A 57,671-nucleotide genomic window follows, 5' to 3' on the forward strand; every position below is an offset into this window, starting at 1 on the left:
GCGGGTCCGGGTGGCCGGCTTCTTCTCCGCCGGGGCCTCGGTGTCCGCCACGGCCTCGGTCTCGGCCTTGGGTTTGCGGGTGCGGGTCCGGGTGGCCGGCTTCTTCTCCGCCGGGGCCTCGGTGTCCGCCACGGCCTCGGTCTCGGCCTTGGGTTTGCGGGTGCGGGTCCGGGTGGCGGGCTTCTCCTCGGCCGGGGCCTCGGTGTCCGCCACGGCCTCGGTCTCGGCCTTGGGCTTGCGGGTGCGGGTCCGGGTGGCCGGCTTCTTCTCCGCCGGAGCCTCGACCACGGCCTCGGCCACAGCCACGGCCTCGGCCTCGACCACGGCCACGGCCACAGTCTCGGCCTCGGCCACGGCCACAGTCTCGGCCTCGGCCTTCGGCTTGCGCGTTCGGGTACGGCTGCGCGCGGCAGGCTTCTCCTCGGCCGGAGCCTCCGCCACGGCCTCGGCGGCCGAAGCCGTGGCCACCGCCTCGACCACCGCGGCCTCGGCGGCCGCCGCACCACCGCGCGAGCGGCGGCGGCGACGGCGCGGCGCGGCCTCGCCCTCGGTGCCCTCGACGGCCGGAGCCTCGGTCACCACGGCCGTGGCCTCGCCCTCGGCGTCGACCGCGGAGCCCCGGCGGGTGCGCCGGCGCTCGCGGGTCCGCCGCGGCTGCTCCTCGGCCGCCTCGACGGCCGGGCCGCCGGGGCGCCCCGACCCGCCGCGGCCGCCCCGGCCACGGCCGGGGCGCGCCCCGCGCCCGCCGGTCTCGCCGAGGTCCTCGACCTCCTCCGCGCCGAGCCCGGCGCGGGTCCGCTCCGAGCGGGGCAGGATGCCCTTGGTGCCCGGCGCGATCTTCAGCAGCTCGTACAGGTGCGGCGAGGTGGAGTAGGTCTCCTCCGGCTCGTTGAACGGCAGGTCCAGCGCCTTGTTGATCAGCTGCCAGCGCGGGATGTCGTCCCAGTCGACCAGGGTGACGGCGGTGCCGGAGGCGCCGGCCCGGCCGGTGCGGCCGATCCGGTGCAGGTAGGTCTTCTCGTCCTCGGGGCACTGGTAGTTGATGACGTGCGTGACGCCCTCGACGTCGATGCCGCGGGCCGCGACGTCGGTGCAGACCAGCACGTCGACCTTGCCGTTCCGGAAGGCCCGCAGGGCCTGCTCGCGGGCGCCCTGGCCGAGGTCGCCGTGGACGGCGCCGGCCGCGAAGCCGCGCTGGGTGAGCTGGTCGGACACGTCGGCGGCGGTGCGCTTGGTGCGGCAGAAGATCATCGCCAGCCCGCGGTCCTCGGCCTGCAGGATGCGCGAGACCATCTCGACCTTGTCCAGCGAGTGAGCACGGAAGATGTGCTGCTCGATGTTGGCGACGGTCGCGCCGGTGTCGTCCGGGGCGGTGGCCCGGATGTGGGTGGGCTGGCTCATGTACCGGCGGGCGAGGCTGATGACCTGGCCCGGCATGGTCGCCGAGAACAGCAGGGTCTGCCGCTTGGCCGGCAGCATGGTGATGATCTTCTCGACGTCGGGCAGGAAGCCCAGGTCGAGCATCTCGTCGGCCTCGTCCAGGACCAGCGCGCGGACCTTGGACAGGTTGAGCTTCTTCTGGCCCGCCAGGTCGAGCAGGCGGCCCGGGGTGCCGACGACGATGTCGACGCCCTTGGTGAGCGCCTCGACCTGCGGCTCGTACGCCCGGCCGCCGTAGACGGCGAGGACGCGGACGTTGCGGACCTTGCCGGCGGTCTGCAGGTCGTTGGTGACCTGGGTGCACAGCTCGCGGGTCGGGACGACGATCAGCGCCTGCGGGAAGTCCGAGAGCTGCTCCTCGGCGGCCCGGCCGGCGTCCACGTCGGCGCGCACGACGACCCGCTCGATCAGCGGGAGGCCGAAGCCGAGGGTCTTGCCGGTGCCGGTCTTGGCCTGGCCGATGACGTCGTGGCCGGTCAGAGCGACCGGCAGGGTCATTTCCTGGATCGGGAAGGGGTGGACGATGCCGACGGACTCGAGGGCCTCGGCGGTCTCCGGGAGGATTCCCAGTTCCCGGAACGTCGACTTGGTGGGTTCAGCGGTGGTGGACAGGGTGCTGCCTCTTCCGTGTGGATGGGCCGAGAGCGAGCGGCGGGCGGGCAGCCGCGCGGCTGCGTACGGGCCTGGACGGCCCTGATACAGCTGCGCGGACGCACAACCGCGCCGGTCCCTGCGGCCGGCCGGTGCGCGCGGCCCGATGGCGGGGCGCGTCGCCGGCGGCGTCGGGGAGGATTCCCGTGAGGGACCTGCGCGGGACCTCCGCCGGGCGGGCGTGGTCTCGGCGGCCCTCGCTCGGCCACTGATGCGGTGCCAAGGCTTGAAGTCCAAGCCATGGTCGGAGCCGATCGGCTCTCCGACCGGGCATCCGCGTACGTGAGTACCCGTGCCTCCGGTGCGGACACGTCCGTGGGGACGGCGCCGCTAGGGAGCGGGCTTGCGCGGGGCACCGAGACGGCGGTGACACCGTGCGAGCACGACGGGGCTCCGTACCACCATACAGTCAGGCGACGACTCGAACACGTGACGCGTCTGACATTGCCCCTGGCAACCGGCGTGTGACCGGGCGTTCCGGGCGGTCACCCGGCACGCCGCACGGTGGCCGGTCCGTGCGGCGCGCCAGGTGGGCGGGACTAAGGTGGCGGGTCATGGAGACCCATGGTGAGACGCAGGACGAGGCCGGCTCGATCGGGGACTGGGCGAGCTGCTCGGCCGACCCGGGCTACCGCGCGGCGGTGCTGGACCTGCTCGGCGCCCTCGCGTACGGCGAGCTGAGCGCCTTCGAGCGGCTCGCCGAGGACGCCAAGCTCGCGCCCGACCTCGCCGACAAGGCGGCGCTGGCCCGGATGGCCTCCGCCGAGTTCCAGCACTACCAGCGCCTCCACGACCGGCTCGCCGAGATCGGCGCGGACCCGCAGGAGGCGATGCGCCCCTTCGTCGAGCCGCTGGAGCTGTTCCACCGCATGACGGCGCCCTCGGACTGGCTGGAGGGCCTGGTCAAGGCGTACGTGGGCGACGCCATCGCGACCGACTTCTACCGCGAGGTGGCCGTCCGGCTCGACGACGACACCCGGGACCTCGTCCTCGGTGTCATGTCCGACACCGGCCACGCCCAGTTCGCCGTCGACAAGGTGCGCCAGGCGATCGAGGCCGACCCGCGGGCCGGCGGCCGGCTCGCCCTGTGGGGCCGGCGGCTGATGGGCGAGGCGCTGAGCCAGGCCCAGCGGGTGGTGGCCGAGCGGGACGCGCTGTCCAACCTGCTGGTCGGCGGCGTCCAGGTGCAGGGCTTCGACCTGGTCGAGGTCGGCAAGATGTTCAACCGGATCACCGAGGCGCACACCAGGCGGATGGCCGCCCTCGGCCTCGCCAGCTAGCGGCGCGGACGGCTACGCCGGCCGGTGCCGCCGCGGCGCGCGGTGGGCGCCCCCGTGGTGCGGGTGGTGCCGGTGCGCCGGGGCCCGGCCGGCGGCCACGTCGGGCCGGGCCAGCATCGAGGTGAGCACCGCCGAGGTGACCGCCGCCGCGCAGACCGTCACCGCCGGGTAGCGCCCGGACAGGCTGAAGGCCGCGACCGCCCCGCCGACCAGCGCCGCCGCCACCGCGGTGCCGAGCGTCAGCCCACGGGCCGCCGGGAAGTACGCCGGCAGCGCCAGCAGCGCGGCCAGGCCCACGGCCAGACCGATGACGGCGAAGACGATCGACTCGACCAGCAAGGCTGCCTCCCCGGGGGACGGGCGCGCGGCGCTCGGACCGCCACACCTGCGCCCTACCCGGCGCCGACCGGCCGTACACGCAACGGTGCCCCGCTCCCTGGGGGGAACGGGGCACCGCGCGGGCGACTCAGAGAGTGCCGAAACCGACCTTGCGGGCGGCCTGCTCGCCGATCTCCACGTACGCCAGGCGCTCGGCCGGGACGATGACGCGGCGGCCGTGCTCGTCGGTCAGCGAGAAGAGCTTCGAGTCGCCCTCCAGCGCCTTGGCGACCGCGCTCTCGATCTCATCGGCAGTCTGCGAGCTCTCGATCACGATCTCGCGCGGCGCGTTCTGCACGCCGATCTTGACCTCCACGGCTTCCGTCCCTCCGGGGTTGCAGTCATCCACGCGCGGGCACCGGACCGCCTGGGACAAGCGTTCGCGGCGACCGCGCCGTACGGCTTCACCATAGAGCACGCGATCACCGCGGACGCGAAGGTCAGCGGATCACCGGCGCCCCGACGGGCACGGGCCGGACCGCGGCCGGACCTCAGGCCGGCTCGCCCCCCGGGTGCATCGGGAAGCCCTTCAGGCCGCGCCAGGCGAGGCTGGCGACCAGCCGGACCGCCTCGTCGCGGGGGATCTCCAGACCCTGCGACAGCCAGTAGCGGGCGGTGATCTGGGCCAGCCCGCAGACCCCGGCCGCGAGCAGCTTGGACTCCGATTCGGGCAGGTCGGTGTCCTCCTGGATCACCTTGCTGACCAGCGTCGCGCTCGCCTCGGAGGCCCGCTCGACCCGCTCGCGCACGGCGGGCTCGTTGGTCAGGTCCGACTCGAAGACCAGCCGGAAGGCGCCCGACTCGCTGGAGACGTAGTTGAAGTACGCCTCCATCGTCGCCGCGACGCGCAGCTTGTTGTCGGTGGTGGTGGACAGCGCCTCGCGCGTCGACTCGACGAGGGCGTCGCAGTGCTTGTCCAGCAGCGCCAGGTAGAGCTCCAGCTTCCCGGGGAAGTGCTGGTAGAGCACCGGCTTGCTGACCCCTGCGCGGTCGGCGATGTCGTCCATGGCGGCCGCGTGGTAGCCCTGCGCGACGAACACCTCCTGGGCGGCACCGAGCAGTTGTTCACGGCGGGCGCTTCGCGGCAGGCGGGCACCGCGCGGGCGCTCCTGCGCCTCCTGGATGGCCGTCACGGCGCTCCTCACTTCGGGGTTCGTACGGGGCTGGCAAGGTGACCGATTCTACTTTTCGGTAACCGCGTCCGCGTTCGGCGGACGTGAGAAAAGCCCCCGGCCTCGTTGTCAGGAGCCCACAATACGGCGCTGACCTCGGCATCGGCAGTGGTGCGACGAGGGGCGGGACAGCCCGGTCACCCGCTGTGTCCTCCCGACGGGGGCCTCCCGGCGGGGGCTCACTACCATCGTCCACCATGAGCGGCGCTGAGCAGCAGATACGGACGGTCGAGGTTCCCGGTGCGGTGCTCGCGGTGCACCGGCCGGCCGGTGCGGGCGGGCCCCGCGGGCGTGGAGAGGACGGGCGCGAGCCCGGGCTGTTCGTGCACGGGCTCGGCGGCTCGGCCGGCAACTGGACCGCCCTCATGGGCCTGCTCGCCGACCGGGTCGACGGCGAGGCCGTGGACCTGCCCGGCTTCGGCGCCTCCGCGCTGCCCGCCGACGGCAACCTCGGCCTCTCCGGCCACGTCCGCGCCGTCATCGGCTACCTGGAGGCCTCCGGGCGCGGCCCCGTCCACCTCTTCGGCAACTCGCTCGGCGGCGCCGTCGCCGTGCGGCTCGCCGCCCTGCGCCCCGACCTCGTCCGCACCCTCACCCTGGTCTCGCCCGCGCTGCCCGAGCTGCCGCCGCAGCGCAGCGCCTGGCCGACCGCGGTGCTCGCGGTGCCCGGGGTGCCCGCGCTCATGAGCAGGCTGGGGGCGGGCGGGCGCGGCCCGGAGGAGGCCGCCGACGACCTGCTGCGGCTGGTCTACGGCGACCCGGACGGGCTGCCCGCGGCCACCCGGGCCGAGGCGGTGGCCGAGTACCGGCGCCGGCTCGCGGTGCCGCACGCGATGCAGGCGCTGGTCGGCTCGGCGCGCGGGATCGTCTCGGCGTACACCGAGCGCGGCGACCAGGCGCTGTGGCGGCAGGCCGAGCAGGTGAAGGCGCCGGTGCTGCTGGTGTACGGGCTGCGCGACAAGCTCGTCTCGTACCGCTCGGCCCGGCGGGCCTGCGCGGCCTTCGCGGACGCCCGGCTGCTGGTGCTCCCGGAGTCCGGGCACGTGGCGATGATGGAGCACCCCGGGCAGGTGGCGCGCGAGGTGCGGGAGCTGCTGGCCGTGCACGGCGGGTAGCGGCGGCGCCAACGGCCCGGTCTGCGGCGAGGTCACGCCGGTTCACTCGTTCAGGTGGCAACCAGGCAAGTGACCGATGGATGGCCGCGGGCCGGTCCTACCTTTCTGCTGCCGGACCGAACAGGTGTGGGGGGAGAGCCGCACACGCCGCGCCACAAGGCGGGTCGCAGGCGGTCGGCCATCAGCTTCCGCAGCCCCTGGAACGGGCAGCAAGAGGAGGTCTTCCGTGCGCATCGCCCTGCTCACCGAGGGTGCCCGCCCGTATCCGAGCCGTGGCGCCGGAGGCTGGTGCGACCGGCTGGCCGAAGGGCTGCCGGAGCACGTGTTCGACCTGTACCTGCTCACCGGCCCGGACGCCCCCGGCGTCGACGACCGGCTCTCGCCCGCCTGGCGCGGGGTGCACGAACTCGCACTGTGGGGGCGCCGGCCGGCCGGGCGGGCCCCCGGCGCGCTCCGCAGACGCCAGTACGCGCGGGCGTACGAGGAGCTGGTGCGTGCGCTCGTGCTGCCGGGGGAGCGCGCGGGGTTCGGCGTCGGGCTCTACCGGCTGGCCGCGCTCGCCCGGGAGGACGGCGGCCTGTCCGCGTTCCTGGCCTCCGTGCACGCCCGGCGCACCCTGGAGCGGGTCTGGCGGCTGCCCGGCGCGGACACCTCGGCCGGGTCGCCGCTGGTGCGCGACGTGCTGGTCGCCGCCGACCTGCTGGAGCAGTGCCTGCGCCCGCTGTCCGCGCCCTGGTACGGCACCGGGCCCGGCGGCCTCGGCGCCGCCGCCCTGTGCCACGTCGTGGGCGGCGGCCCGGCCGCGCTGCCCGCCCTGGCGGCCCGGCACCTGCACGGCGTCCCGTTCGTCGTCACCGAGCACGGGCTGCACCTTCGCGAGCAGTACCTCGGCTACCGCGAGGCGCCGTACCGGTGGCCGGTCCGGGCGCTGCTGCTGGCGTTCTTCCGGGCGCTCACCGAGGAGACGTACCGGCGGGCCGCGATACTCACCCCGGGCAGCGCGCACGACCGGCAGTGGCAGCGCCGCTGCGGGGCGGACCCGGCGCGCACCCGGGTGGTGTACGAGGGCACGTCCGCGGTGGCCCGCCCCGCGGCCGGGCCGGAGCCACACGCGCCGACCCTGACGTGGGCGGGCGCGCTGGAGCCCGGCCGGGACACCGAGCTGATGCTGCACGCCTTCGCGCGCGTGCGGGCCGAGCTGCCGGCCGCCCGGCTGGTGGTGCACGGCGAGGAGGCGCGGCCCGGCTACCGCGCGCAGTGCGCGGCGCTGGCCGAGCGGCTGGGGGTCGCGGCGGCGGTGGACTTCGCCGGGCGGCCCCGCTCGCTCGCCGAGGCCTGGGAGAGCGGCACGGTGGCCGTGTTCTCCGCGCTCACCCAGCGCCGGCCCCGGCTGCTCGCGGACGCGATGCTGAGCGGCCGGGCGGTCGTGTCGACCGACGTCGGGGTGGCGCGCGAGGTGGTCGGGCCGACCGGGCTGCTGGTGCCCCCACGCGACCCGAGCGCCCTGGCCGGCGCCTGCCTGGCGCTGCTGCGCGACGAGGAGCGGCGCTCCCGGCTCGGGCTCGCCGGACGGCTGAGGGCGCAGGAACGCTTCGCCGTCGAGCCGGTGGTCGGCGCCTTCCGGGAGATATACCTGGAGTTGGTCTCGCAGTTCCCGGCCTTCCCGGACGGCGCGGGCGGCGGCGCGCCCGGCGAGCGGCTCCGCCCGTTCGCCCGGCCCGCAGAGTTCTGGCTGCGCGGCGGCACCGACGGAGCGGTCGCCAGGCGGCACCCCGGCGAGGCGGACGAGGGCGACGACGACGGCGCGCAGGACCGCGGGGTCTGTCTCCGGACTCCCGCCCGCGTGGCGGCGACAGACCCCGGTGCCCTCGCGGAGGCGCTCTGATGTCCGCCGGTGCGGCGGCGGGCGGCGCCGGCCGGCCCTCCGGGGACCCGGTGCGCGAGGTGATGGCGGAGCACCGGGCGCTCTGCGAGCAGGCCGTCGACCCGCTGGAGATCGTCGCCGGGCTGGAGGAGGCGGGGCTGGGCGTCGAGGCGGCGGCCCGCTGCCGGCACGCCGACCTGTTCTCGCTGGCCGACGAGCTGTACGCGCGCGTGCCGCGCCGCCCGCCCGCGCCGCCGCCGCCCCCGGGCCGGGAGTGCGGCGCCGCCGCCCGGGCCACGCTCACCGCCGCCGCCCTGGCCGCGCCGTCCTGCGCGGCGGTGGCCGGGTTCGGGGCGCGCTGGCCGGTGCTGCTGACCGCCGCCGTGCCGCTCGTGCTCGTCCCCGCCCTCACCGCGGACCCCCCGCCCGGCCCGGCCCGGCCGCCGTTCGCCGGCCCCGCCGCCTCCGACGGCCTCGGTCCCGCGGCCGCTCCGCGCGGCACCGGCACCCGCTGGCGCCCTGCCGCCCTCGTGTACGGGGTGGGCCTGGCCGCCCTCCTGCTGCTCCCGCCCGCGCTGCCCGGCGGTGATCGCCCGCTGACCATCGCCCTGGCGCTCGCGGCCGCCGTGTCGGCCGGGTCGGCCGAGCGGGCGGCCCGCTGGTACCGCCGTGTCGGCCGCGGCCACCTGGGCGCGGCCGGCACGCTGGCCGAGTTCCGGGCCCGGATGCGGCCGGTGCTGCCGGTCGCGGTGGCCCTGCACCTCGCGGTCCTCGCCGTGCTGAGCTTCGCCGCGCTCGCCGTGCTGACGGTCGTCGCGCCGCGCCCCGGGCCGTCCCACGGGGGCGGGCTGCTGCACTTGGCCGCCGAGCGTTCCGGCGCCCTGCCGTGGGCGGCGCAGGGCGTACTGGGCCTGCTGCTGGTGCTGCCCGCGCTGCTGGCGCGCTGCGGCCGGTGGACCGCCGCGGCGGCGGGTGCGCTCGCCGGCCCGGCCGTCACCCTGGCGGTGCTCGGGCTCGGCCGCTCCGGCCCGGCGGCCGTACTGCTCGGCGGCGGCGCCGTCGCGGCGGTGCTGCTCGGGTACGCCTGGACGGTGCTCGGCCGGGCCGAGGCGCACGGCTGACCCGCCCCGCTCCGAATCCCCAACTCACTTCGCCACCACCCGATTTCAGCCCGCCAGGTCGTCCCCGGCCTCGCTTCGTGGAAGGACACCCCCGATGAGGGTGCTGCTGCTGGGCGCCGACGGCTTCATCGGCCGCCGCGTCACCGACCGTCTGCTGTTGGACCAGGAGTTGCAGGTGACGGTGCTCGGCCGGCGCGACTCGGCCGACATCCGCTTCGACCTGACCGCCGGCAGCCCGGGCGCGCTGGCGCGCTTCCTGGACGCCGTCGCCCCCCAGGTCGTGATCAACTGCGCGGGCGCCACCTACGGCAGCTCGCGCACCCTGATCCGGGCGAACACGCTGGCCGTCGCCACGGTCTGCGAGGCGATCCGGCGCAGCCGGGAGCCGGCCCGGCTGGTGCACGTCGGCTCGGCGGCCGAGTACGGGCCGGTGCCGGGCGGGGTGCCGGTGTCGGAGCAGGCCGAGCCGCGGCCGGTAGGCCCGTACGGGGTGTCCAAGCTGGCCGGGACGGAGCTGGTGCTGGCCTCCGGCCTGGACGCGGCGGTGCTGCGGGTGTTCGACGTGGTGGGCCCGGGGGCGCCGACCGCCTCGCTGTTCGGGCGGCTCGCCGAGGGGCTGCGCCGGGCGCTGGAGCGCGACGAGCCCCAGGTGCGGATGCCGGACCTGTCCGGATACCGGGATTTCGTGGACGTGCGGGACGTCGCGCGGGCGATCCGGGCGGCGGCGGTGTCGGCCGCCACCGGGGTGATCAACATCGGCAGCGGGCACGCCGTCCGGGCCCGGGACGCGGCCCAGCTGCTGGTGCGGGCGTCTGGCTTCGAGGGGGCCGTCGTCGAGGAGAACCGGCAGGTCCTGCTGCCCGCGCAGGCCGTCGCGGCGGGCGGGGACCACCTGCCCGGGCACCCGTCGGGGCCGTACCTGCCGGGGCACCGCCCGGAGGGTCCGCGGGCCGAGGGCCGGCCCTCGGCGGGGGAGCCGGTGCCGTGGCGGCAGGCGGACGTGCGCACCGCCCGGGACCGTCTCGGATGGCGGACGCAGGTGCCGCTGGAGGAGTCGCTCGGGGACGTGTGGCTGGAGACGGCCTGCCGGGTTTGAGCGGATGCGGGAGGATTTCGAGCGGAGGCGGGGAGGGGGAAGCGGAGGCGGGGGGATTCAAGCGGACGTAGGTAGTAGAGGGGAGCGGGCGCCGCAGGCGCGTCCGGCTCGCGGGGAGGCGGGTGGGGCACCGTCCGGGGCCCGTGCGGCGGTTCCACGATCCGACGTCGCCCGTCTCGCCCATCGGACGGGCTGTCTCGGAATACCGGAGGGGCGTGACACTGTTGGCGTAGCAGAGCCACCTGAGTGGCGGAGCAACATGCCCACAGACAGGCTGGCCCCCGCCACCTGAACCGACGACCATCGGAGTTTCCGTGTCGCTGCCACCCCTGGTCGAGCCGGCTGACGAGCTCACCGTTGACGAGGTCCGCAGGTACTCCCGCCACCTGATCATCCCCGACGTGGGCATGGCCGGGCAGAAGCGGCTGAAGAACGCCAAGGTGCTGTGCGTCGGCGCCGGGGGCCTCGGCTCGCCCGCGCTCATGTACCTGGCCGCGGCCGGCGTGGGCACCCTGGGCATCGTCGAGTTCGACGTGGTGGACGAGTCGAACCTGCAGCGGCAGATCATCCACGGCCAGTCGGACGTCGGCCGCTCCAAGGCCGAGTCGGCGCGCGACTCGGTCAAGGAGATCAACCCCTACGTCGACGTGGTCCTGCACGAGGAGCGCCTCGACAACTCCAACGTCATGGAGATCTTCTCCGGCTACGACCTGATCGTGGACGGCACCGACAACTTCGCCACCCGCTACCTGGTGAACGACGCCGCGGTGCTGCTGGGCAAGCCGTACGTGTGGGGTTCGATCTACCGCTTCGACGGTCAGGCCAGCGTGTTCTGGGCCGAGCACGGCCCCTGCTACCGCTGCCTGTACCCGGAGGCCCCGCCGCCGGGCATGGTCCCGTCCTGCGCCGAGGGCGGCGTGCTGGGCGTGCTGTGCGCGTCCATCGGCTCGATCCAGGTGACCGAGGCCATCAAGCTGCTGGCCGGCGTGGGCGACCCGCTGGTCGGCCGGCTGATGATCTACGACGCCCTGGAGATGAACTACCGCCAGGTGAAGGTCCGCAAGGACCCGAACTGCGCGGTCTGCGGCGAGAACGCGACGGTCACCGAGCTGATCGACTACGAGGCCTTCTGCGGCGTCGTGTCGGAGGAGGCGCAGGCCGCCGCCGCCGGTTCGACGATCACCTCGAAGCAGCTCAAGCAGTGGCAGGACGACGAGGAGGACATCTTCCTGATCGACGTCCGCGAGCCCGGCGAGTACGAGATCGTCAGCATCCCCGGCGCGGTGCTGATCCCGAAGAACGAGTTCCTCATGGGCGACGCCCTGGGGAAGCTGCCGCAGGACAAGAAGATCGTGCTGCACTGCAAGTCGGGCGTGCGCTCGGCCGAGGTGCTGGCCGTGGTGAAGGCGGCGGGCTTCGCGAATGCCGTCCACCTCGGCGGCGGCGTGCTCGGCTGGGTGAACCAGATCGAGCCGCACAAGCCGGTCTACTAGCCGACGCGCGTACGGAAGGGCCCGCCGATCCCGGCGGGCCCTTCCGTGTTCCGGAGCGTGTTTCGGAGCGCGTGTTTCAGAGCGCGTTCTTGCGCTGGAGCACGTTGTAGGCGATCCAGCCCGGCAGCACGGGCAGCCAGAAGGTGAGCGCCCGGAAGAGGAACACCGCCGGGGTGGCCACGGCGGGGGAGACGTCGGCGACGGTGAGCGCGCCGATCAGGGCGACCTCGACCGGGCCGATGCCGCCCGGTGTGGGGATCGCGGAGCCGGCCGCGTTGGCGGTCAGGAAGACGACCGCGACGGCCGAGAAGCTGACGTCGCCGCCGAAGGCCTGCACGGAGGCGTCCAGGCAGGCGGTGAACGAGAGCGTCAGCAGCAGGATCCCGCCGAAGCCGGTGACGAGCTTGCTGGGCGTCTGCATCAGGTCGAGCATGCGCGGCACGACGCCGAAGAACAGCGAGCGCAGCCGGTTCAGGACGAAGCGGCGCAGCGGTGCGACGGCGGCCACGACGAGGGCGAGCACGGCGGCGGTCAGCACACCGATGATCACCGCGCGGGAGGCGGAGAGGTCCCCGTTGGTCTGGCTGCCGGTGATCAGGCCGAAGCTGAAGAGCAGCAGCAGGTGCCCGGCCAGGCCCGCGAGCTGCGAGGCGCCGACGGAGGCGACCGCCTGGCCGGAGCGGATGCCGGCCTTCTGCAGGTAGCGGGTGTTGAGCGCGATGCCGCCGATCGCGGCGGGGGCGACCAGCTTGACGAAGGAGCCGGCCAGCTGTGCGGCCACGGTGCGCCGGAACGGCAGCTTCTCGGGCACGAAGCCGGTCAGGCTCATCGCCGCGGCGACGTAGCTGAAGGCGGCCGCCGCGAGGGCCACCGCGGCCCAGGCCCAGTTCATCTGGGAGAGCTTGAGCTGGGCGGGCTTGATGGTGGTGAGCGCCAGGTACGCGGCGAAGGTGAGCGCGATCACCATGATCAGGCTCTTGGGCTTGAGCCGTTCCAGCTTGGCGGGCTCCATCGGGGCCTCGGGAGCGATCTGGAGGATCTGGCCGCGGATGCGGCTGAGCAGGTCCTCGCCGGCCGCCGCGATGTCCTCCTCGGCCTGCTGCTGGGTGCGCTCGCCGGCCGCGACCTGCTCCAGGGCCTTCGCCCGGGCGATGGCCTTGCGCTCCTTGGAGAGCTTCGCGAGGTCGATCCGGGTGGAACGGGAGAGCCCGACGGGCTGGAGCAGCGGCAGGGCCTGGGCGACCCGCTCGGCGCCGAGCACGGCGTTGGCGACGGCGACGGCGCGCTCCGGGCCGATCCGCAGCGCGAAGGTGGTGACCAGCTGGGCGACGTCGATGCGCAGGGTCAGGTCGGTGGCCGCGATGTCGCCGCCGGACAGGTTGACCAGGCAGGCCGTCTTGCCGTCGACGACCAGCAGCGACTCGCCGGTGAGGCGGCGGTGGGCGATCCGGCGCTCGTGCAGGGCGGCCACCGACTCCCACAGCGAGGCCATCACCTGGTCGGTGACCTCGTCGTCGGAGAGCTCGTCCAGGGTGCGGCCCTCGACGTTCTCGTAGACCAGGATCGCGGCGTCCGGGCCGAGCTCGGAGGTGGCGACCAGCTGCGGCGCGCGGGCGCCGGAGGCCGCCGCCGCGTACGCGATCAGGGCCTCCTGCTCCAGCGCCTGGCGCAGCGACTGGGGGCTGCGGCGCACGGCCACCGAGCGCAGCCGCAGCCGGCGCCAGGCCCGGTAGAAGAAGCCGGAGGCCTGCTGCTCGCGGTCGATGATGTGGACGTCCAGCGGCGGGCCGTCCTGCCGGGCGACGTAGTAGCGGCGGGTGCCGCCGGGCGCGTCCGGGGCGCGGTGGGCGCTCTCCGGGGTGAAGCCGACCTTGCGCAGGCCGATCATCAGGTGCTGGCCGGTGGGGCGGATGTTGGGCGAGCCGATCGCGTACAGCGTGCCGTAGGCGACGGACCAGCCGATCAGGACGGTGAGCAGCAGCGACAGCGGGGTGGTGTAGCCGCCGAGCAGCTCGGTGATCCCGCTGAAGATCACCACCACCCACAGGGCGACTCTCCACCGTGGCCGGCTCGACATGCCGACCGCGGTCATGTAGGCGATCACCGGGGCGAGGTAGCCGTGGACGGGGTCGGTGAGGGCGCCGTTGCTGTCCATCGGGAGCCTGGTCAGCGCGTCCCGGATGTGTTCGGAGGCGCCCTCGGCGACCCACCAGTCGATGCCGAGCGAGACGCCGTAGGCGAGCACCGAGGCGAGGACGCCGTCGGCGACCCGCAGGCCGTCGCGTTTGATCAGCCGCTCCACCGCGAAGGCCAGCGGCACGGCGAGCACCGCGACGCTGGAGAGCAGGCCGGTGATGGTGGACAGCACCGCGGAGAAGCGCGGCGCGTTGGTGGCGATGTCCTGCTCGATGCCGGTGGTGGTCGAGGTCGCGACACCGGCGAGGACGAAGACGGCGACTATCCCGAGGACGCCGGCGAGGAAGCGCAGGAGGTCGGTCGGGCGGTGCGCGCGGGCGGCGAGCAGCGGCTCGTCGACGTCCAGGTGCGGGGTGTCGTCCAGCGGGTCGTGGATGGCCGCGAGCGGGGACCCTGCGGGTGTGGAAGGGGCGGGCACGGCAGGGGCGGGCTTGGCGGGCGCGGGCTCCGGGGCGGGCACCGCCTCGGGGACGGCCACCGCCTCGGGCGCCTGGGCGGGCTCGGGCAGCGGCACGGTCGGGGTCTCGGCGGGGCCGGTCGGCTGAGGGGTCTTGATCGTGCGGTCCTTGATCAGGGAGACTTCCGGCGTCGGCCCGGGAGCGGGCTCACCGCCGGGACCTGCGGGCATGCGGGCGGCGGACTCGTCGGAGTCCTCGTGCGCGCCCACGTCTGCCGTCCCGGTCATCTGGTCTTGTCCTCGTATCACCACTCACCGCCCCGGAAGATGGTGGCATGCCCCGGCCCCCCGTGCGGGACAGGGGGCGGATCGGGCGCGGCGGATCGTTCGCACGAGGCTTCGCACGCGCCCCTGTAAGGAAGAATGCCCCAGGTGACGGACGCTGACGACAACGGCTTCCCGGGGGACCTGCCACCCTTCGCCGAACTGGTGCTCGACCTGACCGAGCGGATTCCACCCGGCCGGGTGATGACGTACGGAGACGTTGCCGAGTACCTCGGCCAGGGCGGTCCGCGCCAGGTCGGACGGGTCATGGCCCTGTACGGCGGCTCGGTGCCCTGGTGGCGGGTGATCCGCGCCGACGGGCGCTTCCTGCCCGGCCACGAGCAGCGCGCCCTCGCCCACTACGGCGAGGAGGGCACCCCGCTGCGGGAACTCTCCGACCCGCCGCGAGTGGACCTCGAGCGGGCCCGGTGGGACGGCGGTGAAAGTCCACCGAATCCGGTACGCGGACGGGATTGACGGGGCAGGATCGTAGGCTCGATGCAGGCGGGCCCCGGCGGGCCCGCCCCGGCCATCCCCCCTGTTCGACCCCAGGATCTTCCGTGAGCGAGCGTAGCGAGCGAACCATCGAGAGGTGCGCACGGGCGAACGCCCCTGCCGAGCGCAGCGAGGCGGACGCGTGAGCACCCCCTACCGGCTCGTGCGCAGCCCGCTCGTCCAGCCCGAACCGCCCGTGCTGGACGAGTACCAGCGCGCCGTGGTCGAGCACACCGGCGGGCCGCTGCTGGTGCTCGCCGGCCCGGGCACCGGCAAGACCACCACGCTCGTCGAGGCCGTCGCCCGGCGGATCGAGCGCGGCACCGACCCGGAGCGGATCCTCGTCCTCACCTTCAGCCGCAAGGCCGCCATGGAGCTGCGCGACCGGATGTCCGGCCGCCTCGGTGCCTCCACCCCCGCCCCGCAGGCAACCACTTTCCACTCCTTCTGCTACGCCCTCCTGCGCGCCAACCAGGACCCGGCCGACTACGCCGAGCCGCTGCGCCTGCTCTCCGGCCCCGAGCAGGACGTCATGGTCCGCGAACTGCTCGCCGGCGGCGCCGAGGACGCCCGCCTGGGCTCCGGCAGGATCGGCTGGCCGCTCGACCTGCGGGCCTGCCTGACCACCCGCGGCTTCGCCGACGAGGTCCGCGCCGTCCTCGCCCGCAGCCGCGAGCTCGGCCTCGGCGAGGCCGAGCTCGAACGCTTCGCCCAGGGCGTCCAGCGCCCCGACTGGGCCGCCGCCGCGCACTTCCTCGCCGACTACCTCGACGTCCTCGACCTGCGCGGCGTCCTCGACTACGCCGAGCTCGTCCACCGCGCCGTCCTGCTCGCCGAACGCCCCGGGGTCGCCGAGGACCTGCGCGGCCGCTACGACGTCGTCTTCGTCGACGAGTACCAGGACACCGACCCCTCCCAGGTCCGCCTGTTGCGCCGGCTCGCCGACGGTGGGCGCGACCTCGTCGCCGTCGGCGACCCCGACCAGTCGATCTACGCCTTCCGCGGCGCCGACATCAACGGCATCCTCGACTTCCCGCAGACCTTCCGCCGGGCCGACGGCGCCCCCGCCGACGTCAGGGTGCTGCGGGTCTCCCGCCGCTCCGGCGCCGTCCTGCTCGCCGCCTCCCGCGAACTCGCCCGCCGCATGCCGATGGGCCGCCTGCCCGCCGACAAGCTCGCCCAGCACCGTGCCCTGCTGCCCTCCCGCGAGGGCGGCCGGGTCGAGGTCTACACCTACCCGACCCCCGGCGCCGAGCTCGACTCCGTCGCCGACCTGCTGCGCCGCGCCCACCTGGAGGACGGCGTGCCGTGGGGCGAGATGGCCGTCCTCGTCCGGGCCGGGGCCCGCTCCATACCGGGAGTGCGGCGGGCGCTCAGCGCGGCCGGCGTCCCCCTGGAGATCGACGGCGACGACCTGCCGCTGCGCGAGGAGCCGGCCGTCGCCCAGCTGCTGCTCGCCCTGCGGGTGTGCGCCGAGCAGGCCGCCCGGGACCGGCACGGTGACCCGGACGTCCCGGACCCACTGACCACGGACCTCGCCCACGCCCTGCTCACCGGCCCGCTCTGCGGCCTCGACGGCTCCGACCTGCGCCGCCTCGGCCGCGCCCTGCGCGAGGAGGAGCGCGCCGCGCTGCGCGCCGACGGCCGCCCCGCCGCGGTGCCGCGCCCGGCCGGCGAGCTGATCCGCGAGGCCCTCGCCGAACCCGAGCGGCTGGTCGCCCTCGACCCGGCCCACGCCCGGCGGGCCCGCGACCTCGGGACGCTGCTGCGCAAGGTCCGCGAGCTGCTCGTCGGCGGCTGCACCGCCGAGGACGCCCTGTGGGCGCTGTGGGAGGGCAGCCGCCGCTGGCGCGAGCGCCTGGAGCGGGCCGCCCTGCGCGGCGGCGCCGCCGGCCGCAACGCCGACCGCGACCTCGACGCGCTGTGCGCCCTGTTCGAGACCGCCGCACGTGCCGAGGAACAGGTCACCGGCCACCGCAGCGCCCTCGACCTGCTCGCCGAGCTGGAGGCCCAGGACATCGCCGCCGACACGCTCACCGTGCGCACCGTCCGCCCCGAGGCCGTCCGGCTCATGACCGCCCACCGCTCCAAGGGCCTGGAGTGGCGCCTGGTCGTCGTCGCCGGCGTCCAGGACGGCCTCTGGCCGGACCTGCGCCGGCGCGGCTCCCTCCTGGAGGCCGACCGGATCGGCCGCGACGGCCTCGCCGAGCCGCTCTCCCCGGCCGCCCTGCTCGGCGAGGAGCGCCGCCTCTTCTACGTCGCCGCGACGAGGGCCAAGGAGCGGCTGATCGTCACCGCCGTCAAGGCGCCCGCCGAGGACGGCGACGAGCCCTCCCGCTTCCTGCGCGAGCTCTACCGCGAGGACGTCGACCCGAGGACGGGCCGCGTCGTGCGCCGCACCCCGCCGGTCACCGTCGAGGACGTCACCCACCGCCCGCGCCGCCCGCTGTCCGTCCCCGCGCTCGTCGCCGAGCTGCGGGCCGTCACCGTCGACCCGGCCCGCTCGCCCGAGCTGCGCCGGGCCGCCGCCGAGCGCCTCGCCACCCTCGCCGCCGCCACCGACGAGGACGGGCTGCCCCTCGTGCCCGCCGCCCACCCCGAGCGCTGGTGGGGCCTGGACGACCCGACCGCCGCCCCGGAGCCGCTGCGCGGCCCCGACCTGCCGGTGCGGCTGTCCGGCAGCGGCCTGGAGCAGCTGGAGAACTGCTCGCTGCAGTGGTTCCTGGACAAGGAGGTCAAGGCGCAGGGCCGCGGCTCGGCCGCCCAGGGCTTCGGCAACGTCGTCCACGCGCTCGCCGACGAGGTCGGCTCCGGGCGCACCCCCGCCGACCTCGCCGTCCTCATGGAGCGCCTGGACACCGTCTGGGACGCGCTGGCCTTCGACGCGCCGTGGAAGTCCCACCAGGAGAAGACCGAGGCCCGCGCCGCCCTGGAGCGCTTCCTCAACTGGCACGTCCTGGAGCGCGGCCGGGACGTCGTCGCCACCGAGCACGGCTTCGACGTCACCCTCGACGTCGGCGGCGTCTCGGTGCGCATCCGCGGTTCGATGGACCGGGTCGAGAAGGACGGGGCCGGGCGCGCCTACGTCGTCGACTTCAAGACCGGCAAGCAGATCCCGACCGACAAGTCGCTGCCCGAGCACAAGCAGCTCGCCGTCTACCAGCTGGCCGTCCGGGCCGGGGCGCTGAACGAGCTGCCCGGCTTCGCGGGCCGCGCCCCGCAGGCCGGCGGCGCCGAGCTGGTCCACCTGCGCGAGCCCGCCGCCAAGGCCGCCCAGGACGCCCCCAAGGTGCAGCGCCAGGAGCCTTCGGAGGGCGACCCGTGGGTCGAGAACCTGCTCGCCGAGGCGGCCGGGCGGGTGCTCGCCGAGCGCTTCGTGCCCCGCACCGGCGGCGGCTGCGACCGCTGCGCGTTCCGCCGCAGCTGCTCCGCCCAGCGGGACGGGGCGCAGCTGGTCGAGTGAAGGATGTCCGTCCCGCCGGTTAACGTTGCAAGGTGACCGCCGTGCTCAGCCACCCAGACCAGCTCAAGGAGCTGCTGGGGATCCCGTTCAACCGGGAGCAGATGGCGGCCATCGGCGCCCCCCTCGAACCCGCCGTGATCGTCGCGGGCGCGGGCTCCGGCAAGACCACGGTGATGGCCGCGCGGGTGGTGTGGCTGGTCGGCTCCGGGGCCGTGCGCCCCGACGAGGTGCTCGGCCTCACCTTCACCAACAAGGCCGCCGGCGAGCTCGCCGAACGCGTCCGCACCGCCCTGCGCGTCTGCGGGCCGGGGGAATCCTCCCCCGACCTGACGGCCGGGCGGTACCCCCAGGCCGAAGGCCGGGGCGGGGCCGCCGACCCGGATGGCGAGGCCGGGCTCGTCGAGCCGCTCGGCGAGCCCGCGATCTCCACCTACCACGCCTTCGCCGGCCGCCTCCTCAAGGAGCACGGCCTGCGCATCGGCGTCGAGCCCGACGTGCGGCTGCTCGCCGACGCCACCCGCTTCCAGCTCGCCGCCAAGGTGCTGCGCACCAGCCCCGGCCCGTTCCCCGCCCTGACCGGGACCTTCGCCAACCTCGTCGCCGACCTCATCGCCCTCGACGGCGAACTCGCCGAGCACCTCGTCGAACCGGACACCCTGCGCGCCCACGACGAGGAACTGCTCGACACCCTCGCCACCGCCAAGCTCACCAACGACGACCTGCGGGCCGTCCCGGCCACCGCCCGGGCCCGGCTCGAACTGCTGCGCCTGGTCGAGGACTACCGGCGCCGCAAGGCCGCCGCCGGGCTGATGGACTTCGGCGACCAGATCGCCGCCGCCGCCCGGCTCGCCCAGCGCCGCCCCGAGGTCGGCGAGCTCCTGCGCGGCCAGTACCGGGTCGTGCTGCTCGACGAGTACCAGGACACCTCCGTCGCCCAGCGGCTCATGCTCGCGGGCCTGTTCGGCGGCGCCCCCGGCGACAAGCAGGGTGGCGGCCACCCCGTCACCGCCGTCGGCGACCCCTGCCAGGCGATCTACGGCTGGCGCGGCGCCTCCGTCGCCAACCTCGACGAGTTCCCCCGGCACTTCCCCCGGGCCGACGGCCGCCCCGCCGCCCGCTACGCGCTCAGCGAGAACCGCCGCAGCGGCGGGCGCCTGCTCGCCTTCGCCAACGGGCTCGCCGCGCCGCTGCGCGCGATGCACGAGGGCGTCGAGGCGCTGCGCCCGGCCCCCGGCGCCGAGCAGGACGGCTTCGTGCGGGCCGCGCTGCTGCCCACCCACGCCGAGGAGATCGACTGGCTCGCCGACTCGATCGCCCACCTCGTGCGCACCGGCACCGCACCCGGCCGGATCGCCGTGCTGTGCCGGGGCGGTGCGGCCTTCCCGGACATCCACGCGGCGCTGGTGGCCCGCGACGTGCCGGTCGAGGTGGTGGGCCTCGGCGGGCTGCTGCAGCTGCCCGAGGTGGCCGACCTGGTGGCGGTCTGCGAGGTGCTCCAGGACCCGACCGCGAACGCGGCCCTGGTACGGCTCTTGATCGGCCCGCGCTGGCGGATCGGCCCGCGCGACCTCGCCCTGCTCGGACGCCGCGCCGCCGACCTGGTGCGCACCGAGCGGCCCGAGGGCGTGGAGGCGCTGGCCGCCGCCGTCGCCGAGACCGACCCGACCGAGGTGGTCTCGCTGGCCGACGCCCTGGAGACCTTCCTCGATGCCGATCAGACGGACGACCTCCCGTTCTCCGCCGAGGCCCGGGTGCGCTTCGCCCGCCTCGCCCAGGAGCTGCGCGACCTGCGCCGCTCACTGTCCGAGCCGCTGATGGACGTCCTGCACCGGGTGCTCGCCGCCACCGGCCTGGAGGTCGAACTCGCCGCCTCCCCGCAGGCGCTGGCCGCCCGCCGCCGGGAGACCCTGCACGCCTTCCTCGACGTCGCCGCCTCCTTCGCCGACCTGGACGGCGACCCGGGCCTCGCCGCCTTCCTCGGCTTCCTGCGCGCAGCCCAGGAGTACGAGCGCGGCCTGGACAGCAGCCTGCCCGGCGGCGAGGACACCGTGAAGGTCCTCACCGCCCACAAGTCCAAGGGCCTGGAGTGGGACGTCGTCGCGGTGCCCGGCCTGGTGAAGGGCGCGTTCCCCTCCGGCAGCCCGCGCGAGCGCTGGACCAGCACCAAGCGCGTGCTCCCGCACACCCTGCGCGGCGACGCGGCCACCCTGCCCGACGTGCGCGGCGGATGGAACGCCAGGTCGGTGGCCGCGTTCAGGAAGGAGCTGGCCGAGCACTCCGGCGTCGAGGAACTGCGCCTCGGCTACGTCGCGTTCACCCGGCCGCGCTCCCTGCTGCTCGCCTCCGGCCACTGGTGGGGGCCCACCCAGAAGACCGTCCGCGGCCCGTCCGCGTTCCTGGAGCAGCTGCGGGAGCACTGCGAGCAGCCCGGTGCGGGCGAGGTCGAGCACTGGGCCGAGCAGCCGGAGAAGGGCGCCGAGAACCCGGCGCTGGCCGCGTCCGTGGAGCGGCCCTGGCCGCTGCCGCTGGACCCGGCCGCCCAGCACGCCCGCCGCCGCGTCGCCGGCGTCGTGCGCGCCCGCCTCGCCGGCGCCCCCGCCCCCGAAGAAGAGCCGATGGGTGCCGAGGACCGCCGCCAGCTGGAGTCGTGGGACCGCGATCTCAGCGCGCTGCTGGGCGAGTTGGAGCGCTCCCGGCGCAGCGTCCGGGAGGTGCCGCTGCCCGCCGCGCTGTCCGCCACCCAGCTGCTGCGCCTGGCCGCCGACCCGGACGGCTTCGCGCACGACCTCGCCCGCCCGATGCCGCGCCCCCCGCAGCCGGCCGCGCGCCGGGGCACGCGCTTCCACGCGTGGGTGCAGTCCCGGATCGAGCCGCTGCTGCTGATCGGGCCCGGCGCGCTGCCCGGCGCGGACGACGACGGCATCGAGGACGAGCAGGACCTGGAGCGCCTCAAGGAGGCGTTCCTGCGCACCCCGTACGCGGACCGGAGGCCGTACCGGGTGGAGGCGCCGTTCCAGCTGGTGCTGGCGGGCCGGGTGGTGCGCGGCCGGATCGACGCGGTCTACCGGGAAGGTGACGAAACGTCAGGATCCGGTGGTACGTCACGCTACGAAGTGGTGGACTGGAAGACCCACCGCGAGGAGACCGCCGACCCGCTGCAGCTCGCGATCTACCGGGTCGCCTGGGCCGAGTGCGCAGGAGTCCCACTGGAGCAGGTCACGGCGTCGTTCCTGTACGTCCGCAGCGGCCGGATCGAACGTCCGTCAGGACTTCCCGACCGAAAAGAGTTGGAACGGCTCCTGATCGGGAACAGTGAAGAATGAGTCACGGAGAGCATCCAAGTCATCATGGCAACGGGCGAAACCTGTGCGTAGCGCACGTTTCGCGCCTATTGTGGGGTCGGTAACCGGTCAACCCCCGTACTCCGGCCGCCAGCGAGGCCCGCATTCCCTAACCCTCAGTCATCACCGCAGGTGCCCCCGGGCGCCGGCGTCTTCTGCTGGAGAAACCGAAGTTGAGCGCGACCGGATGGATCAGAGAGCGGTTCACCGGGCCGACCCCGGGACCCGCTCCGGGCGTGACCGGCACCTGGCCGAGGACGGCGCTCGCGCTGCCCTACATCGGCATGGCGCTGATCGTCCTCCTCGACTACGTCAGCGGCACCGAGGTGACGGTCGAACCCGCCCTCACCGCCGTACCCGCGCTGGCCGCCGTGGTCAGCCGCCGCACCTGGTACCCGCTCGTCATCGGCCTGTGCACCGAGGCCGTGGCCTTCCTGATGGCCTTCCGCGGTGACGCGCTCGGCCAGTCCGTGCACGCCGCCAGCGTCGTCGCGATCGTCCTGGTCGCGGCGATCGGCTGGGTCAGCGCCACCCTGCGGCTGCGGCAGGAACGGGCGCTCGCGGACGCGCAGCTCGTCGCCTCGATCGCCCGCCGCGTGCTGCTGAGACCGGTCCCCGAGCGGGTCGGCACCGTGCGCGCGGCCGTCCACTACGAGGCCGCCGCCGCGCACGCGCGGATCGGCGGCGACCTGTACGAGGTGGTCAACACCCGCCACGGGGTCCGGGCCGTGGTCGGCGACGTGCGCGGCAAGGGCCTCGGCGCGGTCGAGACGGCCGCCGCCGTCCTCGGCGCCTTCCGCGAGGCCGCGCACCAGGAGCCCGCGCTGGACCGGGTGGCCGGCTGGCTGGCCGTCAGCCTCCACCGGGCCCTGCACGAGAACGACCACCCGGGCGTCGAGGAGGAGTTCGTCACCCTGGTGCTGATCGGCGTCGCCCCGGACGGCACCGCCCAGATCGTCAACTGCGGGCACCCCTCGCCGCTGCTGCTGCGCGGCTCCGAGGTCCGCCCGCTCGAACTCGCCGAGACCGTGCCGCCGCTGGGCGTCCTCGACCCGGCCGACGTCCGCCCGCCGGTGCACCGCACGGCCCTGCTGCCCGGGGACCGGGTGCTGCTGTTCACCGACGGCGTCATCGAGGCCCGGGACCGCACCGGCGCCTTCTACCCGCTCGCCGAACGCTTCCCGCACTGCGCCGACGGCCGCCCGGGCGACGTCCTGCGGCGCCTGCACGAGGACGTCGTGCGCCACGTCGGACGCCAACTCGGCGACGACGCGGCCATGCTGCTCCTCCAGTACGACCCTCCCCCGGCCTCCGGCAGGGGGGACCCCCATGCCCGCCCGGTCGCCCACGTCCCGCACCAGAACGGGATCCTCTCGCACCTGAACTAGCGGCCGAGGAAACCCCTACAGCGACACCTCGACCACCAGCGGCCGGTGGTCCGACACCCCGGTGTGCGGCGCCGCCGCCGGGCCCACCGCCGCGCGCGGCACGCCGACGGCCAGCACGTGGTCGAACTGCACCGCGGGCCGGTGCGAGGGGTACGTCGGCGTGCGCGCCAGGTCGTGCCAGCCCTGCAGCCGGGCCCGCGGCTCGCGCACCCGCCGCCGGCGCGGCCCGGCCAGTGCCGGCCGGGCCCGCCGCGCCTCGCGCAGCTCCCGCACGCGCGTGCGCGGCGCGGTGCGCTCCAGCGCCGTCGCCCCGCCGAGCACCGTGCGCGGCACCGCGCCCACCAGGTTGAAGTCGCCCAGCACCAGGTAGGGCTGCGGCAGGTCGGCGATCCAGCGCCGGATGCCGGCCAGCTGTGCCATGTTCCATCCGGGCACGAAGGACAGGTGCGCCGCCACCACCGTGAACGGCCCGCGCTCGCCCTCCAGCACTGCGGCCAGGGCCGCCCGCGGTTCGTCCGGCACGGGGGTCAGCCCGCGCCGCCCGGCCACCCGCAGCGGCAGCCCGAACGGCGCCGGGGCGAAGCGGCGGGCCCGCCAGTGCCGCACCGGCAACCGGGTCAGCAGCGCCGTCCCGTAGGAGGGCGGGGCGCCGTCGCCGACCTCGCCCGGCCCGTACACCCGCAGGCCGTTCGGTGCGGTCGGCTCGCGCACCCAGCCGGCCACCGGCGCCGGGCGTCCGTGCAGGGCGGCGGCGAAGCGCCAGTCCCGGGCGCCCATCGCCCCGGCCGCGACCGCCGCCTGGTCGGTGCCGCCCGAGCGCGACTGGTGCCGGTCCACCTCCTGCAGGGCCAGCACGTCCACGTCCAGTTCGGCCACCGCCTGCGCCAGCGGGTCGCCGGCGTCGGCCGGGTAGGGCCGCGGGGCGCCGTCCGGGGCGAGCGGCTGACCGTGCAACAGGTTGAAGGTGGCGATGCGCAACTGGCTCACACCGCACGACGGTACCCGTTCGCCGGGCCGGGGACGGGCGCGTCGCTTGAGCCGGCCGGGCATACCGGGTATACATACTGGGTATGTCCATCCGTCACGGTCTGCTCGCCCTGCTCGACCAGGGCCCGCGCTACGGCTACCAGCTGCGCACCGACTTCGAGGCGCGCACCGGCGCCACCTGGCCGCTCAACGTCGGGCAGGTCTACACCACGCTCGCCCGCCTGGAGCGCGACGGCCTGGTCGAGCCCGCCGGGGAGGACGACGAGGGCCACCAGTTCTACGCCGTCACCGACGCCGGCCGGGCCGAACTGCGTGCCTGGTTCGACACCCCGGTGCCGCGCACCAACCCGCCGCGCGACGAACTGGCGATCAAGCTCGCGATGGCCGTCACCGTGCCCGGGGTGGACGTCTCCGCCGTCGTCCAGGGCCAGCGCCGCCACAGCATCAAGGCGCTCCAGGACTACACCCGGCTCAAGGGCCGGGCACTCGCCGGCGAGCCCCGGCCGGGCGCCGCCGGCGCTCGAGCCTCGGCGACCAACGACCTCGCCTGGCTGCTCGTCCTCGAACAGCTGATCTTCCAGACCGAGGCCGAGATCCGCTGGCTCGACCACTGCGAGACCCGCCTCGCCCAGCAGGCCGAGCTCGAACAGGCCGGGGCCGCCGAGCCCGCCCGCCAGGAGCCCGCCCGGGCCACCCGGCTGGGCCGGCGCCGCGCGCGCTCCTAGCACCGCACCGCATCTCTCCGTCCTGGCCCCGGCCCGGACCCCACCGACGTCACCGACGTCATCGATCCACGGGCCCGGCCGCGACCGGGCCCACAACCAGCAAGAGGGGGGAACGTGTCCCACACCGACCCGACCAGCAGCGGCGGCCGGCCCGTCCTGCACCTGGACGGCATCAGCCGGGTGCACGGCCAGGGCGCCGCCGAGGTGCACGCCCTGCGCTCCATCGACCTCAGGGTGAACCCCGGCGAGTTCGTCGCCGTCATGGGCCCGTCCGGCTCCGGCAAGTCCACCCTGCTCACCCTCGCCGGCGGCCTCGACACCCCGACCAGCGGCCAGGTCCTCGTCGAGGGCGTCGCCCTCGGCGGCCTCGGCCGCAAGCGGCTCGCCGAGGTCCGCCGCCGCTCCGTCGGCTACGTCTTCCAGGACTACAACCTGATACCGGCCCTCACCGCCGCCGAGAACATCTCCCTGCCGCGCGAACTCGACGGCCTCTCCGCCCGCGCCGCCCGCCGCGAGGCCCTCGCCGCCCTGGAGGAACTCGGCATCCCCGAACTCGCCGACCGCTTCCCCGACGACATGTCCGGCGGCCAGCAGCAGCGCGTCGCCATCGCCCGCGCCCTCATCGGCGACCGCCGCCTCGTCCTCGCCGACGAGCCCACCGGCGCCCTCGACTCCACCACCGGCGAGGCCGTCCTCGCCGTCCTGCGCGCCCGCTGCGACGCCGGCGCCGCCGCCATGATGGTCACCCACGAGGCCCGCCACGCCGCGTGGGCCGACCGCGTCGTCTTCCTGCGCGACGGGCGCATGGTCGACGAGAGCGTCAGCCAGGACGCCGGCAGCCTGCTCGTCAGCGCCGCCACCAACGCCAAGCGTCAGGGGGAGGAGTGAAGTTCAGCTCCTGGCGGGTCGCCCTGCGCATCGCCCGCCGCGACGCCCTGCGCGCCAAGGGCCGCAGCGCCCTCGTGGTCGCCATGGTCGCCCTGCCCGTCCTCGGCGTCACCGGCGCCGACGTGTTCTACCGCAGCGCCCAGCTCACCCCCGCCGAACGCGCCGAGCGCGTCATGGGCCGCTCCGACGCCGAACTGCGCCTCACCGAACGCGGCGCGACGCTCAAACAGGCCCCCGACCCCAACGACGGCATCAAGTTCGCGTCCACCAGAGGCAGCAACGAGGGCCCCGCCCCCGACCCCACCCCCGAGGAACGGCGCAGCCGCGACGCCGACCCCGGCACGCTCATCCGCCAACTCCTGCCCGCCGGCACCATTTTCGTGCCTGAGCGGCAGGGCCCCTTCACCGCCACCACCAGCGCCGAGGGCCTCATCTCCGCCGACACCGTCGAGGCCGACCTCACCGACCCCGTCTGGCAGGGCAAGATCAACCTGGTCGGGGGCCGCGCACCGAACGCCGCCCACGAGATCGCCGTCACCCGCACCTTCCTCGACCGCTCCCGCCTCAAGCTCGGCGCCACCACCACCGTCCGCGGCCTCGACGCCACCCCCTTCACCATCACCGGCGTCGTCGAGTACCCCGGCGAACTCAGCGCCACCACCCTCGTCGCCCGCCCCGGAGAGCTCGTCGACCCCCTCGCCAAGCCCTCCGGCGCCAACGGCGAACCCCCGCACGAACTCGACCACTGGCTCGTCCGGATGCCCGCCGGCACCACCTTCGACTGGGCCAAGGTCACCGAACTCAACAAGTACGGCTTCACCGCCACGTCCCGCGCCGTCCTCGCCGACCCGCCGCCGCGCGCCGACGTCCCCTTCTACGCCGAACAGCAGAAGGGCACCACCACCCCGCTCCTCGACCGCACCGCCGTCGTCATCCTCGCCACCGTCGTCGGCATGGCCCTCCTGGAGATCGTGCTCCTCGCGGGTCCCGCCTTCGCCGTCGGGGCCAGGCGCTCGCGGCGGCAACTCGGCCTGCTCGCCGCCGGCGGCGGCGACCGCGCCCAGATCCGCGCCGTCGTCCTCGGCGGCGGCGTCGTCCTCGGCACCGCCGGCGCCGTCCTCGGCCTCGGCGTCGGCCTCGGCCTCGTCGCCCTCCTGCGCACCCGCGCCGAGGACTACGCCGGCCAGCGCTTCGGCCACTTCGCCGTCCAGCCGCTCGACCTCGCCGGCGTCCTGCTCATCGGCCTCGTCACCGGCCTGCTCGCGGCCGTCGTCCCCGCCGTCCAGGCCGCCCGCCAGGACGTCGTCGCCGCGCTCACCGGCCGCGACTCCCTCAAGCCGCCCAGCCGTCGGCTCGCCCTGCTCGGCCTCGCCATGCTCGCCGGCGGCGCCGCACTCGCCCTGCTCGCCACCACCGCCGGTCTCGTCAGCCGCAGCATCGGCGTCCTCGGCGGCTCGGTGATCGCCGAACTCGGCATGGTCGCCCTCGTGCCCTACCTCGTCGGCCTCTTCGGCCGCATCGGCGGCCGGCTGCCGCTCGGCCCCCGCCTCGCCCTGCGCGACTCGGTGCGCCACCGCGGCCGCACCGCCCCCGCCGTCGCCGCCGTCATGGCCGCCGTCGCCGGCGCCGTCGCCGTCTCCGTCTACGTCGCCAGCACCGACGAGCAGAACCGCCGCGACTACGTGGCCTCCGCCCCCGCCGGGGCCGTCATCCTCGGCGCCGGATGGGGCCCCGCCTCCGACGGCTCCCTCCTGCCCCAGATGCGCGCCGCCGTCGAGGCCAGCATCCCCGACCTCGGCCGCCGCGCCGACGTCAAGAAGCTCACCTACCCCGCCGACTGCAAGGAAGGGCACAGCTCCTGCGGATGGGTCACGCCCCTCATGCCGCCGGAACTCCGCTGCCCCCTGGAAGGCGACGACGGCAAACTCCCCCTCGCCGAGGTCCAGCGGCTGCGCCGCGAGGACAAGCGCTGCCAGTACGACGGAAGCCGCCGCGGCTCCACCATCTACGGCGGCATCGGCGCGGGCGACGCCACCATGCTGCGCAACCTGCACGGCATCACCGACCCGGCCGCCGCCCAGGCCCTCGCCGACGGAAAGGCCGTCGTCCTCGACCCGCGCTACATCAAGGACGGCAAACTCATCATCCAGACCAACGACCCCGCGCCGCTCCCCAGCGCGGGCGTCAACGCGGCCCCCTACCACCCGTCGCCCGAGGACGAGCGCAAGCGCCAGCACGAGACCACCGTCGACGCCTACCTCGCCACCACCCCCGTCCAGACCGCCATCGCCGTCCTCAACCCCGACACCGCCCGCCGCCTCGGCCTCGGCGTCGTGGACGCCGGCTCCGTCTGGCTGCCCGCCGCCCCGCCCGGCGACGGCGCCGAACAGAAGGCCGCCGGCGCCGTCGGCAAACTCGCCGACCACACCGAGTTCTCCGTCGAACGCGGCTACCAGCCCAAGGGCGACCTCATCAGGATCGGCCTGTCCGGCTTCGCCGCCCTCGTCGCCCTCGGCGCCGCCGGCATCGCCACCGGACTCGCCGCCGCCGACTCCCAGCGCGACCTGACCACCCTCGCGGCGGTCGGCGCCACACCCCGGATCCGGCGCACGCTCTCCGGCTTCCAGTGCGGCGTCATCGCGGCCATGGGCACCCTCCTCGGCACCGTCTGCGGAGCCGTCCCCGCCGTCGCCCTGCGCAAGGTCCTCGGCGCCGTCGAGCCCTACCCCGGCGTCAGTCCCGAGGAGATGGCCAACCGGGCCCTCGTGGTCGTCCCGTGGGGCAACGTCGCCCTCGTCGTGATCGGTCTGCCGATCGTCGCCGCCGGCCTCGCCGCCCTGCTCACCCGCTCGCGGATCCCGCTGCTGCGCCGCACCGGCTGAGCCCGCGTCGCCCGCCCACGGCCAACCTCCGTCACCCCCGCCCGCCGCGTCACGGCGGACGGGGGTGACGGAGGTTACAGCCCCGCGGGGGCCCGGCAACCGGACGGCCGGGGCGGGCACCCGCGCGGGCGAACTACAGTCGTCGGTATGACGAGAACCCCGGACAGCGCCGTCCGCTCCTACATCGACCAGCACCGGTCCGCCTTCCTGGCCGACCTCTGCGACTGGCTGCGCATCCCGTCGGTCTCCGCCGACCCGGCCCGGGCCGGGGACGTACGGCGCTCCGCCGAGTGGCTGGCCGCCAAGCTGCGCGACACCGGCTTCCCGGTGGCGGAGGTCTGGGAGACGGACGGCCTGCCGGCGGTGTTCGCCGAGTGGCCCTCCGGCGACTCGTCCGCTCCGACCGTCCTGGTCTACGGGCACCACGACGTCCAGCCGGCCGCCAGGGAGGACGGCTGGGACACCGACCCGTTCGAGCCGACCGTGGTCGACGGGCGGATGTTCGCGCGCGGCGCGGCCGACGACAAGGGCCAGGTGTTCTTCCACACCCTCGGTGTGCGGGCCCACCTGGCCGCCACCGGGCGCACCGCGCCCGCCGTCAACCTCAAGCTGCTGATCGAGGGCGAGGAGGAGTCCGGCTCGCCGCACTTCGCCGGCCTGGTCCGGCGCGAGGCCGCCCGGCTGGCCGCCGACGTGGTGATCATCTCGGACACCGGCATGTGGTCCGCGACCACGCCGACCGTCTGCACCGGCATGCGGGGCCTGGCCGACGCCCAGATCGACCTGTACGGGCCGGACACCGACATCCACTCCGGCTCCTTCGGCGGCGCCGTCCCCAACCCGGCGCAGGTCGCGGCCGAGCTGGCCGCCGCCCTGCACGACGCCGACCGGCGGGTCGCGGTCCCCGGCTTCTACGACGGCGTGATCGAGCTGACCGAGCGCGAGCGCGAGCTCTTCGCCGAGCTGCCCTTCGACGAGGAGCAGTGGCTGGGGGTCGCCAAGTCGTACGGCACGCGCGGCGAGGCCGGCTACTCCACCCTGGAGCGGATCTGGGCCCGCCCCACCGCCGAGGTCAACGGCATCTGGGGCGGCTACACCGGCCCCGGCGGCAAGACCATCGTCCCGGCGTCGGCGCACCTCAAGCTCTCCTTCCGGCTGGTCGCCGGGCAGGAGGTGGACAAGGTCCGCGACGCCGTGCGCGCGTGGGTTGCCGAGCAGGTGCCCGAGGGCATCCGCTACGAGCTGGTCTTCCCCGGCGCGACCCGGCCCTGCCTGACCCCGCTGGACCACCCGGCGCTGCAGTCCACCGTCCGCGCGATGGGGCGCGCCTTCGGACAGAGGATCCTCTTCACCCGCGAGGGCGGCTCCGGCCCCGCCGCGGACCTCCAGGACGTGCTCGGCGCGCCGGTGCTCTTCCTCGGCATCTCGGTGCCCTCGGACGGCTGGCACTCGGTCAACGAGAAGGTCGAACTCGACCTGCTGGCCAAGGGCGTGGAGACCGCCGCCTACCTGTGGGGCGACCTGGCCGAGAACTTCCGGCCCGGCGCGTGAGCCCGTCCTCGGACCGCGCCGTCCGCGCGCACCATGGCAGTCAGATCACTCATCCGGATGATTCACCACGTGGGGATGGAACGAAGTGAGCACCGTGCCTGAGACCGAACGCCCACTGCACCTGGCACTGGCCCGGGCCGGAGTGGACCGGGCGGCCGAGCACCGGTTCGACGAGCCCTGGCTCGCAGCCGCCTGGAGCCACCCGACCACCCGGGTGCTGCCGATCGCCGGCGGCGAGGCCTTCGTGGTCGACACCGCCCGGGGCACCGAACTGGTCCTGCTGCCCTCCTTCGAGGCCCCGCAGACCGGCGACCGGTACTTCCTCGGCACCGACGAGGACGGCGTCTCCTACTTCGCGCTGGCCGGCGAGAGCCTGCCCGGGCGGCTGGACGGCGACGCCCGTCCGGCCGGGCTGCGCGAGGTCGGCGCGCTGCTGTCCGACCGCGACGCGGGGCTGCTGGTGCACGCCGTCGCGCTGGAGCACTGGCACCGGCTGCACAGCTTCTGCTCGCGCTGCGGCCACCCGACCGAGAAGGCCGGCGCCGGGCACGTGCGGCGCTGCACCTCCTGCGCGGCCGAGCACTACCCGCGCACCGACCCCGCGGTGATCATGGTGATCACCGACGAGCAGGACCGCTGCCTGCTCGGCCGCCAGGCGCTGTGGCCGGAGGGCCGCTGGTCCACCCTGGCCGGCTTCGTCGAGCCGGGCGAGTCGATCGAGCAGGCGGTCGCCCGCGAGGTCCACGAGGAGGCCGGCGTCCGGGTCGGCGAGGTGCACTACGTCGCCAGCCAGCCCTGGCCGTTCCCGTCCAGCCTGATGCTCGGCTTCACCGGCAAGGCGCTGCCCGGCGGCACCGAGATCACCGTGGACGGCGAGGAACTCGCCGAGGCGCGCTGGTTCTCGCGCGAGGAGCTGCGGGCCGGGATGGAGGCGGGGGAGATCCTGCCGCCCTCCGGGATCTCGATCGCGCGCCACCTCGTCGAACTCTGGTACGGCGAACCGCTGCCGTCCTCGGCGCGCTGGTAATTCCCGCCGATTCCACCGGGTCCGCCGAAAAATGGGGCGCGTGGCTTGTGCCGCGCGCCCCCATTTTCGATTTCGATCCCTTCCGGAACCCGCGCCCACCGGATGTTCGTGACCGGACGGGCCTTGCCTGCCCCGGCCGCACGCCACCCGGCGCGCGCCACCAACCCGCGCGGACGACATTGCCGGAAACGGCTGAAACCCCGTCACCCCGCTCGCTACATTCACTCGGGTGACAATCCCCCGGGGCACCGCCCAATCCCCCAAATACCAGCGCCTCGCCGCCGACCTGCGCCGCCGCATCGCCGAGGGCGAGTTCACCGCCGACGCCGCCCTCCCGGTCGAGAGCGAACTGGAACGCCAGTACGGAGTCGCCCGCAACACCGTCCGCCTCGCCGTCGACGTCCTCGTCAACGAAGGCCGGCTCGTCCGCCTCCAGGGCAAGGGCACCTACCTGCGCGAACACCCGGTCCTCGACCACCACGCCTACGGCCCCGCGCTGCCCGCCGCCCCGCGCGACTGCCTCGCCGTCCCCACCGCCGTCTACCTCGGCGAGGCCGCCGAGGCCGGCCGCGAACTCGGCACCGACTTCGAGATGATGATCGTCCGCGCCCGGGTCGACATCGCCGAACGCCTCGGACTGCGTCCCGGTGAGGCCATCGTCGTCCGCCGCCAGCTGCGCACGCTCGACCGCGAGCCGTACTCGATCGAGGAGAGCCACTACCGGGCCGGCCTCGCCGCGGGCACCCCGCTGATGGAGCCCGACCCCGTCGAGGGCGGGGACGAGGCGGTCCTCGCGGCCCTCGGCCGCACCGAGATCGGTGCCGTCGACCACCTCGTGGCCCGGATGCCCGGCCCGGAGGAGGCCCAGTGGTTCCAGGGCGGCCCGGGCGTGCCCCTCATGGTGCAGACCCGTGTCACCTACGACCGGCGCGGGCCGGTCCGGGTCATCGAGACCCGCTACTCGGCCGACCGCAGCCGACTCGTCTACGGCGTCGGCGACCTCGGAGCGCGCACCACGCTGCCCGCGCCCGCGGCCCCCGTCGACCCGGCCCCGGCCGACCCGGTCCCGGCCGACGCGCCCTGAGACGCGCCGGCCCGGGCGGGCCCGCAGGCGGGCCCGGGGGCGCTCCGCCCGGCGCGGATCAGGCCGCGAGGGCCTTCTTGACCTGCAGCAGGCTCGGGTTGGTCATGACGACCTGCTCGCCGCCGCCCGTCGGCGTCACCAGCACCGTCGGGACCGTCTGGTTGCCGTTGTTCACCGACTCGACGAAGGACGCCGACGCCGGGTCCTCCTCGATGTTGATCTCGGTGTAGCCGATGCCTTCACGGTCCAGCTGGCTCTTGAGTCGGTTGCAGTACCCACACCAGGTCGTGCTGTACATCGTCACGGTGCCGGACATCGAGGGGGCTCCTTCGGAAAGGGGGCGGACGGTCTCTGGTCTCCGGACGCAACGTCCGACGCGCGGCGGGCATTCCGGCCGCCGTGTCCAGGCCGCCGTGGTCGCGACGGCCGCGCCGGAGGGTGCGAAGCCCGGAGAGGCAGAGTGATCATCCTGCGGTCACACCGGGCCTGTGGACAACCCGGCCCCGGTTGTCCCACCGGGCTGAGAGGATGGAACGCATGCAGGAAGACCTCTTGAGCGGCGGCCCCGGCGACCCCTGGACCGGCACCGGCAACCCCTGGGCCGACCCCGCGCGCGACGCGGGCCCCGACGCCGTGCTCGCCGGCCTCGACCCCGAACAGCGCGCCGTCGCCACCGCCCTGCACGGGCCCGTCTGCGTCCTCGCCGGCGCCGGCACGGGCAAGACCCGCGCCATCACCCACCGCATCGCCTACGGCGTGCGCAGCGGCGTCTACCAGCCCCAGCAGGTCCTCGCCGTCACCTTCACCGCCCGCGCCGCCGGCGAGATGCGCGGCCGCCTGCGCCAGCTCGGCGCCGACGGCGTCCAGGCCCGCACCTTCCACGCCGCCGCCCTGCGCCAGCTCCAGTACTTCTGGCCCCGCGCCGTCGGCGGCCCCGTCCCGCAGCTCATCGAACGCAAGATCCAGCTCGTCGCCGAATCCGCCGGCCGCTGCGGCCTGCGCGTCCAGCGCACCGAACTGCGCGACCTCACCGCCGAGATCGAATGGGCCAAGGTCACCCAGATCGGCCCCGACGACTACCCCGCCGCCGTCCAGAAGTCCGGCCGCGACGCCCCCCGCGACCCCGCCGAGACCGCCCAGGTCTACCGCGTCTACGAGGAGGCCAAGAGCCGCCGCGGCGTCATCGACTTCGAGGACGTCCTCCTGCTCACCGCCGCCATCCTCGAGGACCGCCCCGACATCGCCGACCAGGTCCGCGCCCAGTACCGGCACTTCACCGTCGACGAGTACCAGGACGTCTCCCCGCTCCAGCAGCGCCTCCTCGACCAGTGGACCGGCCCCGGCGGCGGTGCCAGCCTCTGCGTCGTCGGCGACGCCAGCCAGACCATCTACTCCTTCACCGGCGCCACCCCCGACTACCTCCTCCACTTCCGCGGCCGCCACCCCGACGCCACCGTCGTCAAGCTCGTCCGCGACTACCGCTCCACCCCCCAGGTCGTCCACCTCGCCAACGGACTCCTCGCCCAGGCCCGCGGCGAGGCCGCCCGCCACCGCCTCGAACTCGTCTCCCAGCGCGAGGCCGGCCCCGAACCCGTCTACACCGAGTACGAGGACGAGCCCACCGAGGCCGAGACCACCGCCCGCCGCATCAAGGACCTCCTCGCCGCCGGTGTCCGCGCCAGCGAGGTCGCCGTCCTCTTCCGCACCAACAGCCAGTCCGAGGTCTACGAACAGGCCCTCGCCGACCTCGGCGTCCCCTACCAGCTCAAGGGCGCCGAGCGGTTCTTCGAACGCCCCGAGGTCCGCGACGCCGGCATCCTGCTGCGCGGCGCCGCCCGCGCCGCCGCCGACCCCCTCACCGACGGCGCCGACCTCGCCGGCCAGGTCCGCGCCGTCCTCGCCAGCCGCGGCTTCACCCCCGAACCCCCGGCCGGCTCCGGCGCCGTCCGCGACCGCTGGGAATCCCTCGCCGCCCTCGTCCGGCTCGCCGAGGAGTTCGAACGCTCCCGCACCGCCGCCGGGCAGCACACCGACCTCGCCGCCTACGTCGCCGAACTCGACGCCCGCGCGGCCGCCCAGCACGCCCCCGCCGTCGAAGGCGTCACCCTCGCCTCGCTGCACGCCGCCAAGGGCCTCGAATGGGACGCCGTCTTCCTCGTCGGCCTCACCGAGGGCACCCTGCCGATCATCTACGCCAAGACCGAAGAACAGGTCGAGGAGGAGCGCCGCCTCCTCTACGTCGGCGTCACCCGCGCCCGCAAACACCTCTCCCTCTCCTGGGCCCTCTCCCGCTCCCCGGGCGGCCGCGCCGGCCGCAAGCCCACCCGCTTCCTCGACGGGCTGCGCCCCGGCTCGGCCGCACCCGGCACCCGTACCGGCGCGCGGGGCGGGCGCGGGGGCGTGGAGTTCGGCGAGCGCGCCGCCGGGCGGAAGGTCCGCGGACCGGTCAAGTGCCGCGTCTGCGAACGGGTCCTCACCGACGCCGTCGAACGCAAGCTCCGCCGCTGCGAGACCTGCCCCTCCACCATGGACGAGGCGCTGTACGAGCGGCTGCGCGAATGGCGCGCCCGGCAGGCCAGGAAGCAGGGCGCCCCCGCCTACGTGGTGTTCACCGACGCGACGCTCATGGCGATCGCCGAGGACGTGCCCGCCGGCCGCGGGGAACTGGCCCGGATCTCCGGGGTCGGTGCCATGAAGCTGGACAAGTACGGGGCCGCCGTGCTCTCGTTGTGTGCGGGGGAGGAGCCCGAGGAGGAACCGGACGGCGTCGTGGACGACGGTCCGGTCGAACCGGCGTGAGCCGGTGCGGGCGCGGTCACGGGGACTGCTCGGGGGACTCTCGCGCGACATCGGAACGCGCTGCCCACCGTGCCGGAAGACTCGCCGCGAAAAATAGTTTGCGCGGCATACCTGGAGCGCAATAGCCTGCCGGAGCGGTCAAGGGGACGCGAACGCACGGGGTGACGCCTGTGCCGAGTTCCCGCGCCCAACAGCTTCACCAAGACAGACATCCGAACATTCGGAGCAGGGGAAACCCGGCTCCGCGAGACGCCGAGAGGAGGCGAAGACAGTGGGAAACATCATGATCACCAAAATGACTGGCCAGACCGTTGTCGCTGCCTCCCTGCGTGACGCCCGCCTGCGGGCGTCCGCCGAGCTCGGTGGAACCGGTCTGGGTCTCGACACCACCGGTGTCTCCGTCGTCCCCGCCGCCGCTGTCAGTGGTCTCGGACACACTGATCTGTGCATCGCGGTCGGCAGGAGCGTCGAAGGCACCTCTGTCGAGACCGGTCTGTCCCGCGACTGGGCATCGTTCGGCACGCCGCGCTCCGAGCGCGACGAGCGACCGACCCAGGCACCGAAGGCGGTCGTAGCCGCAGCCATGCATGGCGGCTATGCGCAGGTCATCGGTGCCGGAAACGCCCAGAAGCAGAACGAGCAGCAGATCAAGCAGGCCGAGGCCGCCATTACGGGCGCCATGGCCATCCGGATGCGGGCCTTCCGCGGGCCTGAACCCTGGAGAGAACGAACCTGAGTCAGCCTCAGGTCGGCACCTCCAGGGCCGCGGAACCCGTCACACCGGGATCCGCGGCCCTTCTGTTTTGTCCGGTACGCAAGACCACCCAGGCCCCCCGGGGCCTCCGGCCCAGCACCACCAGTCCGCCGGGCCGGAACCACTGAGAAGACGAGGAAGACGCAGACAGTGTCCACGGTCATCACACCGCCCACCCCGTCCGTACCGCCGACAAGCCAGATCACCAAGGCCGACCAGGCCGACCCCCCGGAGGTTCCTTCCATGCAGCTCAGCTCGATCGAGCAGGCCGAGGCACTCGGTCTCCCCATCCCGTGCCGCGCCTTCGACCCCGAGGTCTTCTTCGCCGAGACGCCCGCCGACGTCGAGTACGCGAAGTCCCTCTGCGGCACCTGCCCCGTCAAGGAGGCCTGTCTCGCCGGCGCCCTCGAGCGCCGCGAGCCCTGGGGCGTCTGGGGCGGCGAGCTCTTCGTCCAGGGCGTCGTCGTGGCCCGCAAGCGGCCCCGTGGCCGTCCGCGCAAGACCGAGGTCATGGCGTGAGCCCCGACCACGGAGCCGGAGCCGCCCGCCGGGGAGAGCAGCCCCCGCTGGACAGTTCCCTCCGCCGTTCCGTGCGGATCGCCGCCGCCAAGGCCGACGCCGCCCGCACCAACCCCTTCCCGACGACGCACCACGAGCAGGACCACGACATGACCGCCGCCGCCATCGACCCCGCCGTCCGCGCCGAACAGGCCACCGAACTCCAGATCCAGAACAGGACCCTCGAGATGCAACTCCTCCACGAATCCCTGGCCCGCGCCCATATGCAAGAGCGACTGCACGAGGCCGAGCACCAACGGCTCGTCACCCGCGTCGCCCGGGCACGCAAGCTGAAGCAGCGGGCCGAGCGCGCCTCGCTGCGGGCCCGCAAGGCCCTCGCCGTCGCCCTGATGTAGTCACACGCGTGTAGGCACGCCCGTACAGGCACAGGACGAACGGCACACCCCCGTCGCGCCGCAGGCCGCCCCCCGCACCCGGGGAGCGGCCTGTGGCCGTTTTGCGCGCTTCGGCTCGGCGTCCCCTGCTCGGCCGCGCCGGCTCGGAGTCGCCTTCCCGGCGCCGCCAGCCCGGAGTTGTTGCCCGCTCAGCGCCGCTTGCGAGCCCGCTTCCCGCCGGGCACCTGCTCGGCGAACTCCGGCAGCCACTCCAGCATCTCCGCCCGGAACGGCGCCTTCGCCCCCAGCTGGCACAGCACCCCGATCGTGCTCAACGTCACCCGGTGGATCAGCAGATACGCCGGCGGCAGGTTCAACTGCTTGCCCAGGTTGTAGGCCGGCGAGCGCGGATCCGCGATCCGGGCCGCCTGCGCCCGCATCCACGCCCGTGTGAAATGGAACGAGTCCACCGCCGCCGGCTCGATGATCGGCAGCAGGTAGTCCAGCACCGCGTCCGGATCCAGCTCGATCGAGGGCTTCACGAAGCCCTCCTCCCGCAGCATCTCCAGCACGCCCGCCGCGTTCCCCGCCAACGCCATCCGCAGCGACGCCCCGATCGGCGCCGGCAGCCCACCCGGCAACCGGTCCACCGTTCCGAAGTCCAGCACCCCCAGCCGCCACCCCGACACCGGCCCGTCGTCCGTCAACAACCGGAAATTGCCCGGATGCGGATCCGCGTGCAACAGCCCCGTCCGCGACGGACCGGCGAACAGGAACCGGGCCAGCAACTGTCCCGCCCGGTCCCGCTCCTCCTGACTCCCGCCCGCGATCACCTCCGCCAGGGGCGTGCCATCCATCCACTCCGTCACCAGCACCTGATCCGCCTGCGCCACCACGTTCGGCACCACGATGTCCGGATCGTCCGCGAACTCCTCGGCGTGCCGGCGCTGCGCCTGCGCCTCCAGCTCGTAGTCGAGCTCCTCGGAGACCCGCTCGCGCAGCTCGGTGATCAGCGGCTTGATGTCCAGCCCCGGGATCAGCGGGCCCAGCAGCCAGGCGACGCGGCCGAGTTGCGACAGGTCCGCGAGCAGCGCGTCGCCCGCGCCCGGGTACTGCACCTTGACGGCGACCCGGCGGCCGTCGTGCCAGACCGCCCGGTGCACCTGGCCGATCGAGGCGGCCGCCGCCGGCCGGTCGTCGAACTCCAGGAACAGCTCACGCCAGTTGGTCCCGAGGCGCTCGGCGAGTGCGGCGTGCACCTTGGCGGCGGGCATCGGGGGAGCGGCGTCCTGCAGCTTGGTGAGCGCCGCCCGGTACGGCCCGGCGACCTCCTCGGGCAATGCGGCCTCGAAGACGGACAGCACCTGCCCGAACTTCATCGCCCCGCCCTTGAGTTCGCCGAGCACCTTGAACAGCTGGTCGGCGGTGGCCTGTTGCAGTTCGGCCGTCACCACCTCGGCGGACCGGCCGCCGATCCGCCTGCCCAGCCCGAGCGTGGCGCGGCCGGCTATCCCCAGGGGCAGGGCGGCGAGCCGTGCCGTGCGGGTCACTGCCTTGCGCGGAAGATCGCTCACCGGGCCTCCATCCCACATACCCCCGGCCCCCGGTACCGGACGGCCGACCATCACTACGCCATTGTGCCCGTTCCCCGCCCCGCTCCCGCCCGCATTTCACGGAGGCCTGCGGGCGTACGGCTCGCGGGGGACGGCGGCGGGTGGCGGATCAGCGGGGCAGGCGCAGGGCCAGGCCGTCGAGGACGACTTCGAGGCCGTAGCTGAACTTGGTGTCGCGGGTGGCCACCGGGTCGATGGCGGCGGCGGCGGTCGCGTAGGCGTCGGAGAGGTGCTCGAAGCCGTCGGCCGCCTCCTGGGCGGCGGGCATGAGGCGGGCGATGAACTCGGCCTCCGTCTCGCCGGAGCGGGCCACGGTGGTGAGCCAGGCCGACTCCGTGGTGCCCATGCCGATGGTGTAGCAGACCAGGGTGTCGATCGCCCGGACGGGCTCGGGGAATCCGGCGGCGGTGAAGAGGACGGTCAGCTGCTCGGCGAAGGACATGAGGTTGGGGCCCAGGTAGGCGAGGCCCGCCTGGCCGAGGACGGACGACAGCCAGGGGTGGCGCAGGATCGTCGCGCGGAACGCCTGGGCGGCGTCGGTGGCCGCGGCGCGCCAGTCGGGGCTGTCGGCGGGCGGGAGGACGACCTCGCCGAAGACCTCGTCGACCGCGAGCTCCATGAGCTCGTCCTTGGTCGCGACGTGGCGGTAGAGGGAGGTCGCGCCGGCGTTCAGGCGGGCGGCGAGCTTGCGCATGCTCAGAGCCTCGGTGCCGTCGGCGTCGAGCATCACGATCGCCTCGCGGACGATCGCGTCCCGGTTGAGCACGGGCTGGTCGGGCTCGCGCTGCCGGCGTGCCCATACGGACGGGATCGGGTTCGTGCTGGCGGCCATGGGCGCTCCCTTCTGCGTACACCGTTCGCACTCAGCGTACAGCAATTCCATGTTGCGCACACTGTTCCGCAGTGCGTACAGTGTTCGCAGAGACGGAACGCAGTGCGCACCGGGGGAACGGTGTGCGCATGGAGAGGGGAGATCTCATGCAAGCCCGTAATCCGCACCGCTGGTGGATCCTGATCGTGCTGTGCCTGAGCTCGCTGGTCCTGGTGATCGACAGCATGGCGCTGACCGTGGCCGTGCCCTCGATGACGGCGGACCTCGGCGCGAGCGCCCAGGACACCCAGTGGATCCTCGACTCCTACGTCCTGGTCTTCGCCGGGCTGCTGCTGACCTCCGGCAGCCTCGGCGACCGCTTCGGCCGTCGGAAGATCATGATCATCGGCCTGCTGCTCTTCGGGGCGGCGTCGCTGGCGGCGACCTTCTGCACGAACCCCGGCGAGGTGATCGCCTCCCGCGTCGCGATGGGTGTCGGCGGTGCGCTGATCATGCCGTCGACGCTGTCGATCCTCATCACCGTCTTCGACGAGGACGAGCGCGGCAAGGCGATGGCGGCCTGGGGCTCGGTGTCGATGCTCGGTCTGGTCGGCAGCCCGGTCCTCGGCGGTGTGCTGATCGACCACTTCTCGTGGCACTCGATCTTCTTCCTCAACGTTCCGGTCGTCGCCCTCGCGATCCTGGCCGGCCTGGTGCTGATGCCGGAGTCCAAGGGGCCGTGGCAGAAGCCGGACCCGCTCGGCGCGGTGCTGTCCGCGGTCGGCATGACGGCGCTGATCTGGTGGATCATCGAGATCCCGCAGCACGGCGCGTTCGGCGGCCGCTCGCTGGTCACCCTGGCCGTGGCGGTGGTGGCGCTCGGCGGGTTCGTGGTCTGGGAGAACGTCACCGACGCGCCGATGGTGCCGCTGGCCCTCTTCGGACACCGCAACTTCAGCGGCGGCTCGCTCTCGCTGACGCTGGTCCAGATCGGCAACGGCGGCCTGCTGCTGGTGCTCACCCAGTACCTGCAGTTCGTGCTGGGCTACTCGCCGGTCGAGGCGGGGCTCGCCTTCGTGCCGCTCGCCGTCGCCGCGCTGGTCGGCAACGGGGCCGGGGCCAAGTTCGCCGCGAAGATCGGCAACCGCTTCCTGATCCTCGCCGGAATGCTCGTGATGGCCGCCGCCTTCGGGCTGCTGACCACCGTCTCGGCTGAGAGCGGCTTCACTGTGCCGGCGGTCGCGCTCGGTCTGCTCGGGCTCGGGGCCGGACTGGCCATGCCGGCCGCGGTGGGCGCGCTGATGGGCACCATCCCGGCGGAGCAGGCGGGCGTTGGCTCGGCGCTGAACGACACCATCCAGCAGGCGGGCACCGCGCTCGGCATCGCGATCCTCGGCTCGCTGCTGTCGAGCGGCTTCGCGAGCCGGATGCCGGCGGGGCTTCCGGAGGAGGCGAAGCACTCGATCGCCGGGGCGCTGGCGGTCGCGAAGGGGGACGCCGGGCTCGTGCACACCGCTCGGGAGGCGTTCGCGAGTGCGATGTCGACCACCTTCACGATCAGCGCGATCGGGGTGCTGACGGCAGCGCTCGTGGCCACGCTGGTCATGCGGGACCGCCCGGCGGGAGTCGGCGCGGAGCCGGTGGCCGAGACCGCTGCTGACGAGACTGCCGAGTCGGCGGAGGGTGCGGCGATCGCCGCCTGACGGAGCTCAGCTCGATTCGTCCTCACCGAGAAGGCCGGTGCCCCTGGGGGTACCGGCCTTCGGTGACGGGGGGAGGGGCCCCTCCCCCTCCCCCCCGCCCACCAACTCACTCACTCACTCACCGCCCACCCGACCGCCCCTCACCTCACCTCGGTGGCAGCGGCTGCCAGAGGCAGCCGCAGTCCGAGTGGCCCGTCAGCCGTAGCCGACGCGGCATTCCGTCGGTCGCCGAGACCTCGCACCACCCGTTGACGCTCGGCGGCCGGCCGCCGTCCAGGTGCACCTGGACGTGGAGGGCCGCCAGGCCCGCCACGGCGGTGGCCAGTGCGGTGTCGCAGGCCGGGGTGCGCGCACGCCCCGGTCCTCCGTCCGCGAGTTGGGCCAGCACCCGTGGCCATGCCGCATCCTCGTCCTCCCGTCGCAGCACCAGGCAATGCCCGCAGGCCGACACTCCCGGCACCACCAGGGGCCCGACCACTCCGAACTCCTCCACCACCCCCACGTAGAGATGCGGCACCCCGGCCCGCAGCAGCTGCCGCGCCTCGTACGCCCCGCCCGCGAACGCCCCGCTGCCGTCCCGCGGCGCGAGCACCACGAGATCGGGCGGCTCGTCCGCGCTCCGTCGTGGCGTGGGTGCCGGGCGCCGGGCCGAAGCCCGCAGCACTGCCTCCTTCGCGGCCGTCATGCGCAGCCGCCCGACGTCCGACGGCGGCACTCCCGCGGGCGAGCAGTCGCCCGGCCGGACCCGGCCGCCGTCCTTCACCGTGACGGCCCCCGCCCCGCCCGCCGCGAGCACCGCCGCCACGGCGGCTCCCACCCGCCCCGCGCCGCGGACCTCGATCCGGGCGTCCGCCCGTCGGGCCAGCACCGCCGGCGCGGCGCCAGGGCCGGAGTGGACCAGCGAGAGCGATGCGAGGTCCGGCCCGAGCAGCTCCCGGTGCGGTTGTGGGAACCGGGCGAGCGCGGCTTCGGCGGCTTGCGCGTCGTCGAGCAGCCCGGCCTGCTCCAGGTCGGCGAGCAGTGCCTCGGCGGGGTCGCGGCCGAGCCCGGCCTTCTCGCCGGCGGCCAGCAGCGCGGGCCGGTCCCGCGTGCCGTCGAGCAGGCCCAGGAAGTCGCACAGGGTCTTGTCGGCGTGCTCGACCACCCCCGCGTAGCGGCTGATGGTCCCGAACTGCAGGGTCTCGGAGTCCCGCCAGCTGCGGGACAGGGCGGGCTTCAGGGCGAGGCGCACGGCGATCTCCTCTCCGGTCGTTTTCGGACGGCTGACCGCAGCTTGCCCCATCGGCACGACATCGTGCGCAGAGTTATCCACAGGCGTGGGCTCATGATCACATCATCCGTTCGCAAGCCCTGTGGATAACTGACTATCCGCTCCGGCGTCGATTTCCGGACACCCCTTGTCGGCCTTTCGTTCCCGATCACTCCACGAAAGATTTCGGCCATGGCAGCGGACTTCTGTCAGCGGTACCGGGTAACGTCGTGTGCCATGGCAGCCGAGCGGGACTCCCATCCACCGGCGTCGCGTCGGCGTGCCCGTGCAGCGTCCGGGTCGCAAGTGGCGGCGCCGAGCACACGTGGGCGCCCGGATCAGCAGTCGAGGCAGCCGCAGTCGCAGCACCAGCCGCCCCCGCCCAAGCCCGGGGAGCCGCACGACCGCACGCGGGTCGAGGTGCGCCGCAGTGCCCGCCGCAGCCGCACCGTCTCCGCCTACCGGGAGGGCGATCGCACCGTCGTCCTGATCCCGGCCCGGATGTCGCACGCCGAGGAGCAGCGCTGGGTCGCGCAGATGCTGGAGAAGCTGGCCGCGCAGGAGAGCCGCCGGATTCCCGGGGACGACGCGCTGGAGGCCCGGGCCCGCGAGCTGTCCGCCGCCTACCTGGACGGTCGTGCGAAGCCGGCCCAGGTCCGCTGGGTCACCAACCAGAACTCGCGCTGGGGTTCGTGCACCCCGAGTGAGCGGACGATCCGGCTCTCCCACCGTCTCCAGGGCATGCCGGAGTACGTGCTCGACTACGTCCTGCTGCACGAGCTGGCGCACCTGCTGGTACCGGACCACGGTCCGGCGTTCTGGGCGTTGCTGGAGGCCTATCCCCGGACGGAGCGGGCGCGCGGGTACCTGGAGGGTGTGGTGTCGGCGGCCCGGCTGCCGCACGTCCCGGGGGCCCGGCACGCGGACCCGGAGTCGGATCCGGCGCGTTCCTGCGGCTGAAGGCGCGCGGCGGGAAGCCGTACGGCGGGCCGCTGGATCGAACGTGGGAGCGACGAAAAGGGGCGTGGACCGTATCGGCCCGCGCCCCCTTCCTTCGGTCGCACCTCAGCTCGTGAGCCGCCTCGCCCGGGCCACGAGGTCGCGCACCGAGTGGTCGGTCAGCTCGGGCAGGCGGTCGTAGTCGAACCAGCGCAGGTCGAGCGACTCCTCACTGATGAGCGCCTGCGCGCCGGCCGGGGCCAGCGCGATGTACTGGACGTCCAGGTGGGTGTTCTCCGGCCGGTCCTTGCCGGTGCAGCGGACCTGGTGCCGGTCGAGCTTGGCCGGGGCCGGCAGGCCGTCCACCGCCAGCAGGGCGAGGTCCGGGATGCCGGACTCCTCGACGGCCTCGCGCAGCGCGGCGGACGCGAGGTCGCGGTCGCCCGGCTCGCAGTGGCCGCCCATCTGCAGCCACATGCCGACCTTGGGGTGCAGGGTGAGCAGCACCCTCCCGGCCGCCGGGTCGACGACCGCCGCGCTCGCGGTGATGTGCGCGGGCAGGCAGGAGCGGTACAGGCCCTCGGGCTGCGCGGCCAGGTGTTCCAGGTAGTCCAGCCGCAGCTGTTCCTGGTCCTCGTCGGCGGGCCGCCACCGGGTCAGGGCGCCGACGGCGTCCGCGTGCAGGGCGGACGCCCCCGTGTCGGTGGCGGTCATGCGGTGGGCCCGCCCTTTCCGTCGGTGTTGTCGCGCTCGGGCTCGTCGCCCTTCGTCAGGTCGGTGGTGCCGCCGGCCGCGGCCTCGCCGAGCAGCTTGTCCAGCGCGTCGAAGTCGATGCCGCCCTCCAGGTCGCCGGCCGCGCCGCGGTGCACGAAGGCGTCCGGGTCGTCGAGGTCGGCGGCGGTGGGCAGCATGTCCGGGTGCTCCCAGAGGGCGTCGCGGCCCTCGATGCCGCGCGCGTCGGCGAGCAGCGCCCAGAGCCGGGCGGCGTCGCGCAGGCGGCGCGGGCGCAGTTCCAGGCCGACGAGGGTGGCGAAGGTCTGCTCGGCGGGGCCGCCGGCCGCGCGGCGGCGGCGGACGGTCTCGCGCAGGGCGCCGGCCTGGGGCAGGTGGGGTTCGGCGGCGGTGTGGACGACGGCGTCGACCCAGCCCTCGACCAGGGCGAGCGCGGTCTCCAGGCGGGCCAGGGCGGTCTTCTGCTCGGGGGTGTCCTCGGGCTGGAGGAGGCCGCCGGCGAGCGCCTCCTGGAGCGCCTCGGGGTTGGTGGGGTCGAGCTGGCCGACGAGTTCCTCCATGCGGGAGGTGTCGACCTTGATGCCGCGCGCGTAGGCCTCGACGGCGCCGAGGAGGTGGGCGCGCAACCACGGCACGTGGGCGAAGAGGCGCTGGTGGGCGGCCTCGCGCAGGGCGAGGTAGAGGCGGACCTCGTCGGCGGGCACGTTGAGGCCCTCGCCGAACTCGGCGACGTTCTGGGGCAGCAGCGCGGCCTTGCCGGCCGGGGCGAGGGGCAGGCCGACGTCGGTGGAGCCGACGACCTCGGCGGCGAGGGCGCCGAGGGCCTGGCCGATCTGGGTGCCGAACATGGCGCCGCCCATGGAGCGCATCATGCCCATGAGCGGGCCGGCCACGGCCTGCATCTCCTCGGGCAGGACGCCGCCCATGGCGGTGCCGACGCGTTCGGCGACGGGGTCGACGAGGTCCTTCCAGACCGGGAGGGTGGCCTCGATCCACTCGGCGCGGCTCCAGGCGACGGCGGTGCCGGCGCCGGAGGGGAACTCGGTGGCGCCGTCGAGCCAGAGGTCGGCGAGCCGGACGGCCTCGGCGACGGCGGAGTGCTCGGTGGCGCTGACCGAGCGGTCCTTGCTCTTGCCCTCGGCGGGTTCGGCGACGACGGTCTGGCGGGCGATGTTCTTGGCGAGGTCCCAGTTCACCGGGCCGCCCTCGAACGAGAGCATCTGCCCGAGCTGCTGGAACGCGGCGCCGAGGTCGTTGGGGTTGAGGCCGCCGAACATCGCGGCGAACGGGTTGTCGCCCGCGCCGGGGGCGCCGGGGGCACCGCCGGGCATCCCGAACAGCGCGCCGAAGGGGTTGCCGGCCCCGAAGCCGAACGGCTGGGAGCCGCTCTGGCCGGGGCTCTGGCTGCCCTGGTCCTTCTTCTGCTCGTCGTCGGGCTTGGCCTTGCCGTCCTCGGGCTCCTCGGGCGGAACGCCGAATCCGAAGGGAAGGTCGCTCACGGGGTCCTCGATCCGGTCGGCCGTCATGCGGGTGTGGCGGGAAGTCTGCGCGCCCGGGGCGGTGGCGGAGTGGGGGGCTCGTGAGCGGCTCCCGCGCGGTGGGCCCGCGCCGGGTGCACCGCGGGGCCTTCGCCTCGGGCAGGATGGACGTACGTGACACACGTACGTACGCACATAAGCTAACCGTGGAGGATGGCCGGTGAGTTCCCCGCCTTCGGACGTTCGCTCTGGGCTGACCGGAGGAGAGGACGCCCCGGACACCACGGCGTCGCCGCCTCCAGCCTACGGCGGGCGGCCGGTCACTGTGGCCGTCACGGGGGCGGCGGGCGTGCTCGGGGAGCGGCTCGCGGCCCGGCTGGTGGCCTCGCCGCACGTGAAGAAGGTCCTCGCGGTGGACGACCGGCGCGGTGACGTGCCGGGCGCGCAGTGGCGGGTGCTGGACGTGCGGGATCCGGCGGTGGCCGAGCGGCTGGCCGGGGTCGACGTCGTCGTGCACCTGGCGATGGACTTCGGCATGGAGTCCGATCCGCGCGCCCGCAGCGCCTACAACGTGCGCGGCGCGCAGACCGTGCTCACCGCCGCCGCGGCCGCCGGGGTGCACCGGGTGGTGCTGTGCACGTCGGCGATGGTCTACGGCGCGCTGGCCGACAACGAGGTGCCGCTGGCCGAGGACTCCGAGCTGCGGGCGACGGAGGAGGCCTCGCTCGTCGGGGACCTGCTGGAGATCGAGCGCCTGGCCCGGCGGGCGCCGCGCGCCCACCCGGGGCTGCAGGTGACGGTGCTGCGCCCGGCCGTCGTGGTCGGCCCGGGTGTGGACACCGTGCTGACCCGGCACTTCGAGGCGCCCCGGCTGCTGGTGGTGGCCGGTTCCCGCCCGTGCTGGCAGTTCTGCCACGTGGACGACCTGTCGACGGCGCTGGAGTACGCGGCGCTCGGGCTGGTCGAGGGCGAGGTGACGGTCGGCTGTGACGGCTGGCTCGAGCAGGAGGACGTGGAGCGGCTGTCCGGCATCCGCCGGATGGAGCTGCCGGCCTCGCTGGCGCTCGGCACCGCGGCCCGGCTGCACCGCCTGGGCCTGACCCCGGCGCCGGCCGGGGACCTGGCCTACACGATGTATCCGTGGGTGGTGTCCGGCAGTCGGCTGCACGAGGCGGGCTGGCGTCCGGCCTGGACGAACGAGCAGGTGCTGGCGGAGCTGCTGGCGCAGGTGGCGGGCAAGCACGCGGTGGCCGGGCGGCGCCTGGGCGGCAAGGAGGCGGCGACCAGTCTGGGCGCGGCCGGGGCGACGGTGGCGCTGGTGGGCACGGCGGCGCTGGTGCGGCGGGCGCGCAAGCGGCGCCGCTTCTGAGGGGTCCCGGAGTGCGGCACCCGTCGCGCCATGACTTCTCACGATGCGAAATTCCTGGATCGTGATGCGGAAGCCCCTTGTCGCGGACCACCCGGGATGGGGAATCATGGGGTCATGTCCGAGAACCACGACCCCATTCGCCTGCTCGCCATCCGCGACACCCCGCTCTCGCTGGACGAGGTGTACGAGGCGGTGGGCGACGACGCGGCCGGCGGCACGACCGTCTTCGTCGGGACGGTCCGTGACCACGACGGCGGCAAGTCGGTGGCGGCGCTGGAGTACAGCTGCCACCCCACGGCCGAGCAGGAGATGCGCCGCATCGCGGAGAAGATCGTCGCGGACTTCCCGGTCCGCGCGCTCGCCGCGGTGCACCGGGTCGGCCGGCTGGAGATCACCGACAAGGCCGTGATCGTCGCGGTCTCCTGCGCCCACCGGGGCGAGGCCTTCGCCGCCGCCCGCCGGCTGATCGACGACCTCAAGCACGAGGTGCCGATCTGGAAGCACCAGGTCTTCGCCGACGGCGAGCAGGAGTGGGTCGGCGCCGGCAGCTGCTGAACCAGCACATTCCCGGCGCCCGCGGCGTCAGGCGCGCCGTGGTCTCACTCGAACGGGTCTGGTCCGTTAGGCCGGATACTCCCCGGCGGTGAGCCGATCGGCGCTCGCGTAACCCGGACGCCGGTGATCGCGTTGTCCGCCGGAGTGGTTAATCTGCTCGTAGGCACGACGAGCTGGGAGTACGGACATGGGTGCGCTCGCCTGGTTGATCATTCCGGTTGTCGCCGTCCTGCTCGCCGCCGTGTGGGCGGGCTGGGCCCAGCGGGCCCCGAGGGCCACGGGGGACCCGGCCTCACTCGCCGAGCACCGGCGCTTCATGGCAGCGATGGAACGCAGCACCAGCACCAGCGGCAGCGCGGCTCCCGGGGAGCGGCCCGGCCGGTAGCCCGGGCGGCGGCGCGTCACCCGCGTCCCGTACTGTCGAGGCATGCCACGCCGCTCCGCGACGATGCTCGCCGCCACCCTGCTGCTCATAGCGCTGCTCTGTGTCTCGGTGCTGATGAAGGTGCCGTACACGGAGATGAGCCCGGGGCCGACGTACAACACGCTCGGCCAGCAGGGGGGTAAGCCGGTGATCACCGTCACCGGTCACGACTCGTACCCGACGACCGGGCACCTGAACATGACGACCGTTCAGGTCACCGGGGCCAAGTACGAGCCCAGCCTGGTCAACGCGGTGATCGGGTGGCTGCGCGGCGACGTGATGGTGGTGCCGCACGACAACGTCTACCCGAAGGGGCAGACGGACGCGGACGCGAAGCAGCAGAACGCCGAGGAGTTCGCCTCCTCCGAGGACAGCGCCCGCACCGCGGCGCTCAAGCAGCTGGGCATCCCGGTGGGCAACGACCTGATCGTCAAGACGGTCACGGCCGGCGCGCCCGCCGAGGGCCGGCTGCACGCGGGCGACCAGATCGTGGCCGTCGACGGCACGCCCGTGACGACGACCGACCAGGTGGCCGCGGGCGTCACCAAGCACAAGCCGGGCGAGCCGGTGGTCTTCACCGTGGTCCCGCGGGTCAAGGACACCTCGGGCAACGGCTCCGCGAACCCGGCGGCCCGCACCGACGTCAGCGTGCCGACGGTGGCGGCCAAGGACCTCGACCCGAAGGCCCCGGCCGAGCGCGCCGGCCTCGCGGTGGTCGGCATCGGCACCGCGATCCGGCACACCTACCCGTTCCAGATCGACATCGGCCTGCAGGACGTGGGCGGGCCGAGCGCCGGCCTGATGTTCTCGCTCGGCATCGTCGACAAGCTGACCCCGGGCGGCGACCTCACCGGCGGCAAGTTCGTCGCGGGCACCGGGACCATCGACGACGACGGCAAGGTCGGCCCGATCGGCGGGATAGCGATGAAGATCATCGCCGCCCGGGACGCCGGCGCCGAGTACTTCCTCACCCCGTCCTCGAACTGCGCCGAGGCGAGCAAGAACGTCCCGTCCGGCCTGACCCTGATCAAGACGGACACGCTGGACGGCGCGCTGAAGTCGCTGGAGCAGGTCCGCTCCGGCCAGACCTCCGCGCTGCCGTCCTGCGCCGCGAAGTAGGTCGGGGAGAACGGGCTACGCGAAGGTCGCCAGCAGGGCGTCGGTCAGGCCGGGCACCAGGTCGGGGCCGGTCAGCACCTCGCGCGCGGTGTCCTTGGAGCGCAGCCGCAGCGCGATCTCCTTCTTGCCGTCGCGCAGCACGGCGGCGGTGATCCGCACCTCCTCGCGCTTGGGGTGGTTGGCCACCCACTCGGCGAGCTGGGCGTCGCTGGCGTTGCGCGGGCGGCTCTGCTCGGCGCCCGGCGGCAGCATGAGGCGCTCGACGACCAGGGCGCAGCCGGCGACGGCGTCGGGCCAGGCGATGGTGCCGAGGAACTTGTCGAGGGGGGTGCCGGCCGGGATCTCGTCCTGTTCGACGGGGGTGAGGCCGGCGGTGTCGTCGTCGGAGAGGCCGAGCTGTTCGGCGACACGGGGGTCGGCCCTGCGCAGGGCGGTGCTGTCGACGAGGGCGAAGAGGCGGGCGGGGAGGTCCCAGCCGAGGGTGGCGGCGTACTCGTCGATCTCCAGGGCGGCCCGGGTGAGGGGGGAGGCCGCGGGGAGCTTGGAGACGTCGTCGGGGGAGTCGGGGCTGGGCGTGGCGGTGGCGTCGGACATGTCCCAATCCTCACACGTCGGGCGGGGCGTGCCGCGCCGGGCGGTGCGGGTGGTGCGGGGGAGCTGCGTCGTAACCGTCCGCTAACGGTGGGAACTCGGCCGGAGCCTGGTTAAGTTGCTCTGAAGACCGACCGACTCCAGACGACACAGCTGAGGTGCCACCGTGGTATTCCAGATGCCGGAACGCTCAGGGCCGGGTTTCCGGCGCAGGGTAGGCCCGCCCTCCCGGCGGGCGCGGGTGGCCCTGCTGACCCTGGGCGTGCTCGCGGTGCTGTTCCTGCTGTTCGTCATGTTCGCGGGGTTCTGGACGGACTGGCTGTGGTTCAGGTCGGTCCACTACTCGGCGGTGTTCACCACGCAGTTGTGGACGAAGGTCGGCCTGTTCGCGGTGTTCGGGCTGCTGATGGCGGTGATCGTCGGCTTCAACGTGTGGCTGGCGCACCGGCTGCGGCCGCCGCTGTCGGCGATGTCGGTGGAGCAGCAGAGCCTGGACCGATACCGGGCGGGGCTGGCGCCGTTCAAGCGCTGGGCGCTGGTGGGCGTGTCGCTGGTGATCGGCCTGGTGGCGGGGGCGGCGGCGTCCGGACAGTGGCGGACGTGGCTGATGTGGACGAACGCGACGTCGTTCGGCGAGAAGGACGCGCAGTTCGGCATGGACGTGTCGTTCTACGCGTTCGACCTGCCGTTCTACGAGTTCGTGCTGGGCTTCGCGTTCAGTGCGGTGATCGTGTCGCTGCTGACGTCGGTGCTGGTGCACTACCTGTACGGGGGGCTGCGGCTGCAGGGGCCCGGCCGGCGGGCGAGTGCGGGGGCGCAGGGGCACCTGGCGGTGCTGCTGGGCGTGTTCGTGCTGCTGAAGGCAGTGGCGTACTGGCTGGACCGGTACGCGCTGGCGGTCAAGACCGGCTCGTACAAGGGTGTTTCGGGCTGGACGGGGCTGCGGTACGTGGACGCGAACGCGTTCCTGCCGGCGAAGACGATCCTGTTCTTCGTGGCGATCATCTGCGCGGTGCTGTTCTTCCTGACGCCGGTGCGGCGGACGTGGGCGCCGGCGCTGATCGGCCTGGGGCTGATGGTGCTGTCGGCGGTGCTGATCGGCGGGGTGTACCCGGCGATCGTGCAGCAGTTCCAGGTCAAGCCGAACGAGCAGGCCAAGGAGACGCCGTACATCCAGAAGAACATCGACGCGACGCGGCGGGCCTACGGGATCGCGGACGCGCAGACGACGCAGTACACCCCGCAGGGGTCTACGACGGCGGACGCGCTGAAGCCGGACGCGCAGACGGTCGCGGACATCCGTCTGCTGGACCCGAACATCGTGTCGCCGACGTTCCAGTCGATCGAGCAGCAGCGCAACTACTACGCGTTCCCGAACACGCTGGACGTGGACCGCTACGGTGCGGGCGCGGACAAGCAGGACACCGTGATCGGCCTGCGCGAGCTGGACCTGAACGGCGTGCAGCGCAACTGGATCAACGACCACTTCAAGTACACGCACGGCTACGGCGCGGTGGTCGCGAAGGGCAACCAGGTCAACGACAAGGGCCAGCCGGTGTTCACCGAGTCGGGCCTGCCGGCGACCGGGGCGCTGGGCGACTACGAGCAGCGGATCTACTACGGCGAGAAGTCGACGACGTACTCGATCGTCGGCGGCTCGAACCAGGAGATCGACTACACGACGGAGACCGGCGAGAACAAGCAGTACCAGTACACCGGCAGCAGCGGTGTATCGCTGGACAATCCGATCACGCGGGCCGCGTACGCGGTGCGCTTCGCGGAGCCGCAGATCCTGTACGCGGGGGCGATCAGCGACGGCGCGAAGGTGATCTACAACCGGACGCCGAAGGAGCGGGTGGAGAAGGTCGCCCCGTGGCTGTCGATCGACGCGGACCCGTACCCGGTGGTGCAGGACGGCCGGGTGGTGTGGGTGCTGGACGGCTACACCACGTCGAACGGCTACCCGTTCGCGTCGAAGACGACGCTGGGCACGGCGACGAAGGACTCGCTGACCAATCAGCGCGGTGAGCTGCTGACGGTCGCGAACCAGGTCAACTACATCCGCAACTCGGTCAAGGCGACGGTCGACGCGTACACCGGAGAGGTGAAGCTCTACCAGTGGGACGAGAACGACCCGGTGCTGAAGACGTGGATGAAGGCGTTCCCGGGCACGGTCGAGCCGAAGGCCGACATCCCGGCGACGCTGCTGCCGCACCTGCGCTACCCGCAGGACATGTTCAAGGTGCAGCGCGACCTGCTCGGCCAGTACCACGTGACGGACGCCAACTCGTTCTTCAACGGCAGTGACATCTGGCAGGTCCCGGTGGACCCGACGAGCGACACCAAGCAGGTGCAGCCGCCGTACTACCTGACGCTGCGCATGCCGGAGCCGGAGGTGACGTCGGCGAGCTTCTCGCTGACGACGACGTTCGTGCCCAACGGCCGGGACAACCTGGCGGCGTTCATGGCGGTCGACGCCGACCCGGGCCCGGACTACGGGAAGATCCGGATCCTCAAGGTGCCGGGGGACAGCAAGACGCTCGGCCCGAACCTGGTGCAGTCGCAGTTCAACTCCCGCCCTGAGGTGGCCCAGCAGATCACGCTGCTGAAGAGCGGTGGCGACTCGGACCTGGAGTACGGGAACCTGCTGACGCTGCCGGTGGGCGGCGGGCTGCTCAACGTCGAGCCGGTGTACGTGCGCGGGCGCGGCGCCAAGTACCCGACGCTGCAGAAGGTCCTGGTGGTGTACGGGAACGACAACGTGGCGTTCGAGAACACGCTGGAGGATGCGCTGCGGAAGGTGTTCGCGGGGGCCGCGCCGGCGACGACGCCGACGGCGCCGAGCACGCCCGGCACGCCGGCGAACCCGGGCACGCCGGCGAACCCGGGCACGCCGACGAGCCCGGGCACGCCGGCGACGCCGGTGCCGGGCGGGGCGATCCCGCCGGAGCTGCAGAAGGCGCTCTCGGACGCGGAGAAGGCGTACAACGACAGCCAGGCGGCGTTCAAGAACGGCGACTGGGTGGCGTACGGCAACGCCCAGAAGGCGCTCGGCGACGCGCTGAAGGCCGCCGACGCGGCCCGCAGCGCCAGCCCGGCGCCCGCCCCGGGCGGCACCCCGGGTGCCATGGCGACCGGGTCGCCGAGCCCGAAGCCGTGAGCCGCTGACCCGGCGAGCCGCTGAGCTGCGGTGAACCGATTTCGGTTCCGCCCCGCGACCGTGCTACTGTTCAGTCACCGACGCGGGGTGGAGCAGCTCGGTAGCTCGCTGGGCTCATAACCCAGAGGTCGCAGGTTCAAATCCTGTCCCCGCTACTCAGTAGCACAGAGGCCCGGAGGATACGTCCTCCGGGCCTCTGGCGTTTTCACCCCGGAGCGGCGGGAACCGCTCCGGTACTATCGACCGTCGCCAACGATGACGGCACAGGGTTTGTGGGGTTGAAGTGTCGGGAAATCGACAAAGCGCCGAAGCAATTTCGTCGGCTTCGGGGAGACCCCGCCCGAATTCGGCCGGGGCAGGTGTACGCGGGTTGCGGGTGGTGCGACGATGGGACACATGGGGGACGGTGCGCGGCTGCTGACCAGCCGTCGGGTCCGGCGCTTCCCCTTGAGGTCCCCCCTGCCGCTGGCTGGGGAAGGATGCCGCGACACTCTGGGGGAGCGGGAGTCCGGATGAGGCTGATCGGCAAGAACGGGTCAGGCGCCAGGTCCGCGGCCGCCACCGAGGCGGACACCGACGCCTGGGCGGAGAGCCCCGAGAGCCGGCCCGGTGCCCTGCCCGCCCAGCGCACCGGCGGCCTCGCCGAGCGCCGCCCCGCGCCCGGCTGCGGCCCCGACACCCTCGTCCACGTGTCCACCCGCCAGTTCGCCGCCGCCGTCGGCCCGTACGGCGAGTCCGCGGACGGCTCCGCCGGCGCTCTCGTCGAGGGCGCCCTCGACCCGGCGGGTCTGGACGGCACCAGCTTCGAGACCGCGCTGGCCGCCCGTGAGCAGGCCGCGCTGGAGGCCCGCCACCGCCGGGCCGCCGACGAGGGCGACCCGGACGCCGCCAGCCGGCTCGGCACGCTGCTGCTGCGCCGCGGCGAACTGGAGGACGCCGAGCCGTACCTGCGCGCCGCCGCGGCCGGCGGGGTCCGCGCCGCCGCCAACAACCTGGGCGTGCTGCTGCACCAGCAGGGCCACCGCGCCGAGGCCGCCCAGTGGTGGCGCCAGGCCGCCGTCGCCGGCAGCGCGCCCGCCGCGCACGCGCTCGGGCTCCAACTGCGCGACCAGGGCGAGGAGGAGGCCGCCGAGTACTGGCTGCACTTCGCCGCCGACCACGGCCACCCGCTCGGCGCCTACGCGCTCGGCGACCTGATGGAACACCGGCGCGACGTCCGCGCCGAGCGCTGGTTCAAGGTGTCCGCCGACGCGGGCCACCGCGAGGCCGCCTACCGGCTGGCCCGGATGCGCGAGGCCGCCGGTGACAAGGAGACCGCCGAGACCTGGTACCGCACCGCCGCCGCGCGCAGCCACGCCCGGGCCGCGCTGCGCCTCGGCGTGCTGCTGGAGGAGCGCGCCGGATCCGACCAGGCGCTGCTGGACGAGGCCGCGCGCTGGTACCGGCAGTCCGCGCAGAACGGCGAGCCCCGTGCCGCGTGCGCGCTCGGCTTCCTGCTGCGCGACTCCGGGGACGCCACCGCCGCCGCCGAGTGGTGGCGGGAGGCCGCCGAGGCCGGCGACGGCAACGCCGCCAACGCGCTCGGCGCGCTGCACGCGAGCCGCGGCGAGGCCAAGGAGGCCGAGCACTGGTACCGCGGCGCACTGGACGCGGGCGACCAGAACGGCGCCTTCAACCTCGGCCTGCTGTGCGCCGGCACCGGCCGCGAGCAGCAGGCCGAGCAGTGGTACCGCCGGGCCGCGTACGCCGGGCACCGGGAGGCGTGCAACGCGCTGGCCGTGGTGCTGCTCCAGCGCGGCGACGAGTCCGGCGCCGAGCCGTGGTTCTCGAAGGCGGCCGAGGCGGGCAGCGTGGACGGCGCGTTCAACCTCGGCGTGCTGCACGCCGGGCGTGGCGAGCACCGGCAGGCGCAGGAGTGGTACGCGCGGGCCGCGGCCGAGGGGCACGGCGAGGCGGCGCTGCAGCTCGCGGTCGTCCAGGAGCAGCGCGGCAACCTGGCGGGCGCGCTGGAGCGCTACCGGCAGGCGGCGGCGGGCGGTTCGGCGGAGGGCGCGTTCCGGCTGGCGTCGGTGCTGGACCGGCGGGGCGACGCGGACGCGGAGGCCGAGCACTGGTACGCGGTGGCGGCCGACGCCGGGCACCGGCGGGCGCAGGTGCGGATGGGCGTGCGGGCGGCGGACCGGGGGGCGCTGGAGATCGCCGAGAGCTGGTACCGGCGGGCGGCGGAGGCCGGGAGCCGCAGTGCGGCGTTCAACCTGGGGCTGCTGCTGGCCCGGCAGGACAGCGAGGCCGAGGCGATGCTCTGGTACACCCGGGCGGCGGACGCCGGGCACGGGCGGGCGGCGCTGCGCCTCGCGCTGCTGGCGCTGCGCCGGGGGGAGCCGGTGCAGGCGGAGAACTGGTGCCGCCGGGCGGCCGACTACGGGCCGGCCGAGGTGGCGGAGCGGGCGGGGCGTCTGCTCGGCGCGCTGCACGCGGAGTTGAGCGCGTAGCGCGGGACGGGGCTGCTAGAGGTCCGGGCTGTTCGTGCAGTCCGGGCAGAGCCCGCGGTAGGTGATCTCGGCGCCGGAGAGGACGAAGCCGAAGCGTTCGGCGGCGGGCAGGGCGGCGAGCGGGTCGCCGTGGGGGTGGACGTCGCGGATAGCGCCGCAGCCCGAGCAGACCAGGTGCTGGTGGGCGTGGCGGGCGTTGGGGTCGTAGCGCTTGGCGCGGCCGTCGGTGGCGACCTCCAGGACCTCGCCGAGGGCGACGAGTTCGCCGAGCGTGTTGTAGACGGTCGCGCGGCTGATCTCGGGCAGGTGCCGTGCGGCGCGGGCGTGCACCTCGTCGGCGGTGAGGTGGACGTGTTCGCCGTCGAGGACCTCGGCGACGACCCGGCGCTGCGAGGTCAGGCGCCATCCACGTCCGCGCAGTCGCTCCAGCAGGTCACTCATGGGCACCAGAGTAGGTCACGCTCCGAGATTGGTGCCAGTGTTGACTTGGACAAAGTCCAAGTTAGGATCGAGTCGTCACGACCGGACCACGCGGAGGCTTCTCTCATGACGACCCAGGACGAGCTGCGCCCCACCCTCACCACGGAGGCGGGCGCCCCCGTCGCCGACAACCAGAACACCGAGACGGCGGGGGCCGGGGGCCCGGCGCTCATCCAGGACCAGCTGCTGTTCGAGAAGCTCGCCCACTTCAACCGCGAGCGGATCCCGGAGCGCGTGGTGCACGCGCGCGGCGCGGCGGCCTACGGCACCTTCACGGTGACGGCCGACGTGACGCCCTACACCCGGGCCGGCTTCCTGTCCGGGATCGGCAAGCAGACCGAGGTCTTCCTGCGCTTCTCCACCGTGGCCGGCAACCTCGGCTCCGCCGACGCGGTGCGCGACCCGCGCGGCTTCGCGCTGAAGTTCTACACGGAGGAGGGCAACTACGACCTCGTCGGCAACAACACCCCCGTGTTCTTCATCAAGGACGCGATCAAGTTCCCCGACTTCATCCACACCCAGAAGCGCGACCCGTACACCGGCTCGCAGGAGGCGGACAACGTCTGGGACTTCTGGGGCCTGTCGCCCGAGTCGACCCACCAGGTGACCTGGCTGTTCGGCGACCGCGGGATCCCGGCCTCCTACCGCCACCTCAACGGCTACGGCTCGCACACCTTCCAGTGGCAGAACGAGGCCGGCGAGCACTTCTGGGTCAAGTACCACTTCAAGACCGACCAGGGGATCCGCAACCTCACCCAGGAGGAGGCCAACCGCCTCGCCGGCGAGGACCCGGACAGCCACCAGCGCGACCTGCGCGAGGCGATCGAGCGCGGCGAGTTCCCGACCTGGACCGTGCAGGTGCAGATCATGCCGGCGGCCGATGCGGCCGGCTACCGCTTCAACCCCTTCGACCTGACCAAGGTCTGGCCGCACGCGGACTACCCGCCGATCGAGATCGGCAAGCTGGAGCTCAACCGCAACCCCGACAACGTCTTCGCCGAGGTCGAGCAGTCGATCTTCTCCCCGGCGCACTTCGTGCCCGGTATCGGCCCGTCCCCCGACAAGATGCTCCAGGGCCGCCTGTTCGCGTACGCGGACGCCCACCGCTACCGCGTCGGCATCAACGCCGACCACCTGCCGGTGAACCGCCCGCACGCCACCGTGGCGCGCACCAACGGCCGCGACGGCCACCTGTACGACGGCCGCCACGGCCGCCAGAAGAACTACGAGCCGAACAGCTTCGGCGGCCCGGTCGAGACCGGCCGCCCGCTGTGGGCCGCGACGGCCGTCGCCGGCACGACCGGCAACCACGTGGCGCCCTCGCACGCCGAGGACGACGACTTCGTGCAGGCGGGCAACCTGTACCGGCTCTACTCCGAGGACGAGAAGCAGCGCCTGATCGCGGGTCTGGCCGGCTTCATCGCCAAGGTCTCGGCCGACCGCGAGGACATCGTGGAGCGGGCGGTCGACAACTTCCGCAAGGCCGACGCCGACTACGGGCAGCGGCTGGAGGCGGCCGTGCGGGAGCTGCGCAAGAAGTAGCGGCGACCGGCGGGGAGAAAAGCGGCGGGCCCCTCGACCAGCTCCCACTGGTCGGGGGGCCCGCACCGTCGTTCCCCGCCGGAGCGGACGGGACGGGACGGGGCGGCTGTGCGGCCGTCAGACGCTCAGGCGGCGCAGTGTCTCCTCGTGCAGGAGGCCGTTGCTGGCGACGGCGTCCGCGCCGCCCGGGCCGGGGATGCCGTCCAGGCCGGTGAAGCGGCCGCCGGCCTCCTCGACGATGATGCAGTTGGCGGCCATGTCCCACAGTGACAGCTCGGGTTCGGCGGCGATGTCCACGGCGCCCTCGGCGACCATCATGTAGGACCAGAAGTCGCCGTAGGCGCGGGTGCGCCAGCAGGCCCGGGTGAGGTCGAGGAACGGGTCGAGGCGGCCGCGCTCCTCCCACCCGGAGAGCGAGGAGTAGGAGAAGGAGGCGTCCTCGATCCGGGAGACGCCGGAGACGTGGATGCGGGAGGCCTTGGCGAGGCTGCGGCCCGCGTAGGCGCCGAGGTCCTTGGCGGCCCACCAGCGGCGGCCGATCGCGGGGGCGGAGACGATGCCGACCACCGGGCGCTCGACGCCGTCCGGGCCGTCCTCCAGCAGGGCGATC

44 protein-coding genes and 1 tRNA gene (1 of these 45 only partly in view) are annotated in these 57,671 nt (G+C 74.1%); 30 read left to right on the forward strand and 15 right to left on the reverse strand.

The genetic code is table 11. The features are described 5' to 3' along the window. On the reverse strand, positions 1-1,938 hold a 1,938-nt coding region (locus tag ACWCXH_RS02600), incomplete at its 3' end, for a DEAD/DEAH box helicase (protein ID WP_449799479.1). A 707-nt stretch (positions 1,939-2,645) separates the two neighbouring features. Here ACWCXH_RS02600 and ACWCXH_RS02605 point away from each other — a divergent pair. Next, the gene (locus tag ACWCXH_RS02605; protein WP_449799480.1) at positions 2,646-3,371 is read left to right on the forward strand and encodes a ferritin-like fold-containing protein; all 726 of its coding nucleotides are present in this window, start codon (positions 2,646-2,648) and stop codon (positions 3,369-3,371) included. A gap of 12 nt (positions 3,372-3,383) precedes the next feature. Here ACWCXH_RS02605 and ACWCXH_RS02610 read toward each other — a convergent pair whose 3' ends face one another. The 3 genes from ACWCXH_RS02610 to ACWCXH_RS02620 all read right to left on the reverse strand — a co-directional run bounded on the left by ACWCXH_RS02610 (position 3,384) and on the right by ACWCXH_RS02620 (position 4,882). Then, on the reverse strand, positions 3,384-3,710 hold the full coding sequence (locus tag ACWCXH_RS02610) for a hypothetical protein (protein ID WP_449799481.1): 327 nt from the start codon (positions 3,708-3,710) through the stop codon (positions 3,384-3,386). 127 nt (positions 3,711-3,837) lie between these two features. Continuing rightward, on the reverse strand, positions 3,838-4,065 hold the full coding sequence (locus ACWCXH_RS02615; protein ID WP_449799482.1) for a DUF3107 domain-containing protein: 228 nt from the start codon (positions 4,063-4,065) through the stop codon (positions 3,838-3,840). A 175-nt stretch (positions 4,066-4,240) separates the two neighbouring features. After that, positions 4,241-4,882, reverse strand: a complete 642-nt coding sequence (locus tag ACWCXH_RS02620) for a TetR/AcrR family transcriptional regulator (RefSeq protein WP_449799483.1) — start codon at positions 4,880-4,882, stop codon at positions 4,241-4,243. Positions 4,883-5,118: 236 nt separating this feature from the next. Between ACWCXH_RS02620 and ACWCXH_RS02625 the strand changes: the two genes are divergently transcribed. The 5 genes from ACWCXH_RS02625 to moeZ all read left to right on the forward strand — a co-directional run bounded on the left by ACWCXH_RS02625 (position 5,119) and on the right by moeZ (position 11,610). Further along, positions 5,119-6,036 carry an alpha/beta fold hydrolase gene (locus ACWCXH_RS02625; protein WP_449799484.1) on the forward strand — a complete coding sequence of 306 codons (918 nt, stop codon included), beginning with the start codon at positions 5,119-5,121 and terminating at the stop codon, positions 6,034-6,036. Positions 6,037-6,262: 226 nt separating this feature from the next. Beyond that, positions 6,263-7,921, forward strand: coding sequence for a DUF3492 domain-containing protein (locus ACWCXH_RS02630; protein WP_449799485.1), 1,659 nt, complete (start codon positions 6,263-6,265; stop codon positions 7,919-7,921). After that, the gene (locus tag ACWCXH_RS02635) at positions 7,921-9,021 is read left to right on the forward strand and encodes a hypothetical protein (protein WP_449799486.1); all 1,101 of its coding nucleotides are present in this window, start codon (positions 7,921-7,923) and stop codon (positions 9,019-9,021) included. Before ACWCXH_RS02630 ends, ACWCXH_RS02635 begins: the two co-directional genes overlap by 1 nt. Positions 9,022-9,115: 94 nt before the next feature. Next, the gene (locus tag ACWCXH_RS02640) at positions 9,116-10,117 is read left to right on the forward strand and encodes an NAD-dependent epimerase/dehydratase family protein (RefSeq protein ID WP_449799487.1); all 1,002 of its coding nucleotides are present in this window, start codon (positions 9,116-9,118) and stop codon (positions 10,115-10,117) included. A gap of 314 nt (positions 10,118-10,431) precedes the next feature. Then, positions 10,432-11,610: an adenylyltransferase/sulfurtransferase MoeZ gene (gene moeZ, locus ACWCXH_RS02645; RefSeq protein ID WP_449799488.1), complete on the forward strand. Its 1,179-nt coding sequence runs from the start codon at positions 10,432-10,434 to the stop codon at positions 11,608-11,610. 76 nt (positions 11,611-11,686) lie between these two features. Here moeZ and ACWCXH_RS02650 read toward each other — a convergent pair whose 3' ends face one another. Beyond that, positions 11,687-14,491 (reverse strand): flippase-like domain-containing protein, encoded by a 2,805-nt coding sequence (locus ACWCXH_RS02650; RefSeq protein ID WP_449799489.1) that lies wholly within the window; start codon positions 14,489-14,491, stop codon positions 11,687-11,689. Between the two features lie 135 nt (positions 14,492-14,626). On the opposite strand from ACWCXH_RS02650, the gene ACWCXH_RS02655 reads away from it, so the two are divergent. The 4 genes from ACWCXH_RS02655 (at position 14,627) to ACWCXH_RS02670 (ending at position 23,214) form a co-directional block, all read left to right on the forward strand. Continuing rightward, positions 14,627-15,004 carry an MGMT family protein gene (locus ACWCXH_RS02655; RefSeq protein WP_449799490.1) on the forward strand — a complete coding sequence of 126 codons (378 nt, stop codon included), beginning with the start codon at positions 14,627-14,629 and terminating at the stop codon, positions 15,002-15,004. 160 nt (positions 15,005-15,164) lie between these two features. After that, complete coding sequence (locus tag ACWCXH_RS02660; protein ID WP_449799491.1) at positions 15,165-18,485, forward strand: ATP-dependent helicase; 3,321 nt, start codon at positions 15,165-15,167, stop codon at positions 18,483-18,485. Between the two features lie 32 nt (positions 18,486-18,517). Beyond that, on the forward strand, positions 18,518-21,808 hold the full coding sequence (locus ACWCXH_RS02665) for a UvrD-helicase domain-containing protein (RefSeq protein ID WP_449799492.1): 3,291 nt from the start codon (positions 18,518-18,520) through the stop codon (positions 21,806-21,808). A 254-nt stretch (positions 21,809-22,062) separates the two neighbouring features. Beyond that, positions 22,063-23,214, forward strand: coding sequence for a PP2C family protein-serine/threonine phosphatase (locus ACWCXH_RS02670; protein ID WP_449799493.1), 1,152 nt, complete (start codon positions 22,063-22,065; stop codon positions 23,212-23,214). 15 nt (positions 23,215-23,229) lie between these two features. On the opposite strand, the gene ACWCXH_RS02675 is transcribed toward ACWCXH_RS02670, so the two are convergent. Beyond that, on the reverse strand, positions 23,230-24,201 hold the full coding sequence (locus tag ACWCXH_RS02675) for an endonuclease/exonuclease/phosphatase family protein (RefSeq protein WP_449799494.1): 972 nt from the start codon (positions 24,199-24,201) through the stop codon (positions 23,230-23,232). 83 nt (positions 24,202-24,284) lie between these two features. On the opposite strand from ACWCXH_RS02675, the gene ACWCXH_RS02680 reads away from it, so the two are divergent. From ACWCXH_RS02680 to ACWCXH_RS02705, 6 genes are all read left to right on the forward strand, one after another. After that, entirely contained in the window at positions 24,285-24,926 is a 642-nt protein-coding gene (locus ACWCXH_RS02680; RefSeq protein WP_449799495.1) for a PadR family transcriptional regulator, read from the forward strand. 114 nt (positions 24,927-25,040) lie between these two features. Continuing rightward, positions 25,041-25,814 (forward strand): ABC transporter ATP-binding protein, encoded by a 774-nt coding sequence (locus ACWCXH_RS02685; RefSeq protein WP_449799496.1) that lies wholly within the window; start codon positions 25,041-25,043, stop codon positions 25,812-25,814. Next, the gene (locus ACWCXH_RS02690) at positions 25,811-28,696 is read left to right on the forward strand and encodes an FtsX-like permease family protein (RefSeq protein ID WP_449799497.1); all 2,886 of its coding nucleotides are present in this window, start codon (positions 25,811-25,813) and stop codon (positions 28,694-28,696) included. Before ACWCXH_RS02685 ends, ACWCXH_RS02690 begins: the two co-directional genes overlap by 4 nt. A 147-nt stretch (positions 28,697-28,843) precedes the next feature. Next, positions 28,844-30,247 carry a dipeptidase gene (locus ACWCXH_RS02695; RefSeq protein WP_449799498.1) on the forward strand — a complete coding sequence of 468 codons (1,404 nt, stop codon included), beginning with the start codon at positions 28,844-28,846 and terminating at the stop codon, positions 30,245-30,247. 85 nt (positions 30,248-30,332) lie between these two features. Further along, entirely contained in the window at positions 30,333-31,274 is a 942-nt protein-coding gene (gene nudC, locus ACWCXH_RS02700) for an NAD(+) diphosphatase (protein WP_449799499.1), read from the forward strand. A gap of 229 nt (positions 31,275-31,503) precedes the next feature. Then, positions 31,504-32,358 carry a GntR family transcriptional regulator gene (locus ACWCXH_RS02705; protein ID WP_449799500.1) on the forward strand — a complete coding sequence of 285 codons (855 nt, stop codon included), beginning with the start codon at positions 31,504-31,506 and terminating at the stop codon, positions 32,356-32,358. A 58-nt stretch (positions 32,359-32,416) separates the two neighbouring features. On the opposite strand, the gene ACWCXH_RS02710 is transcribed toward ACWCXH_RS02705, so the two are convergent. Continuing rightward, positions 32,417-32,674: a mycoredoxin gene (locus ACWCXH_RS02710; protein ID WP_449799501.1), complete on the reverse strand. Its 258-nt coding sequence runs from the start codon at positions 32,672-32,674 to the stop codon at positions 32,417-32,419. Positions 32,675-32,991: 317 nt separating this feature from the next. On the opposite strand from ACWCXH_RS02710, the gene ACWCXH_RS02715 reads away from it, so the two are divergent. From ACWCXH_RS02715 to ACWCXH_RS02730, 4 genes are all read left to right on the forward strand, one after another. Next, a complete protein-coding gene (locus tag ACWCXH_RS02715) occupies positions 32,992-35,157 on the forward strand; it encodes an ATP-dependent DNA helicase UvrD2 (protein WP_449799659.1) in 2,166 nt (721 codons plus the stop codon). A 271-nt stretch (positions 35,158-35,428) separates the two neighbouring features. Then, positions 35,429-35,893 (forward strand): hypothetical protein, encoded by a 465-nt coding sequence (locus tag ACWCXH_RS02720; RefSeq protein WP_449799502.1) that lies wholly within the window; start codon positions 35,429-35,431, stop codon positions 35,891-35,893. Between the two features lie 168 nt (positions 35,894-36,061). Then, a complete protein-coding gene (locus ACWCXH_RS02725; RefSeq protein ID WP_449799503.1) occupies positions 36,062-36,430 on the forward strand; it encodes a WhiB family transcriptional regulator in 369 nt (122 codons plus the stop codon). A 149-nt stretch (positions 36,431-36,579) separates the two neighbouring features. Beyond that, positions 36,580-36,825, forward strand: coding sequence for a hypothetical protein (locus tag ACWCXH_RS02730; RefSeq protein WP_449799660.1), 246 nt, complete (start codon positions 36,580-36,582; stop codon positions 36,823-36,825). Positions 36,826-37,013: 188 nt separating this feature from the next. On the opposite strand, the gene ACWCXH_RS02735 is transcribed toward ACWCXH_RS02730, so the two are convergent. Both ACWCXH_RS02735 and ACWCXH_RS02740 read right to left on the reverse strand, forming a co-directional pair. Continuing rightward, positions 37,014-38,378 carry an ABC1 kinase family protein gene (locus ACWCXH_RS02735; RefSeq protein ID WP_449799504.1) on the reverse strand — a complete coding sequence of 455 codons (1,365 nt, stop codon included), beginning with the start codon at positions 38,376-38,378 and terminating at the stop codon, positions 37,014-37,016. Positions 38,379-38,526: 148 nt separating this feature from the next. Next, the gene (locus tag ACWCXH_RS02740) at positions 38,527-39,249 is read right to left on the reverse strand and encodes a TetR/AcrR family transcriptional regulator C-terminal domain-containing protein (protein WP_449799505.1); all 723 of its coding nucleotides are present in this window, start codon (positions 39,247-39,249) and stop codon (positions 38,527-38,529) included. 146 nt (positions 39,250-39,395) lie between these two features. Here ACWCXH_RS02740 and ACWCXH_RS02745 point away from each other — a divergent pair, with 146 nt between their 5' ends. After that, positions 39,396-40,931: an MFS transporter gene (locus ACWCXH_RS02745; RefSeq protein WP_449799506.1), complete on the forward strand. Its 1,536-nt coding sequence runs from the start codon at positions 39,396-39,398 to the stop codon at positions 40,929-40,931. 145 nt (positions 40,932-41,076) lie between these two features. Here the strand turns inward: ACWCXH_RS02745 and ACWCXH_RS02750 are convergent, their stop codons facing one another. Next, positions 41,077-42,162 carry a ThiF family adenylyltransferase gene (locus tag ACWCXH_RS02750; protein WP_449799507.1) on the reverse strand — a complete coding sequence of 362 codons (1,086 nt, stop codon included), beginning with the start codon at positions 42,160-42,162 and terminating at the stop codon, positions 41,077-41,079. A 324-nt stretch (positions 42,163-42,486) separates the two neighbouring features. Here ACWCXH_RS02750 and ACWCXH_RS02755 point away from each other — a divergent pair, with 324 nt between their 5' ends. Next, complete coding sequence (locus ACWCXH_RS02755; RefSeq protein WP_449799508.1) at positions 42,487-43,140, forward strand: M48 metallopeptidase family protein; 654 nt, start codon at positions 42,487-42,489, stop codon at positions 43,138-43,140. Between the two features lie 105 nt (positions 43,141-43,245). Here ACWCXH_RS02755 and ACWCXH_RS02760 read toward each other — a convergent pair whose 3' ends face one another. Then, the gene (locus ACWCXH_RS02760) at positions 43,246-43,833 is read right to left on the reverse strand and encodes an NUDIX hydrolase (RefSeq protein WP_449799509.1); all 588 of its coding nucleotides are present in this window, start codon (positions 43,831-43,833) and stop codon (positions 43,246-43,248) included. Beyond that, positions 43,830-45,350, reverse strand: a complete 1,521-nt coding sequence (locus ACWCXH_RS02765) for a zinc-dependent metalloprotease (RefSeq protein ID WP_449799510.1) — start codon at positions 45,348-45,350, stop codon at positions 43,830-43,832. The genes ACWCXH_RS02760 and ACWCXH_RS02765 overlap by 4 nt, the downstream gene beginning before the upstream one ends. Before the next feature lie 199 nt (positions 45,351-45,549). On the opposite strand from ACWCXH_RS02765, the gene ACWCXH_RS02770 reads away from it, so the two are divergent. The 4 genes from ACWCXH_RS02770 (at position 45,550) to ACWCXH_RS02785 (ending at position 48,796) form a co-directional block, all read left to right on the forward strand. Next, the gene (locus ACWCXH_RS02770) at positions 45,550-46,698 is read left to right on the forward strand and encodes an NAD-dependent epimerase/dehydratase family protein (RefSeq protein WP_449799511.1); all 1,149 of its coding nucleotides are present in this window, start codon (positions 45,550-45,552) and stop codon (positions 46,696-46,698) included. Positions 46,699-46,812: 114 nt separating this feature from the next. Continuing rightward, entirely contained in the window at positions 46,813-47,253 is a 441-nt protein-coding gene (locus ACWCXH_RS02775; RefSeq protein ID WP_449799512.1) for a molybdenum cofactor biosynthesis protein MoaE, read from the forward strand. 187 nt (positions 47,254-47,440) lie between these two features. Continuing rightward, on the forward strand, positions 47,441-47,638 hold the full coding sequence (locus tag ACWCXH_RS02780) for a hypothetical protein (protein ID WP_449799513.1): 198 nt from the start codon (positions 47,441-47,443) through the stop codon (positions 47,636-47,638). A gap of 42 nt (positions 47,639-47,680) precedes the next feature. Next, a complete protein-coding gene (locus ACWCXH_RS02785) occupies positions 47,681-48,796 on the forward strand; it encodes a YlbL family protein (RefSeq protein WP_449799514.1) in 1,116 nt (371 codons plus the stop codon). Between the two features lie 15 nt (positions 48,797-48,811). Here the strand turns inward: ACWCXH_RS02785 and ACWCXH_RS02790 are convergent, their stop codons facing one another. Continuing rightward, complete coding sequence (locus tag ACWCXH_RS02790) at positions 48,812-49,390, reverse strand: PPA1309 family protein (protein ID WP_449799515.1); 579 nt, start codon at positions 49,388-49,390, stop codon at positions 48,812-48,814. Positions 49,391-49,565: 175 nt separating this feature from the next. Between ACWCXH_RS02790 and ACWCXH_RS02795 the strand changes: the two genes are divergently transcribed. The 3 genes from ACWCXH_RS02795 (at position 49,566) to ACWCXH_RS02805 (ending at position 55,039) form a co-directional block, all read left to right on the forward strand. Beyond that, complete coding sequence (locus ACWCXH_RS02795) at positions 49,566-52,547, forward strand: UPF0182 family membrane protein (RefSeq protein ID WP_449799516.1); 2,982 nt, start codon at positions 49,566-49,568, stop codon at positions 52,545-52,547. Positions 52,548-52,628: 81 nt separating this feature from the next. After that, positions 52,629-52,702 (forward strand) — tRNA-Met (locus tag ACWCXH_RS02800). A 357-nt stretch (positions 52,703-53,059) separates the two neighbouring features. Then, the gene (locus ACWCXH_RS02805; RefSeq protein ID WP_449799517.1) at positions 53,060-55,039 is read left to right on the forward strand and encodes a sel1 repeat family protein; all 1,980 of its coding nucleotides are present in this window, start codon (positions 53,060-53,062) and stop codon (positions 55,037-55,039) included. Positions 55,040-55,054: 15 nt separating this feature from the next. Here the strand turns inward: ACWCXH_RS02805 and ACWCXH_RS02810 are convergent, their stop codons facing one another. After that, positions 55,055-55,480 (reverse strand): Fur family transcriptional regulator, encoded by a 426-nt coding sequence (locus tag ACWCXH_RS02810; RefSeq protein WP_449799518.1) that lies wholly within the window; start codon positions 55,478-55,480, stop codon positions 55,055-55,057. Positions 55,481-55,585: 105 nt separating this feature from the next. Between ACWCXH_RS02810 and ACWCXH_RS02815 the strand changes: the two genes are divergently transcribed. Next, complete coding sequence (locus tag ACWCXH_RS02815) at positions 55,586-57,061, forward strand: catalase (RefSeq protein ID WP_449799519.1); 1,476 nt, start codon at positions 55,586-55,588, stop codon at positions 57,059-57,061. Between the two features lie 117 nt (positions 57,062-57,178). Here ACWCXH_RS02815 and hisN read toward each other — a convergent pair whose 3' ends face one another. Beyond that, positions 57,179-57,671: the 3' portion of a histidinol-phosphatase gene (gene hisN, locus ACWCXH_RS02820; protein ID WP_449799520.1), read on the reverse strand. The gene runs 305 nt beyond the window's last position; the window shows 493 of its 798 coding nt (coding positions 306-798); its start codon lies beyond the right edge, outside the window; it ends in the stop codon at positions 57,179-57,181.

This window comes from Kitasatospora sp. NPDC001660, assembly GCF_053596725.1.

What these genes read in the sequence shown, in the direction of transcription:
- ACWCXH_RS02605 (WP_449799480.1), top strand. Translation starts at nt 2,646, where the DNA reads ATGGAGACCCATGGTGAGACGCAGGACGAGGCCGGCTCGATCGGGGAC.
- ACWCXH_RS02625 (WP_449799484.1), top strand. Translation starts at nt 5,119, where the DNA reads ATGAGCGGCGCTGAGCAGCAGATACGGACGGTCGAGGTTCCCGGTGCG.
- ACWCXH_RS02635 (WP_449799486.1), top strand. Translation starts at nt 7,921, where the DNA reads ATGTCCGCCGGTGCGGCGGCGGGCGGCGCCGGCCGGCCCTCCGGGGAC.
- ACWCXH_RS02640 (WP_449799487.1), top strand. Translation starts at nt 9,116, where the DNA reads ATGAGGGTGCTGCTGCTGGGCGCCGACGGCTTCATCGGCCGCCGCGTC.
- ACWCXH_RS02650 (WP_449799489.1), bottom strand. Translation starts at nt 14,491, where the DNA reads ATGACCGGGACGGCAGACGTGGGCGCGCACGAGGACTCCGACGAGTCC.
- ACWCXH_RS02655 (WP_449799490.1), top strand. Translation starts at nt 14,627, where the DNA reads ATGCCCCAGGTGACGGACGCTGACGACAACGGCTTCCCGGGGGACCTG.
- ACWCXH_RS02680 (WP_449799495.1), top strand. Translation starts at nt 24,285, where the DNA reads ATGTCCATCCGTCACGGTCTGCTCGCCCTGCTCGACCAGGGCCCGCGC.
- ACWCXH_RS02695 (WP_449799498.1), top strand. Translation starts at nt 28,844, where the DNA reads ATGACGAGAACCCCGGACAGCGCCGTCCGCTCCTACATCGACCAGCAC.
- ACWCXH_RS02710 (WP_449799501.1), bottom strand. Translation starts at nt 32,674, where the DNA reads ATGTCCGGCACCGTGACGATGTACAGCACGACCTGGTGTGGGTACTGC.
- ACWCXH_RS02730 (WP_449799660.1), top strand. Translation starts at nt 36,580, where the DNA reads ATGACCGCCGCCGCCATCGACCCCGCCGTCCGCGCCGAACAGGCCACC.
- ACWCXH_RS02740 (WP_449799505.1), bottom strand. Translation starts at nt 39,249, where the DNA reads ATGGCCGCCAGCACGAACCCGATCCCGTCCGTATGGGCACGCCGGCAG.
- ACWCXH_RS02745 (WP_449799506.1), top strand. Translation starts at nt 39,396, where the DNA reads ATGCAAGCCCGTAATCCGCACCGCTGGTGGATCCTGATCGTGCTGTGC.
- ACWCXH_RS02760 (WP_449799509.1), bottom strand. Translation starts at nt 43,833, where the DNA reads ATGACCGCCACCGACACGGGGGCGTCCGCCCTGCACGCGGACGCCGTC.
- ACWCXH_RS02775 (WP_449799512.1), top strand. Translation starts at nt 46,813, where the DNA reads ATGTCCGAGAACCACGACCCCATTCGCCTGCTCGCCATCCGCGACACC.
- ACWCXH_RS02780 (WP_449799513.1), top strand. Translation starts at nt 47,441, where the DNA reads ATGGGTGCGCTCGCCTGGTTGATCATTCCGGTTGTCGCCGTCCTGCTC.
- ACWCXH_RS02785 (WP_449799514.1), top strand. Translation starts at nt 47,681, where the DNA reads ATGCCACGCCGCTCCGCGACGATGCTCGCCGCCACCCTGCTGCTCATA.
- ACWCXH_RS02790 (WP_449799515.1), bottom strand. Translation starts at nt 49,390, where the DNA reads ATGTCCGACGCCACCGCCACGCCCAGCCCCGACTCCCCCGACGACGTC.
- ACWCXH_RS02795 (WP_449799516.1), top strand. Translation starts at nt 49,566, where the DNA reads ATGCCGGAACGCTCAGGGCCGGGTTTCCGGCGCAGGGTAGGCCCGCCC.
- ACWCXH_RS02805 (WP_449799517.1), top strand. Translation starts at nt 53,060, where the DNA reads ATGAGGCTGATCGGCAAGAACGGGTCAGGCGCCAGGTCCGCGGCCGCC.
- ACWCXH_RS02810 (WP_449799518.1), bottom strand. Translation starts at nt 55,480, where the DNA reads ATGAGTGACCTGCTGGAGCGACTGCGCGGACGTGGATGGCGCCTGACC.
- ACWCXH_RS02815 (WP_449799519.1), top strand. Translation starts at nt 55,586, where the DNA reads ATGACGACCCAGGACGAGCTGCGCCCCACCCTCACCACGGAGGCGGGC.